The following is a 54,525-nucleotide window of genomic DNA, read 5'->3' as shown; positions in this document are numbered from 1 at the left end:
TCGTACTTCTTCGCCTGACCCCCAAACTTCTTCGACAACACCAGCGTCAACGCCGCCGTCAGCGTCGTCTTGCCATGATCCACGTGCCCAATCGTGCCTACGTTCACATGCGGCTTCTTGCGCTCAAATTTCTCCTTGGCCATGATGCAATCCTCGTTTGCGGCTATCCTCGACTATTGAGCACCGGATGGTGGTGCCCATGGCCCGGATTGAACGGGCGACCTCTCCCTTACCAAGGGAGTGCTCTACCACTGAGCTACATGGGCCGTGCCGGCGTTGTCTACCTGTAACTAAATCGATCCAAGAAACCTGGAGCGGGTGAAGGGAATCGAACCCTCGTCGTAAGCTTGGAAGGCTTCTGCTCTACCATTGAGCTACACCCGCCCACCGAAAGCGTTCCACCGCGCTGGCCCGGAAGTTTCCGCGACCTCCGCTTGCCGGAACCGGACCCCGTACCGCCCGATCAGCCAACCTCCCAATCCGACGTGGTGGAGGGGGTAGGATTCGAACCTACGAAGGCTTAGGCCAACAGATTTACAGTCTGCCCCCTTTGACCGCTCGGGAACCCCTCCCCGAAAGAAACGGGAAATTATGCGTTTACATAGGAAAAAAGTCAAACTACCAGGAGAAAACCGCCAGCCGGGGCACTCCGCTCCGTCGGCCCGCCTCTCCTTCGGGCGCGTCCCGCGAGTGGGTCTGGTTGGATTTGAACCAACGACCAAGGGATTATGAGTCCCCTGCTCTGACCGGCTGAGCTACAGACCCCCTTCTCGATCGGATACCCCGCGCCGGCGAAAGCGGGCGCACAAGGCGCGCCGCCGACTCGCTCAGCTTTCGTTTTCCAGGAAGCTGCGCAGGCGCTCCGAACGGGACGGATGGCGCAGCTTGCGCAGCGCCTTGGCCTCGATCTGGCGAATCCGCTCCCGGGTCACGTCGAATTGCTTGCCGACCTCCTCCAGCGTGTGGTCGGTATTCATTTCGATGCCGAAGCGCATGCGCAACACCTTGGCCTCCCGGGGAGTGAGGGTATCGAGCACCTCCTTGGTGGCATCTCGCAAACTGGCGTAGAGGGCCGCGTCGCTCGGCGCCATGGTCGAGGCATCCTCGATGAAGTCCCCCAGGTGGGAATCGTCGTCGTCGCCGATGGGCGTCTCCATGGAGATCGGCTCCTTGGAGATTTTGAGGATCTTGCGGATCTTCTCCTCGGGCATCTCCATCTTCTTGGCGAGCAACGCCGGGTCCGGCTCCTGCCCGGTCTCCTGCAGGATCTGGCGCGATATGCGATTCATCTTGTTAATGGTCTCAATCATGTGCACCGGGATGCGGATGGTGCGCGCCTGATCCGCGATGGAGCGGGTGATGGCCTGCCGGATCCACCAGGTCGCGTAGGTGGAAAACTTGTAGCCGCGGCGGTACTCGAACTTGTCCACCGCCTTCATCAGCCCGATGTTGCCTTCCTGGATCAAATCCAGGAACTGCAGCCCCCGGTTGGTGTACTTCTTGGCGATGGAGATCACCAGCCGCAGGTTGGCCTCGGTCATTTCCCGCTTGGCGCGGCGCGCCTTGGCTTCCCCCGTGGACATCTGGCGCGCGATCTCCTTCAGCTCCTTGAGCGGGATCATGGCCCGCTTCTGCACGCCCAGGATGTTCTGCTGCTGCTCGAGGATCGCGGGACGGAAGCGTTCCAGCGCCGCGCCGTAGGGCTTGTGCGCCGCGATTTCCTGGTCCACCCACTTGAGATTGGTCTCGTTGCCGGGGAAAGCCTTGATGAAGTGGCTGCGCGGCATGCCCGCCTTCTCGACGCACAGATCCATGATGGCCCGTTCGTAGCGGCGCACTTCGTCCACCATGCCGCGCACGCTGTCGCACAGGGCCTCCACCTGCTTCGCCGCGAAGCGGATCTTCATGAGCTCGGCGGAAATCTGCTCCTGGTACTGCTTGTAGGCGCGCGAGCGGGTGCCCTTGGTGGCCAGCACCTTCATCATCTTGTTGTAGATCTGGCGGATGGTCTTGAAACGTTCCAGGGCCTCGGCCTTGAGCTGGGCCAGCGTGGCGCTGTTGACCCCGCTACCCTCCTCGTCCTCGGACTCTTCCGCGAGATCCTCGTCCTCGGCCACCGATTCCTCGTCTTCGGCCATTTCGCTGGCAACCATTTCCTCCTGGGACTCGCTGTCCAGGAGCCCGTCCACCAGCTCGTCGATGCGCATTTCGTCCCGCTCGACCTTTTCGGCCAGGGCCAAGATTTCGGCGATGGTGGTCGGGCAGGCCGAGATGGCCATGATCATGTGCTTCAAGCCATCCTCGATGCGCTTGGCGATCTCGATCTCCCCCTCGCGGGTGAGCAACTCCACCGACCCCATCTCCCGCATGTACATGCGGACCGGGTCGGTGGTGCGCCCGAACTCGGAATCGACGGTGGAGAGGGCGGCCTCCGCCTCCTCCACCACGTCTTCGTCCGCCGCCGCCGGCGTCGCTTCCGAAATGAGCAACGATTCGGTGTCCGGCGCCTCGTCGTACACCGAGATTCCCATGTCGTTGATCATGCGGATGATGTTCTCGATCTGCTCGGCGTCCAGCATGTCGTCCGGCAGATGATCGTTGATCTCGGCGTAGGTCAGGTAGCCCCGCTCCTTGCCGAGCACGATCAGGTTCTTGAGACGCATGCGGCGCGAGTCCGCGTCCCCCATCTGGATATCCGGCTTATCGCTTTCCCTGTCCTTGGCCATGTTCCGTCGCTATCCGCTCTACCATGCGGAGAAAAACTGTTAATTATATACCCTTAGGCGCTTTGCGGGGCCGTTCGTTCCGCCGGTCCCTTGCGCAGCAGATCCAGATATTCCTGCCGCTCCTCAAGGCTCAGGCGATCCAGGCTGGCGCTCGTCAGCTCCTTGAGCCGCTGGCGGCGGGCCTCTTCTCGCAGGCCCCGCACCACCCCTTCGAACTCGGCTTCCGCGTCGAATTCCGGCCCCCACTCATCGATGGCCCGCGCCGCCTCACTAACGACTTGATCGAGCTCAGTATTTGCAAAGTACAAGAAAGCCATCGGGACAATGTCCGACCCTTTCAAAGTAGGGTTTGCCTTCACGAAGTCAAGGAACTGGAGCAAAAATCCGGCGTCCGGCTCGGAAGCAGGGATATCGGCCGGCTCCAGGCGCAGCGCCAGCTCGGGCCTGAACAGGATCTGGCGGATGAGCCGGCGGCACCGGCTCACCACTTCCGCCCCGCGCCCGGGCATCCTGGGAGCCGGGCCTCCGGAGTCCGTGCCGGAGCGGATTCGGTACAGGGCCTCCAGCTCAGAGAGGGTGAGCCCCACCCGCTCGGCCAGGCGCCGGCGAACCAAGAAGCCCAGCCCCGGGGCCTGGATCCGGGTCACCAGGGGTCTGGCTTCCTTGAGCAGGCGGGCCCGGCCCTCGTCGCTCGCCAGCTCCACCTGGGACGCGAGCCCCTCGATCAGGTAGGCGGACAGGGAAACCGCCCCTTCGACCCGGGCTTCGAACCCCGGGCCGCCGATCCGCCGCACCAAGCTGTCGGGATCCTCGCCGGCGGGAAGGAACAGGAAGCTCACCTCCTTCCCATCCGTCATATGGGGAAGCACCGCCTCCAGCGCCCGCCAGGCGGCCCGCCGCCCGGCCTCGTCCCCGTCGAAGCAGAAGACCACTCGATCGGCCTGGCGCAATAGTTTTTGCGCCTGGGCCCCGGTGGTGGCGGTGCCCAGCGTGGCGCAGGCGTAGCCGATCCCGTGCTGGGCCAGCGCCACCACGTCCATGTAGCCTTCCACCACCAGCACCCGCCCGGCCTCCCGGATGGGGCCCCTCGCTTGGAACAGCCCATAGAGCTCCCGGCCTTTCTCGAAAATGGGGGTCTCGGGGGAATTCAGGTACTTGGGTTCACCTTCGCCGATCAGGCGGCCTCCGAATCCCACGATCCGGCCCCGGCTGTCGGCGATAGGGAACATGATTCGGTCCCGGAAGCGGTCATAGCGCCGGCCGCCTTCCCCTCGCAGCACCAAACCGGCTTTTTCCAGCCATACCGAGCCATAATCGTCGAAGCATTCCGCCAGGGCCTGCCAATCGGCCGGGGCATAACCGATGCCGAAGCGGGCCGCAACCTCCCCCGAGAGGCCACGCCCCTTGAGATAGGCGATGGCCTGGGGGGAACGCTTGAGGCTCTCCCGGTAGAAGCGGGTCGCCCGCTCCAGAACCGAATAAAGCTCGGCTGCTTCGCCGGCCGGCGGCCGGAGGCCAGGCCGCTCCGCCTCCGGCACATTCATGCCCACGCCAGCCGCAAGCTCCCTGACCGCATCGACGAACCCGAGACCCCGATACTCCATCAGGAAGCCAATGGCGCTTCCGTGGGCGCCACAACCGAAACAGTGATAAAACTGCTTGGAAGGACTGACAGTGAAAGAGGGAGTTTTCTCACTATGGAAAGGGCAGCACGCTTTGTAGTTGGCCCCGGCCCGCTTCAGTGGAACGTAGCGGTCGATCACTTCTACCACGTCCACGCGGTTCAGCAGATCCTGGATAAAGGCTTGAGGAATCATGTTGTTAGCCTCTGACGGGCAAGGCACTACCGCCCCCCGTCAGAAAGGCGGGCAGGACGAGCGAAAGCCGCCGCAAGCTTATGTTTCAGTGATTATAGGACAGAATTTCTGCTTCCACCGGCTTCCGGGAGGGCTGCGGTGTGCAAATAGGCTATTGATTTCCCTGACGCTTTATCCGGCGCCGAGGCGCGCCTTGACCAGGGCCGACACCCGGCCCATCTCCGCCCGGCCAGCGATCTGGGGTTTGAGGGCCGCCATCACCCGCCCCATGTCCTTGGGACCCGCCGCCCCCGTGTCGGTGACCGCCCGCTCGATCAGGGCCTGAAGCTCCCCTTCCGACAAGGGCTGGGGCAGGTAGCCCTGGAGCACTTCGATCTCGAAGCGCTCGTTGTCCGCCAGATCCCGCCGGCCTGCGGCCTCGTACTGGGCCACCGACTCCCGGCGCTGCCGGATCAGCCGCTCCACGAGCCCCACCACGTCGGCATCGCTCAGCTCCCGGCGCTCGTCCACCTCCCGCTGTTGGATGGCGGCGAGCAGGAGGCGGATGGCGGCGAGGCGGCGCGCGTCTTTCGCCCGCATCGCCTCCTTCATGTGCTGGGTGATGGTGGCCTTGAGCATCATGGCGAAAGGACGTCCCCGGACCGGAAAAGCCGGGACAGCGGTCGGAAAGGACCTTTGGCCGGTCAGTAGGTACGCGGGGGAAGTTGCTGGCTGCGCAGACGTTTGTAATGGCGCTTGATCGCCGCCGCGAGCTTGCGTTTGCGCGCCTGGGTGGGCTTCTCGTAATATTCCCGGGACCGCAGCTCGGTGAGCAGTCCCGTTTTTTCTACGGTGCGCTTGAAACGCCGCAGCGCCACCTCAAACGGCTCATTCTCTTTGACCCGGACCATCGGCATAGGGATGTCGCGCCTTCTTTCTGTTTCTAATAACTGAAATTTTACATTATACGCGAACCATCCGGCTTTTACCAAGGGCGCTTCCTGTTCGATGAAAGTTCTCGGCATTGAAACCTCCTGCGACGACAGCGGCGTCGCTATCTACGACACCGAGCGGGGGCTGCGGGCCCATGCCCTCCATTCCCAGGCGGAGGTGCACCGGGCCTACGGCGGGGTGGTGCCGGAACTGGCTTCCCGAGACCATATCCGGCGGGTGCTTCCCCTGGTGCGGCGGGTCCTGGCCCAGGCGGATTGCGCCCTCTCCGACCTGGACGCCGTCGCCTACACCGCCGGACCCGGGCTGGCGGGCGCCCTGCTGGTGGGCGCCAGCATCGCCTGCGGGCTCGCCCGGGCTCTGAAAATCCCCGCCGTCGGGGTACACCATCTGGAGGGACACCTCCTTTCCCCCATGCTCGCCTCCCCCAGCCCCCGGTTCCCCTTCGTCGCCCTGCTCGCCTCGGGGGGCCACACCCAGCTCATGGAAGTGGCCGGGGTGGGCCGTTACCGGCTCCTCGGGGAAACCCTGGACGACGCCGCGGGGGAAGCGTTCGACAAGACGGCCAAGCTCCTGGGACTGGGCTATCCGGGCGGTCCCGCCCTGGCCCGGCTGGCCGAGCGCGGCGTAAGTAATCGCTTTCGCCTCCCCCGGCCCATGCTGGCAAGCGGCGATTTGAACTTCAGCTTCAGCGGGCTGAAGACGGCGGCCTTGCTCCTCGCCCGGGAGCACGGGGCCGACGAGGACGCTCGGGCCGACATCGCCCGGGCTTTCGAGGAGGCGGTGGTGGAGGTCCTGGTGGAGAAGTCCACCGGGGCCCTCCTCACCACGGGCCATGATCAGCTGGTGGTGGCCGGGGGGGTGGGAGCCAACCGCCGGCTGCGGGAAGTCCTGGACCAGCGGGCCCGGGAAGCGGGCTTCCAAGTCTTCTATCCGCCCGTCGAGCTGTGCACTGACAACGGGGCCATGATCGCCTACGCGGGCGCCATGCGCCTGGCCAGCGGCCCGCCGGTCTGCGGCTACCGCTATACCGTATTCTCCCGCTGGGACCTGGCGCTTCCCGGGCCAGAAGCGGCCCGGTCTAGGCGCCGAGGGGGGCGGCTCTCGGCCCAGCCTTGATACCTGTCGAACCCAAAGAAGAAACCTTTAGAGGTTTCCTCCCTCTGGAGGGTGCCCGCCGCCGATGCGGGCTTCGGTGCCGGCCACCAGCTTCTGAATATTGACCCGGTGGCGCCACACGAGCAGCGCCGCCATGGACAGGGTCACGGCGGTGTAGGGATGCCAGCCCCAAAGGCCTGCCGCGGCGAAAGGCGCCACGCCGGCCGCCGCCAGGGCGGCCAGGGAGGAGAAGCGGAAAAGCGCTGCCGTGGCGAGCCAAACGCCCCCCAGGATCAGCCCCAGGCTTGGGGACAGGGCCAGGAAGGCGCCGGCCGCCGTGGCCACTCCTTTGCCGCCCCGGAACCCCAAGAATAAAGGGTAGAGGTGGCCGACGAATACCGCCATCGCCGCGAGGGCCGCCGCCTCGTCGCCCGCACCGAACCGGGGCGCGAGGATCCGCGCCAGGAGCACCGCCGCCGCCCCCTTCCCCGCGTCCCCGAGTAGGGTCAGCACGGCGGCGAACTTGCTGCCCGTGCGCAGCACGTTGGTAGCGCCCGGATTGCCCGAACCGTAGCTGCGGGGATCTGGCAGCCCCAGGATGCGGCTCACCACCACGGCGAAGGGAATCGATCCCAGCAGGTACGCCCCGATTGCCAAGGCGATCGTGACCACCGGTCGAATAAATGTCCTAGAATGGCGCCTTCGATTTTACTCGACGCCCTGCGGGGCGGCCACGGCGGGGCGCCATGGACATCGTCTTCATTCGCGAGCTGCGGGCGGAAACCCTGGTGGGCGTCTACGCCTGGGAGCGCCAGGTGCGGCAGACCATTGAGATCGACCTGGAGATCGCCCTGCCCTCCGGCCGCGCCTGCGAGACCGACAACGTGGAGGACACCATCGATTACTCCAAGGTGGTGCGCCGCGTCCACGAGGAGCTGGCCCGCCACCAGTTTAAGCTGCTGGAGGCGCTGGCGGATCACCTGTCGCGGGTCATCCGGGAAGAGTTCCGGGCGCCGTGGGTGAAGGTGAGCGTGGCGAAGCTGCGCATGATGCAGGGCGTGAAACAGCTCGGCGTGTCCATCGAGCGAGGCGTAAAGCCCGCCTGAGGGCAGGCGGCGCCTCCTCGCGCCTTCTACCCCACCCCCTTCGCCAGTAGGGACATCCCACTCACCACGAGCACCGCCCCCAGCACCTGCCGGACCCGATGGGGGCTTATCCCCAGGTGCACCCGGCTTCCGAGCCTCACGCCTGCTAGCATCACCGGCGCGAGGACCAAGGCCCCGAGAAACACCTTGAGGTGCAAGAGCAGCCCCGTCAGGGCGAAGGCCACGATGCGCACCGCGGTGCTGACGGTGATCATGGCGGCCATGGTGCTGCGAAACTCCCGCCGGTCTTCGATGCGCCGGGAGAGGTAGATTGCGTACACCGGACCGCCGGTGCCGAACAAGGCCGTGAACGTTCCGCCCACCAGGCCCGCCGGCAGCACCCAGGCGCGGGCGATCACCCCGCGGAAGCTGGGGTCCAGCAGGGTGTAGAGGCCGAAGAGCAGTACGAACGCCCCCAGCCCCGCCAGCAGGGGGGCGGCCGGCAGCCGGGCAAGCAGCGTGGCGCCGATGCCGATCCCTACCACCGCCACCGGCACCAGCCAGGCGAGCTCCCGGCGATTGAGGCGGCCGCCATGACCCCGGCGCAGCAGGAACGAGCCCGCGAACTCCATGAGCACCATGGTGGGCACCACCTGCTGCAGGGGAAGCACGTGGGCGAGGAGCGGCACCGCGATCACCGACGAGCCGAATCCGGTCATGCCGAACACGAAAAAGGCCGCGAAGACCGCGAGCGGCGCGACGATCAGGACCTGGGGCTCTACTCCCACGGGCTGCCTCAGCCCCGGGGGTGGTGCTTGGCGTGGAGCTGCTTGAGCCGCTCCCGGGCCACGTGGGTATAGATCTGGGTGGTGGAAATGTCCGAGTGGCCCAGCAGCAGTTGTACCACCCTCAGGTCGGCGCCGTGATTGAGCAGATGGGTGGCGAAGGCGTGGCGCAGGGTGTGGGGAGAAAGGGGCGCGGTCACCCCGGAGCGCCGGGCGTAGCGCTTGATGAGATGCCAGAAAGCCTGCCGCGTCATGGGCTCCGCGCGCCGGGTGAGGAACAGGTCCGAAGCCGGCCGGCCAGCGAGAAGCAGGGGTCGCGCTTCATGGAGATAGCGCTTGAGCCACGCCAAGGCCTCCTCCCCCAAGGGCACCAGGCGCTCCTTTGCGCCTTTGCCCAGCACCCGCACCACCCCCGTCTCCAGGCTCACCTGGGCGAGGGTGAGCGTCACCAGCTCCGACACCCGCAGCCCGGCCGCGTAGAGCATCTCCAGCATGGCCTTGTCCCGCAATCCCAAGGGTGTCTCCACATCGGGGGCGGCGAGCAGGCGTTCCACGTCCGCCTCGGTGAGGCTCTTGGGAACGGCCCGGGGCACCTTGGGGGCGTCGATCTGCAGGGTGGGATCGGCCGCGATCCGGCCTTCCCGCAGAAGAAAACGGTAGAAGCGTTTGAAGCTGGAAAGCTGGCGGCTGGTGGTGCGGGGCCGGGCCCGCCCCGCCACCCGGTGGGCCAGATAGGCGAGCAGATCGGCCCGGGTCGCCTGGGTGAGCGCCTTGCCCTGTTCCCTGACGAGCCACTCCCCCAGCAAACGCAGGTCCCGCCGGTAGGCGCCCAGAGTGTTGGGGGATAACCCGTCCTCCAGCCAGAGGCAGTCGCAGAACCGGTCGAGAAGCTGTTCTTCAGCGTCGCTCATGTTCCAACAGCCAGCGCTTGATGGCGAGTGGCGCGCCTTCCCGTGCGTGCATGAAGCCTCCCAAGCCGCTGGTTGCCACCACCCGGTGGCAGGGCACGACCAGGGGAACGGGGTTGGCGCCGCAGGCGCCCCCCACGGCCCGGGGGGAGGTGTGCAGCGCCTTCGCCAGCTCGGCGTAGCTCACCGTCTCGCCGCTGGGAATGGCGCCCAGCGCTTCCCATACCCGCCGTTGAAACGGGGTTCCGGACAGATGGACCGGCAGGTCGAAGCGGAAGCCAGGATCGCGCAGATAGGCCCGAAGCTGCCGGCACGCCTCCCGGGCGAGAGGGGAGCGAGGGGCAAGGGAAGGCGTGCCCAGGGGGAGGTAGTCGATGCCCACCAGCCAGTCCTCTTCGATGGCCACCCCCAGCACCGCGAAGGGGGCGGGGAGCCGCGCCTGGTGGACGGTCTCCCTAGCGGCCCGCCAGCGAGCGGATCTGCCCATAGAGCGCGTCCGGCACCGGGATGCCCTCCCGGCGCGCCTTGGCCTCCAGCTCCAGGCGCCGGGCTCCCGGAAGCCGCACGCCGGGGTCGGCCAGCATCCGGGCGATCAGGGTCTCGATGCGCTCGAGATAGACGGCGCGGCCGGCCAGGGCCTCCGGGTCGATCGCCAGAAAGGCCTGGCCGATGCGCGGCCGGTTGCCCTCGTCGACGAAGAACGAATCGGCCTCGAAACCCATGGCGGCCCCCGTCAGGGCACAGCACAGCAGCTCCACCATCAGAGCCAGCATGGCGCCCTTGACGCCGCCAGCCGGCATCATGCTGCCTTCCAGGGCGGCGTTGGGGTCGGTGGTGGGCCTGCCCTCCTTGTCCAAGGCCCAGCCCTCGGGAATCGGCTTGCCTTGGTTCTTGGCCACCATGATCTTGCCCCGGGCTACCTCCGAAAGGGAAAGATCGATGAGAAGGGGCGGGTGGCCGTCCCGGGGAAACACGGCAGCGATGGGGTTGGTGCCGAAGAGGGGGGTCTTTCCTCCCCACGGGGCGATGGCTGCCGGGGAATTGCTGAACCCCAGGCCCACCATTCCCGCCTCCGCCACCGGCCGCAAGTGCAGCCCGGCGGCACCGAAGTGGTTGCTGTTGGTTACCCCGGCGAACCCCACCCCGCACTCCCGCGCCCGGCGGAGTGCCTCCTGCACCGCCAGGGCGCAGGCCTCGTAGGCCATGCCGCAAGCGGCATCCACCAGGCATGCCGCCTTCCTCTCCCGCACCACTCTCGGCACCGCCTGGCCGTCGGTGCGGCCGTTTCGCAAGTGAGCGCAGTACAGAGGCACCCGGGACACCCCATGGGAGGCGAGCCCCTGGGCGTCTGCTGCCACCAGCGCTTCCGCCGCCGCCCGGGCCATGGACGGAGAAGCGCCGCAGCGCACGAACGCTTCGGCGGCCAGACCGGTGAGCTCGTTCATCGATACGATGGGCATCGTCTCAACCTCCCTGGCTTGCCAGGAACTGCCCTACTCGCTCAGCGATCATGGCGCTCACCCGCTGGTTGGACTCCTGGGTCACCCCCGCCACGTGGGGCGTGAGGATCAGGTTCGGCACGCCCCGCAAGGCGGCGAAAGGCGAGTCCGGAGGCAAGGGCTCCTGGGCGAAGACGTCGATGGCCGCGCCGCCCAGATGCCCCGCCTGGAGGAGCTCCACCAGCGCTTTCTCGTCCACGATCCCGCCCCGGGCGGTGTTCACCAGGATGGCCCCTTTCTTCATACTTGCCAGCTGCTCGCGGCCAAGTAGGTCGCGGGTCTTTTCGGTCAGGGGCACGTGTAGCGACACCACGTCGCTCGCCGCCAGCAGGTCCTCTAGGCCGGTGAGCCGGATGCCGATCTGGGCGAGGGCCGGATCGCCCGCCGTCAGGGCCGGGTCGTAGGCGATCACCTCCATGCCTAGCGCCCGGGCCAGGCGGGCGGTGAGCTGGCCGATGTAGCCGCAGCCAATCAGGCCCAAGGTCTTGCCTCCCAGCTCGCGGCCGTTCAAGAGGGCCGTGCGGGGCCATTTGCCGTCGATCACGGCGTCGGTGGAGGCGTACTGGCCCCGCAACAGGACTAGGGCGGTGCCGATCACGTACTCGGCCACCGCCGCGGCGTTGGCGCCGCTCGCGGGGATCACCTCCACCTTTCGGGCCTGGCAAGCCGCCACATCGATGTTGTCCAGCCCCACGCCCAGGCGGCCCACCACTTTGAGGCGCCGGGCGGCGCAGAGGAGCGCCTGATCGACCTGGGTGCGGTTGCGCACGATGAGGGCATCGGCCTGCTGCACCCGCGCCATGAGGCGGGTGCGCTCGTCCACCAGCGCCGGGTCGTAGATCACGTCGAACCGGGCTTGGAGGGAGGCGACCGCGGCCTCGTCCATGAATTCGGATATCACGATCATCATCGGGTTTGCTTTCTTTCGAAGGGTTATTCCACGCCATCGGCGAGCTCGGGCTCCGCCGTTCGGAGCAGGGATTCGCCCGGACGCACCCGGGTGAACTCCACCGGGCGCGTGGTGATGCGCAACTCGCCGTCCCGCAGGTTCGCGCACGTGTAATAGGAAGCGCTCAAGTCCCCCGCCTCGGGGAAGTCTTCCCGGTAATGGGCGCCACGGGAATTCTCCCGAGCCAGGGCCGCGGCCACGATGGCCTGGCTCACGGCGAGCAGGCTCTCCAGGTTGAGCCAGTCATGCCAGGTGAGGTTGTAGGCGAGATCGCCCTGGGGAACCCCCGCCCGGGAAAGCCGCTGGGAGAGCTCTTCCAGCGCGGCGCGGGCGCGCGCGAGGCTTGCGGCGCTGCGCAGGATGCCGGCCTCGTGCCACATGACCTCGTAGAGGGCTTCCCGGATCGCCGGCAGGTCTTCCGCGGGCTTGCCCAGGGGAGAGCGGCAGCGCTCCACGGCCGCCTGGATCGCTTGCGCGTCCGGCTCGTGCCATTCCCCCTTCGCCGGGACCCAGGACGCCATGCTATCGCCGGCGATGCCGCCGAACACGGTGGAGTTGGCGACCCCGTTGCCGCCCAGGCGGTTCGCCCCGTGCACCCCGCCCGTGTCCTCGCCGGCGGCGAAGAGACCCGGCAGCTCGGTGGTGCAATCCGCGGCGAAGACCACGCCCCCCATCATGTAGTGGGCGGTGGGGACCACTTCCACGAGCCCGCCGGCCAGGTCGAAGCCGCAATCGGCGCACCGCTCCACCATGCCCTTGAACTGGCGCCGCACCTTCTCCGGCCCCAGGTGGGACATCTTGAGATACACGCCCCCGTTGGGGGTGATGCGGCCCTCCCGCATCTCCATGAAAATAGAGCGTGAGACGATGTCCCGGGTGGCCCGCTCGGCCCGGGGATCGTAGCGCTCCATGAACCGTTCCCCCGCGCCGTTCAGCAGGTGGCCCCCGGCACCGCGCAGGCCCTCCTCCAGCACCGTGCCGGTCATGCGGGTGTGGGAGCCGGCCAGCAGCCCCGTAGGGTGAAACTGCACCATCTCCATGTCCCGCAGGGTGAGCCCCGCCCGCAAGGCCATGGCCATGCCGTCGCAGCTCTTGTCACCCGAAGGCGTGTGGTACTTGTACATGGTGGGCCCGCCCCCCGTGGCGAGCAGCACCGCGCGGGCCTGCACGAAGACGAACTCGCCGCTCTTCATGTCGATCATGAGGACGCCCGAGAGCGCCCGCCCGTCGCGGCTCTTGATCAGCTCCACCGCTCGGTGCTCTTCCAGCCGCCGGATGCCCCGCGCCCACACCTGCTCCGCCAGGCGGTTGATGATCTCTATCCCGGTCAGGTCCCCCTTGTGCACCGTGCGGTCGAAGGTCTGGCCGGCGAAGGCCTTCTGGTGGAGCGTCCCGTCCGGGTTGCGATCGAAGAAGCAGCCCAGCTCGTTTTCCAGTTCCCGTACCCGCTCCACCGCCACCGACACCAGGGTCCAAGCGAGCTCCTGGTGGGGCAACCACTTGCCCCCCTCGATGGTGTCCATGAAGTGGCGCTCGACCGAATCCCCCGGGGCCAGGGCCACGTTGTAGCCTCCCTGCACCATGCGGGTGCAGCCGCACTTGCCCAGCAGCCCTTTCACGGCCACGGTGATCTCGAGCTGGGGCGCCGCCCGATGAGCGTGGAGCGCGGCGAAGAGGCCGGCGCCGCCGGAGCCAAGGATCAGGATGTCAGTTCTGAGGGTGCGCACGGTCGTCCTTTGAGGCCATCACGTCTTCACTCCCAGCGCGGCCAGCACCTCCGCCCGCCTGGCTTCGGCCTTCTTCCTCACCTCCTCGTAGAGGCTTTCGCCGTGGCTGTCCATGGCCACCAGCAGCGGGCCGAAACCCCTCACCCGGAACTTCCACAGGGATTCCGGATGGAGGTCGTCCAAGTCCACGTCCTCGATGGCCTCCACCCAGGTGGTCTCCAGGGCCGCGGTGCCGCCGACGATGGCCAGGTACACGCCGCCCAAGTCCATAAAGGCTTTTCTCGATTCCTCCATGAGGCCACCCTTGCCGATGATCATGCGCACGCCGTAGCGCTCCATGAGGGGCCGGGTGAAACGCTCCATGCGGGCGCTGGTGGTAGTGCCGATGCACAGGGGGGCGTAGCCGGCGGGAAATTCGTCGGTCGCCTCCACCCGGCGCACGTTGGGGGCGGTGTGGATCACCGCGTGGCCGCGCAGGTCGAAGCGGGTCGTGCGGCCGCGGTCGAACATCTCGATCTGGGTGCGGTCGCGGATGCCGTACAGGGTGCCGTTCAAGCTCACCGTGTCGCCCACCCGCCAGGCGCGCACGGTTTCCTCGGTCACCGGAGTCACGATGTCGTAGTGGGCCATGATCAGAACCCCCAGGTGATGCCGGCGGGCGTCAGGGTCGCCGAAGCACGGCGGGCCGCATGGCACTGCATGTTGACCGCCACCGGGTTCATGGTGATGTGGGTGGCGGCGAGCTCCACGTGGACCGCGAACGCGGTGGAGTCCCCGCCCAGCCCTTGGGGCCCGACCCCGAGCCGGTTGACGGCGCTAGAGAGCTCCTCCTCCAGCTTCGCCCCTTCGGGGTCTTGGCAGCGGGTGCCGAGGGGGCGCGTCGCCGCCACCTTGGCCAGGTGCACGCACAGGTCGGCGCTGCCGCCAATGCCCACGCCCACGATGGTGGGGGGACAGGTCTTGCCGCCGGCGGAGAGCACGCAGTCGATCACGAACGCCTTGATCGCCGCCACCCCCTCCGCCGGCACCGCCATCCTGAGCCAGGAGTTGTTCTCCGAGCCGCTGCCCTTGGGGATCATCTGGATGACGAGCTCCTCGTGCCGGTCGCTGAACTCCACGTTGATCGCCGGGATGCGGATGCCGCAGGAGGTATGGTCGTTTTCCCGCGTGAGAGGATGCACCACCGAGGACCGGAACGGATGCTCCACCGTGGCCCGGGCGCAGCCCTTGGTGATGGCCCGCACCAGGTCGATGCCGTCCACCTGGACGTTGCGCCCGATGGACACGTTGTAGATGGGTATCCCGGTGTCCTGGCAGGTGAGATTATGGGTTTCCTCGGCCACCGCGATGTTCTTGATCATGATGCCGAGCAACTGCTTCGCCCGGGGATCCGTTTCCCGGGCGTCGAGGGCCTGGAATCCCTGCTTGACGTCGGGCGGCAGGATTTTGAGCGCCCGGATGTAGAGTTCCTTGGCGACCTCCTCGACCGTGTGCAAGTCAACCTTCATGACGCCTCCTGGACCGCGCGGGTGCACGTCCCGATCAGTGCTGCATGCCCCATTTGCGCACCGTGTGAGTCTCGATGTTGCGGAAAATCAGGTTTTCCACCACGAGGCCGATCAGGATCACCGTGAACAGCCCGGCGAACACCGACGGGATCTCCAGCAAGTTCTTGTTCTCGAAAATGAACCAGCCCAGCCCCCCCGAGCCGGCGCTCACGCCGAACACCAGCTCGGCCGCGATGAGCGTGCGCCAGGCGAACGCCCAGCCGATCTTCAGCCCCGTCAGGATGCTGGGGAAGGCCGCCGGGATCAGGATCTTCGCCACGTAACGCAGGCCGGTGAGCCCGTAATTGCGCCCCACCATGCGCAGGGTGTTGGACACGGACAAGAACCCGGAGTGGGTGTTGAGCGCCACCGCCCACAGCACCGAGTGGATCAACACGAACACCAGGGAGGCGTTGCCGAGCCCGAACCAGATGAGGGCCAGGGGCAGCAGGGCGATGGCCGGCAGGGGGTTGAACATGGAGGTGAGGGTCTCCAGCAGGTCGTTGCCGATGCGGGAGGTGATGGCGATCACCACCAGCAGGGCCGCGATCGCCAGCCCTGCCGCATAGCCCTGGAGCAGCACCTTGATGGAAAACCAGGCCCGGCCCAGCAGCCCGCCGCTGACGATCCCCTGCCAGAAAGCTTCCACGGTCGCGGTGAACGTGGGAAAGAGGAGGGGATTGTCGAGCTGGGCCGCGTAGACCTGCCAGACCACCGCCAACACCACCAGGATGAAGGCCTTTCTCACCCCACCCCGGTTGTAGATGATCTCCCAGGGGGTGAGCGGCTTCTCCACCACGCCGAAGGCGCTGGAGTCCACCGTTTTCCTCACGAATTCGGGACGCCGTACCTGCACGTCAGCCATGGGTCGCCTCCTTGTCCCCGCCGATCTTCTTCACCCCCTCTTCCACTTCGTCGGCGAACAGCATGTTGTGGATACGGTCCGAGAGTTTGAGCCCGGTCCGCGGATCCACGGCGTCGTCGCCGCTGCTGTTGAGCTCCGCCTTCACCTGCCCCGGATGGGGTGAAAGCAAGAGGATGCGGTTGCCGATCTTGACCGCCTCGGGGATCGAGTGGGTAACGAAGAGCACCGTGAAATGGATTTCGTCCCAAAGCTGGAGCAGCTCCTCCTGCATCTTGCGCCGCGTGAGGGCGTCGAGGGCCGCAAAGGGCTCGTCCATGAGCAGGATGTCCGGCTCCATGGCCATGCCGCGAGCGATGGCCACCCGCTGCTTCATCCCCCCGGAGAGGGTGTGCGGATAGGCGTCGGCGAACTTGGCGAGATTCACCTTCTCGATGTAGTGCATGGCCTTTTCCTCGGCCTCTCTTCCCTTGAGCTTGCCGCTCGCCTCCAGGGCGAACGTCACGTTCTGCTTCACCGTCTTCCAGGGTAGGAGCTGGTCGAATTCCTGGAACACCATCACCCGGTCCGGGCCGGGCTTCGAGATCTTTTGGCCCTTGAGCCTGATCTCCCCCTCCACCGGGTGCAAGTAGCCGCCCACCGCCTTGAGCAAAGTGGATTTGCCGCAGCCGGAAGGTCCCAACAGCACGTACCGGTCCGACCGGTAGACCTGGAAGTCCACCCGGTAGGTGGCGGTCACTAGATGGTCCCGGGTCTTGTACTGGAGCGTCACCCCCCGCACGTCCAGCAGGGGCGCGAATCCTTGCTCCTGGGCGCTGATATGGGACTTGTCCATAAAGCCTCCTCCTAATTGCTTCTGGCCGGGCCGCGGTCGCTGCTACGCTCCCGAGACGGCGCGGCGGCTATGCGCGGCACGGCTCTTCGACCCCCTCAGCTGCCGGGCAGATGATGTACCTCGGGAAAGAACATCTCCTTCCAGGAGGCCGGCTTCGCCTTCAACGTGCCCACCTTGTGCAGGAAGTCCACGTACTTCATGACGTTTTTGGGCGTCATGGTGTACTCGATCTCCGGGTCGTTGAGGATCTTGAAAATGTTTTCCACGGTGTCCTTTTCCTTGCTCCACTTGAGGTAGTTCTCCGCGGCCGCGCGCTTGTCCTTGTTGATGAGCTCGACCGCTTCCTCGAACGCGGCCAGGAACGCCTTGTACACCTTGGGATTCGACTCCCGGAACTTGGTGGTGGTCCACACCACGTTGAAGGTGGCGGGCCCGCCTAGCACCTCGTAGGAGCTCAGCACTCTGCGGATGCCGGGTTGGGCCAGTTCCTGATACTGGTAGGGGGGTGAAGTGAAGTGGGCGGTGATCTCCCCCGCGCCGGAGAGGAGCGCGGTCATGCCGTCCACGTGGCCCATGGACACCGTCAGGGCATCCAGCTTGGTGTGATTGCCCTCGCCGAAGGCCTGCTCCGCCGCCATTTGCAGCGTCACCGCCTGGATGGAGACCTTGACCGACGGCAGCGCGATCTTGTCCTTGGGCGTGAAGTCCTTGATGGTCTTCACGTTGGGATTGCGCGTGTTCAAGTAAAGGGGCATGGAGTTCATGGCCGTCACGCCCTTTACCGCGATGCTGCCGCGGGTGCGGTCCCACAGGGTGGCGAAGGGGCCGACCCCGCCGGATGCGAAATGCAGGTTGCCCGAGATGAGGGCGTCGTTCATAGGCCCGCCGCCGGTGAAAGTGGACCAAGCCACCTTGAGCTCCGCGACCCCTTGCGCTTTGGCGTGCTTCTCAAACAGTCCTAGGTTCTCCATGTACATAAGGGGCAAGTAACTTACGCCGAGCTGCTTGGCCACTCGCACCTCCACCACCTCGGATCTAGCAACAGATCCGAACACAAGCAGCGCGGCCGCCACAACCAGGCACAAGAACTTTTGTGATTTCATCGCTTCCTCCTCTTCGGTCGGCTTGATCAACTCAAAAAAGCAGCATCGCTCCCATCACCACGAACAACGTCAGCACCACGCGCCGGAAGCCGGCCTCGCTCACGTATTCGAACAGCCGCAGCCCTACCAGGGTTCCCGCCAGCATGGCAGGCAGGCAAAGCAGCAGGTCTTCCACCAGGCCGCGGCTGAGGACCCCGGCGCCCCCCAGCCAGGTCAGGGTATAGAGGTGGACCAGAAAGAAGAACGGCTGCAACACGCCCCGCTGTTCCAGCTTGTTGAACCCGCGCAACTGGCCCCAGAGCGCTGGCACGACGCCGTTCAGGCCGGTCGCACCGCCCATGACCCCGCCGATCCAGCCCACCGAGGCGTCGGCCAGGGGCGCCCAGCGCCGAGGCAGCGACAGCACCGGCGGCCTGGCGCGGGCCAGCAGGTATCCACTGTAGCCCATCAGCACCACTCCCACGAGGGCCCGGATCGCCTCCGGGTCGACGTGCGTCAGCGCCAAGACCCCGAGGGGAACGCCCGGCAAGGCGCCCGCCAGAAAGCGTCCGAGCAGCCCCAGCTTCACCGCGCGCCGGAAGCGCCACACCAGAATCCCGTTGAGCACGATGGCGCACACGGTTACCAGCGGCACGACGCGTGCCGGCGGCAGCGCCTGCAGCCACACGGCGGTCGCCACCAGCGCGAAGGCGAAGCCCGCGCTGCCGATGACCACCGCACCGGCGAAGCCGCCGACGAACAGGATCGCATACTCAAACCACATTCAGGCCGAACGCCAGCGCCGCGGCCACCGAGAAGGCCGCAGCCCAGGCGAGCAGGCTCTGCTGCCAGCCGCGCCAGGCGGCGAGCTCCAGGAGCAGAAGTCGCACGCCCCCGCCGAGATGGGCCGCCAGCAGCAGCACCAGGCCGGTCTCGGCGAATTTCACCAGGGGCTGTTCGGTCCAGCGCAGGAAAGCGTCCAGCGCCGCCTCGCCCGCCAGCGCCTGCCCGAGCGCCCAGAAGTGCAACGGCAGGAACAGGGTAAGCAGCACGCCGGAGACCCGGTGCACCACAAACGCCCAAAAGGCCGGGTGATTGCGCGATCGCAGGTCGTTGCGCAGTGGCACCGTGGTGCCTGTACCCTGTGCTTCCATGTTCCCCTCTATCCTGCCACCACAGCCCAGGTGGCTCGAAAGCCGAGAAGCGCCAGCAGAACTGCTAGCCCCAGCATGGCCCAACCCAGAGAGCGGCCCCGCCAAGACGTCCACTCGGCGATCACATTGCGCAGCCCGATGGGCGCATGGACCGCCGCTGCCGCTACGAACAGGCCGTAGAACGCCCCCCAGCCGGGGCTGCCCCGGGTGCGGCCCAGGATCTCGCTGGCGGTGAGGCCGTTTTGCACCGCATATATCATGGTCGCCAAATGGACCAGTACCAGTACCGCCAAGAGCGCCCCGGTCGCTCGCTGGGCCAGCCACAGCAAGGTTTCGCCGCGCGGGCTCACAGCTCCCCCTTCAAGGCGGCGAGGGCGGTGGCGCGCTTGAGCCCGGCGATGGAGGCGGTGGGCGCCAGATGCTTGGGACAGCGCTCGGTGCAGCTCAAGTGGGTGTGGCAGGCGAGGCAACCGGCGTCGCCGGCCACTGCCCGCAGCCGCTCGACCTGGGCACCGTCGCGCACGTCGTTCACCAGGGTCCAGGCCCGGTTCAACGCCGCCGGGCCCAGGTAGTCCCGGTTCCAGCTCACCACGTCACAGGAGGAATAGCACACGCCGCAGCCGATGCATTCGATGCCCGCGTCGGCCGCTTGCCGCTCCTTGGAATCCGGTCGCACCCGGGCGAAGGGCTCCTGGCGCGTGCGGGTGGGAACGAAGTAACCGCGCGCCCTGGTCCATTTGTCGAAGAACTCGGTCATGTCGCTGACCAGGTCCTTGACGATGGGGAGGTTCCTGAGTGGGACGATCTCCAGCCGCCCCTCCCGCGCCACCTTGTCCACGTGGGTGCGGCAGGTCCAGCGGGCCCGACCGTTCACCACCATGGCGCAGGAGCCGCACATGCCCACGCGGCAGGCGAAGCGGTAGGACAGAGTCGCGTCCAGGTGGCGCTGAATGTAGGTCACCACGTCCAGCACCGTCTGGCTCGGGTAGCGCGGCACCTCGAAATGCTGGAGATGGCCATCTTCCCGGCCCCGCCATACGTTCACTGTAAGCGTTTGCATCATGTTCATTGAGGCAGGCTTCCCTCTGCGTTGGCTGCGATTCGGCCGATCGACGCCTAGATCAATACCCCCGGCGGAAGGGGGACTTTGAGCACGAAACGGAAGATGGAATAAAGACTGCCGAGAACCGCCGCTCCGGCGGCCACGTAAGCCACGGCCATTGCCGGTGTCCAGCGATCGTAGTTGGAAATCACCAGGAGGGTGGCGAAGCAGATCACGCTGGTGGTGAGGAAGCCGAGCCGGTCCAGAAGCAGCGCCCAGGCCACCATGACGGCGACCAGCGCCGCGCGCCGCCACACCGAGCCGGGCTGATGAGAGGCCGGGGCCTTGGGCCGCAGCCACGCGACGGCGATGTAGACGACGGACAACAGGACCATCGCGCTGGCGATCGTGCGGGGGAACACCGATCCAAGGGGCGTGAACTCGCGGGAGTAATACAGCGCAAGAAGCCCTACGGCGATGAAGATCAGCGAGCCGATGATTCCCGGAACGTCGCGCGCCATTCGAACCTCACTCATTGCTGCTCGCCACCTGGGCGGGTACGGCCGGGCCGCGGAACCGCTTCATCAGCACAGGATAGAGCAGCCCAAGCACGATGAAGGCGATGATGCCGATGGAGATGGGCCGGCCGAAGAACTCGCCCAGGACGTTCTGCTTGGCGTTGCCGATCAGGTACCCCTGGACGAAGCCTGCCTCCGCGATGGCGCCGAGAATCAATCCAAGAACGATCGGCGACGGCGTGAAGCCGAAGCGGGAGAGAACCCACGCGATGATGCCGAGCCCCACCATCTGCAGCACCTCATGGGGATTGTTGTGGATGGCGTAGCTGCCGATGATGGTGAGAAACGCCACCGAGGGCACCAGCACCGCCTTGGGGATCGCGACGATGGACTTGAAGGCGTAGCGGCCGATCACCAGGCCGATCGGCAGCATGAGAAGTGTGGCGAGAATCAGCCCGTAGATGAAGGTATAAACGATCTGGCTTTGCTCGCCGAACAGCGACGGGCCGGTGCGGATGCCCTGCACCAGGAGCGCCCCGAGAATGACCGCATCCGGCGGTGTCCCTGGAATGCCCAGCACCAGCGTCGGGATGAAACCCCCGCCCACGGTGGCGTTGTTGGAGGATTCGGTGGCTAGAATGCCGTCCGGCTCCCCCTTGCCGAAGTTCTCCGGATGCTTGGAGGCGCGGCGCGCCTCCCCGTAGGAGACCAGGGAGGCGATGGACCCCCCCGCGCCCGGCAGGATGCCGACCACGGTGCCAATGATGGAGCTCCTGGCCAGGTTGCCCTTGGAATTCCAGCAAATACCAAGGGCCTCCTTCAGGCGATAGCTGGCGAGGCGCTCGGTGACCTTGAGGTGAGGGTCGGGGGTGGCGACCAGGTCGATCAACACGGGAATGCAGTACAGCCCGATCAGCGCCGCCACCACGTCGATGCCACCCAGGAGGACCTGCAAGTCGCCCGTGTAGCGGATATCGCCCCCCACCTCGGCCACGCCCACCATGGACAGCAGCAGGCCAAAGCAGCCGCCGACCAAGCCCTTTAGCACGCTGCCCTCGCCCAGGGAGGCGATCAGGGTAAGACCGAACACCGCCAGCCAGAAGTACTCCACCGGGCCGAACTTGAGGGCCACCTGGGCCAGCGGCGGCGCCAGCATCAGCAGCGCGACGGCGCCGACGAGGCCGCCGGTCACCGAGGCGAGGCACGCGAGCGTCAGGGCGAGATCCCCGTCGCCTCGCTTGGCCATGGGGTAGCCGTCGAAGGTGGTGGCGATCGACGAGGGCGTGCCCGGTGTCTTCAGCAGGATGGCGGCGTAGGCGCCGCCATAGATGGCGCCGGTATAGATAGCGCCCAGGGCGATCAGGGCGGAGGCCGGGTTCATGCCGAAAGTGAAGGGCACCAGCACCGCCACCGCCATGGTGGCGGTCAATCCCGGCAGCGCCCCGATCACCGCCCCGAACACCACGCCGGCGATGGCCAGGAGGATGTTGAACGGGGTCAGGGCGTCGACCAGAAACTCGATACCGGGCATGGAGTGCCTTGCCGCCTCCGAACTGCCGCCCAGGGATCAGCCCCCGGGGTGCGTTCTACTACTTAGTTTTGACGATGCCCATTTCCCGGGCGATGGCCTCGTATTCGCTTTTCTTCTGGTCCATGAACGTCTGCATCTGGTCCAGGCCGATGTCGATCATGGCGAAGCCGTTTTCTTCCATCTTCTTGATGAACTCTGGATCCCTGTTGATCTTGCCGATGAGATCAGACACGGCCCTTTGGATGTCCTTGGGGGTGGACTTGGGCACCGCGATGCCGCGATAGGCGCCGCTCACCAGGTCGTAGCCCTGCTCCCTGAACGTGGGGCAATCGGGAATCTGGGGATGCCGCTTCTCCATGGCCACGGCGAGGCAGCGCACCTGCTTGCCGAGCTGCATCTGCACCGTGGTGTAGCCCCACGAGCCGGTCACCTGCTTGCCGAGGAGCGCCGTGTTGGACGCGCCCGTGCCCTTGAACGGGACGTAGGTGGTCTTGATGCCGGCCATCTTGTCGAAGCGCTGCTGGGCGAGATGGTTGGCGGTGTTGGTCCCGGAGCCCGAGAAGGTGAGGGCGCCGGGCGTCTTCTTGGCCGCCTCCACCAGGTCCTTCAGGGTCTTGTACGGGCTGTCGGCGGGTACCAGGATGGCGTCGGGAGTGTAATGAAACCAGTAGACGTTGGTGATGTCGTCGGTCTTGTAGCCGACGTCCTTCTCCAGCGGCTGCAGGATGATGTGGGGCAAGTTGGTGCCCATGATGGTGTAGCCGTCCCCCGGCATGTTATTGAGTTGGGACCACGCCGCGGCGCCGCCCGCCCCGGGCTTGTACTGGATCGCCACCGTCTGGCCGGTGTATTTCTTGAAGAACGGCTCCTGGAGCCGGGCCGAGATGTCCGATTCCCCACCCGGGCCGAAGGCGATGATGTAGTTGATGGTCTTTTCCGGATAGGCAGCAAAGGCGATTCCACCGGCGGCCGCCGCAAGCAAGGCAGTCCCTACGGCGAAAAGCTTAACGAAGCGTTTCATTCGACTTCCTCCAGGTTTCGAGTTATTCAAATTCGCGCACCGCTGGCGGGCGGTGCTGCGCCCCGCGCCGTGAAGAGCATGCGCCCTCACGGCGGGCAGGGCATAGTGTGCATCAATCCCCGCGCGGTGAAAACCCGCGCGGGGACAGCCGCTTACCTCAGGCGCTCTCGTACAGCCGGGTGAGCACGAACTCCCGATGCCCCAGGGCTTCCGCCGCGGTGAGCCGACCGTTGGCGGTGCGGAACATGGCCTCGAGGAGCCTATCGCCTGCTTGGTCCATGTTGATCTCCCGCCGCAGCAGGCCCGAAACGTCCACGTCGATGTGCTCGCTCATGGTGCGCACCGTGCGTGGATTGGCGCAGATCTTGATCACCGGCAGGATCGGGTTGCCGATGACGTTGCCCTGCCCCGTGGGGAAGAAGTGCACCACGAAACCGGCTGCGGCGCACAAGGTCACCATCTCCGCCGCCGCCGACGAGGAATCCATGAACCACAGCCCCGGCCCGGTGGGCGTCTCCGCCTTGTCCAGCACGCCGTCGACTTTGCACTTCTTGCCGATCTTCTGGATGTTGCCGAGCGCCTTTTCCTCGATGGTGGTGAGCCCCCCGGCGATGTTGCCCTTGGTCGGCTGCGACTCCGACAGGTCGTCGGTCTTATGGCGGTTGATCATGTCCTGATAGCGATTGAACATGAACATGAACTTCTCGCGTACCTGGTCGTCGCGGCAGCGCGCCGCCACCAGGTGCTCGCCGCCGGTGAGCTCCGAGGTCTCTCCGAACACAAGCGTCACGCCGTGCTCGTACAGCTTGTCGAACGCGTTGCCCACGGCGGGATTCGCCCCCAGTCCGGAGGTGGTGTCGGACTCGCCGCACTTGGTGGACACCCACAGCTCCTTGAGCGGCGCCTCCTCGCGCTTGAGCTCCGAGGCCCACTGCACGTATTCCTTCGCCACCTTTGAAGCCCGCTTGATCGTGTCGTGGTCGCCGTAGCCCTCGATGCCGAAGCCAGTCACCGGCTTGCCGGTTTTGGCGATGCCGTCCACCACCCGCTTGGTCCAGCCTTCCTCGATCCCGATCACCACCACCGCCGCCACGTTGGGGTTGGAGCCCGCCCCGATCAGGGTGCGGAAATGCAGTTCCAGGTCCGCGCCGAACTGGAGCCTGCCGTAGGGATGGGGCAGGGCCAGCGTCCCCTTGATGTTGTGCTCCACCGCCTGGGTCGCGGCGTTGGACAGATCGTCCACCGGCAGGATGATCACGTGATTGCGCACCCCCACGCGGCCGTTTTCGCGCCGGTAACCCCAAAATGTCGCCTTGCTCAGATCGATTGCCATGTCTGTACCTCCTGCGTCCCGCTACCAGCGCTTGGTCTTGATGTTGTGCACGTGGGCATGCTCGCCCACCCCGATGTCGGCCACCGCCCGCCCGATGTCCACGCCGTACTTGATGACGGTATCGCCCTTCTTGATGGGCTTGATCGCCAGCTTATGCCCGATCGGGATGTCGTTGACCGCCTTGAACTTAAGGGTCTTGTCTTGATCCATGATCCAGCCGGTCAGCTCGTCGCCTGCTTTGACCCCCTCCACTACCACGACGCCGACGGAGTCATGCTCGTCGTGCACAACGAAATGAATCATGCTTTTCTCCAACAAGGCAGCGGGTTATTGAGATTTCGGAGCACGGTCTCTCCGGGATTTTCGAATCGCGAATGGCTTCCCACTATAGACCACCCTCGACATCAGGTCAACTATATCACATAGATGATATATATGAGTTTCCTTTTTGACCGGGTATACTTGCGATCCGCTCAAGGCAAAAAGGCTATGGAAAACGCTGTCGTATCCAGGGGATTCGGGCAGGCCCCCCTCTACAAGATCGTCAAAAACCGCCTCTTGCAGAGCTTGACCGCGGGCGAGTGGGCGAGCGGCGAGGCGCTGCCGAGCGAAGCACGGCTCGCGGAGCGCTTCGAAGTGAGCATCGGCACGGTGCGCAAGGCCATCGACGAGCTGGTGGCGGAAAAGATCCTGGTGCGCCACCAGGGCAAGGGCACCTTCGTGGCCGTGCACAACGAAGACCGGACCCTTTATTACTTTTTCCACCTGGTGGGCCCCGACGGCCTCAAGCGCTTCCCCACCAGCGAGCTGCTGGACTTCGGCAAAGCCCGGGCGGGCGGCGCGCTGGCGGAGCGCCTGGGCATCCCCCGGGGCGCCCCCGTGTTGTGGTTTCGCAACCTGTTGAAACTGCAAGAGCGTCCGGTGGTCCTCGACCACATCACCGTTCCCCAGGCCCTGTTCCCGGACCTGGACGAGCCTACGCTGCGCCACCGGGAAAGCACCATTTACGCCCTTTACCAGTCCCGCTACGGGATCAACGTCATCCGGGCCCAGGAGCGGCTGCGGGCCCGGCCCTGCGATCCGGAGGCGGCGTCAATCCTGGGCCTCGCCCCCGGCGCCCCTATCCTGGAGATCCACCGGGTGGCTTACACCTACAACGACGTGCCGGTGGAAGTGCGCCTGTCCAGGGTCAACACCGAGCACCACGACTACCTGAACGATCTGGGAAAGGGCCTCGCCCGCTGAGGCAAGGGCATCGTTCCCGGCAAGCCGGGCAAAAGGAAGGGGTCACGCCGGGGGTACCGCCCCCCGGCTCAAGAAAAGATCGCGGAGAAATCCGCGCCGGGATCGGGCGGGATCAGGACTCGGCCTGCTTATCCCCCGTCGAGGCGAGCTTTTCCCGGATGCGGGCCGACTTGCCCGTGCGGCCGCGCAAGTAATAGAGCTTGGCGCGCCGCACCCGTCCCCGGCGCTTCACCTCGATGTGGGCGACCAGGGGGGAATAGGTCTGGAAGGTCCGCTCCACCCCCTCCCCAGAGGAAATCTTGCGCACGATGAAAGAGGAATTGAGGCCCCGGTTGCGCTTGGCGATCACCACGCCCTCGTAGGCCTGCAGGCGCTCCCGGTTGCCCTCCTTCACCTTGACCTGCACCACCACCGTGTCGCCCGGGGCGAAATCGGGGATCTGCTTGCCCAAGCGGGCGATTTCCTCGTTTTCCAATTGTCTGATCAGGTCCACTTTCAGCGCTCCTTCCCAACTTCTTTGTCCATTGCCTGCTCCGCCAGGAACTCCTCCAGGAGCTTTTGCTCCGCGGCGCTCAAGCCCCGGCGCCGGAGTAGATCCGGGCGGCGCAGCCAGGTCCGCCCGAGAGCCTGCTTGAGCCGCCAGCGCTGGATCTCGGCATGGTGGCCGGAGAGCAGCACGGCGGGCACCCCATCGCCCCGATAGACCTCGGGCCGGGTGTAGTGGGGGCAATCCAGCAGGTCTTCGGCAAAAGAATCCTGGCTGGCCGACTGTTCATCCCCCAGCACGCCCGGAAGCTGGCGCACTACGCAATCCATCACCACCATGGCCGCCAGCTCCCCGCCCGAGAGCACGTAATCGCCGATGGAGAGTTCCTCGTCCACCCGACGCTTGAGCAGCCGCTCGTCGATCCCCTCGTAGCGCCCGGCGAGCAAGGTCAGCGCCGGAAGCGCCGCCAGCGCCACCACCCGACGGTGGTCCAGCGGCCGGCCCTGGGGCGAGAGGTAAATCACCGGCCCGCGGGCAAGCCCCGCCGCCGCCTGGTCCTCCTCCACCGCCGCGATCGCCTTATCCAGGGGCTCGGCCAGCATCACCATCCCCGGCCCGCCCCCGTAGGGACGGTCGTCCACCGTCCGGTGGACATCCCGGGTGAAATCCCGGGGATTCCAGAGCCGGACCCGGAAGAAGCCCCGCTCCCGCGCCCGCCCCGTCACGCCGAAGCGCAGCACGGCGTCGAACATATCGGGGAACAGGGTGATCACGTCGAAGCGCACGGCCCGCTCCTCGCTCCGGGAAACGGCGTCCCTGCGCCGCCCACGAGCCTCGTCAGTAATCCGGGCCCCAATCGACCCGTACCACCCGCCGTTCTAGGTCCACGTCCCTCACGATCGGATCGACCAGGGGGATCAGCCGCTCCCGTTCGGCCGCCACCTGGAGGACCGGGTGGGCGCCCGTCTCCAGGATTGCGCTGACTTCGCCGAGCTGGACGCCCTCCAGGTTCTCCACCCGAAGCCCGATCAGGTCTATCCAGTAAAACTCCCCGTCGCCCGGTTCCGGCAGGGCACTGCGGGGCACCGCCACCCGGCACCCGGCGTAGGTTTCGGCGCTGGTACGGTCAGCGCATCCTTCCAACTTGGCGATGCTCCCCCGCCCGTGGAGCCGGTACTCTTCGATCCGCACCGGACGCCATTGGCCCTGGGCTTCCACCCACCAGGTGGCGTACTGCGCCAGTCCCTCCGGGTCCTGGGTATAGGACTTGACCCGCACCCAGCCCCGCACGCCGTAGGGGGCGCTGATCAGCCCCAGGACGACCCAGGACTCCCCGAGCTCAGACCCGGGCCCCGGCGCCACGGAATTGCTTGACCAGCCGCGCAACCGTATCGGAGAGCTTCGCCCCCCGGTCCTGCCAGTAGGCCAGCCGATCCAGCCGCACCCGCAGCGCCTCTTCGCTTTCGGCCGCCATGGGATTGTAGAAGCCAATGCGCTCGATGAAGCGCCCGTCGCGGGGATTGCGCGAATCGGTGACCACCATGTTGTAGAAGGGCCGCTTCTTGGCGCCCCCTCGGGCAAGCCGTATCACTACCATGGGTCTCTGACCTTGCCTGTCACAAAAAGGCAGGGATTCTAAAGCATTTTTTGGCTTGGTCGCAAGGCGAAGCCTGCGGCGCGGCGCTTCTAGCGTCCCCCCGGGAACACCCCGCGCATCCCCCGGAGAAACTTCTGCATGCCCCCCTTGGAAACCATTTTCATCATCTTCTGCGTCTGCTCGAACTGGGTCAGCAGCCGGTTCACTTCCTGGACGCTCACCCCCGCGCCGGCGGCGATGCGGCGCTTGCGGGAAGCCTTGATGAGCTCGGGCCTGGCCCGCTCGAGGGGCGTCATGGCGTTGATGATGCCCTCGATGCGCCGGAACGCTCGGTCGTCCACCGGCGCCCCCTGCACCGCCTGGGAAAACTGCGCCGGGAGCTTGTCTAGCAGGGCGGAGAGCCCCCCCATTTTGCGCATCTGCTGGATCTGGGCCTTGAAATCCTCCAGGTCGAAGCCCTTGCCCGATTTGACCTTGCGGGCAAGCTTTTCCGCCTCCGCCCGATCCACGCTGCGCTGCACCTCCTCCACCAGGGAGAGCACGTCGCCCATGCCCAGGATGCGAGAGGCCATCCGCTCCGGGTGAAAGGGCTCCAGCCCGGCGAGCTTTTCGCTCACGCCGACGAATTTGATCGGCTTGCCCGTCACCTGCCGCACCGACAGGGCCGCCCCGCCCCGGGCGTCCCCGTCGAGCTTGGTGAGAATCAGGCCGGTCAAGGGCAGCGCCTCGCCGAAGGCCCGGGCCGTGTTGACCGCGTCCTGGCCCTGCATCGCGTCCACCACCAGCAGGGTCTCGACGGGCCTCAACACTTCGTGCAGGCGGCGCACCTCCGCCATCATTTCCTGGTCGATGGTGAGCCGTCCAGCCGTGTCCACCAGCACCACGTCGAAGAAATGGCGCCGGGCGTGATCCAAGGCCCGGCGAGCGATCGCTTCCGGCGCTTCTCCCGGATCGGGGGCGAAGAAGTCGCAACCCACCTGCTGCGCCAGGGTGCGCAGTTGCTCGATGGCGGCGGGTCGGTACACGTCGCAGGAGACGAGCAGCACCTTCTTTTTGCTCTCTTTAAGCAGGCGCGCCAACTTCCCTGCGGTGGTGGTCTTGCCGGTTCCCTGGAGGCCGGCTAACAGCACGACGGCGGGTGGCGTGGTGGCAAGGTTCAGGGACTCGTGGTGAGCGCCCATCAAGCGCGCCAGCTCCCGGTGCACCACTCCCACCAGGGTCTGGCCAGGGGTGAGGCTGCCCTGCACCTCCTGCCCCAGGGCCTTTTCTTTGACCTGGGCGACGAACTCCTTCACCACGGGCAGCGCCACATCGGCTTCCAGCAGGGCGATGCGCACCTCCCGCAGCGCCTCCTGAATATTGGCTTCGGTAAGCCGCGCCTCGCCGCGCAGGGTCTTTACCACCCGGGACAGGCGCTCGGTCAGGTTTTCGAACATGGAAGGTGCGGAAACCTCGGAAGTGGAGGGAAGTCGGGTAAACTTGTCCGCTGACCGGCAAGCCGCCGGCGTCGGACAACCCATGGATGGAATTCTAGCCTATCTCCTATCGGCGCTGCTCTACGCGGGGGTCGCCGCCTATTACTGGAGCACCCGTGCCGTTCCCACCCCTGTCTCGGCGCCCGCTGTTCCCCCGCCGGTCCCCGCCTGGCGGCCCCATGCGATCCTGCTGCCCCTCACCGTGCACGGGGTTTCCCTGGCGGGGAGCTTGTTCGGCGCCGACGGCTTGTATCTGGGCGTGGGGGGCGCCGTCTCCGCCATCGTGTTCCTCGCCATCCTGGTGTACTGGGCCGGCAGCCGCCTCTACAGCATGGCCGCCCTGCACACCCTGCTCGCGCCGGTGGCCGCGGTGGCCTCCCTCCTGCCCGCCGTCCTCCCGGCCTCCCATCCCCTTCCCAACACCGACGCCCCGGCCTTCAAGTTCCATCTGCTATTGGCCCTGCTCGCCTACAGCCTGTTCACCATCGCCGCGCTGCACGCGGTGCTCATGGCCTTCATGGAAAGGCGGCTGCACCAGGCGGCCCGTTCCGCCCTGTTCTCCGACTTCCCGCCCCTGCTCACCATGGAGCGACTGCTGTTTCGCATCATCGGCGCGGGCTTTGTGCTGCTCACCCTCACCCTCGCCTCTGGGATCGTGTTCTCGGAGGAGGTATTCGGCACGCCCCTGCAATTCACCCACAAGACCCTGTTCGGGATCGTCTCCTGGGCCATCTACGGCGCGCTGCTGGGCGGGCGCCGGCTATACGGCTGGCGCGGGCGGGTGGCGGTGCGCTGGACGCTGGCGGGTTTCATCGCCCTGCTGCTCGCCTACGTGGGAAGCAAGTTCGTGCTGGAAGTGATCCTCGGGCGTTGAACGCTTGCCACCTCCGCCAGGCTCCCCGCCTTGACAACGCGAAGGCGGCGACCGGATACTGGATTTCTACCGGCGGCAGCCCCTAGGTAACACGCGTTGGATCGCATCCCCACCGGCGCCCTGTTCGGTGCCCTTGCGGTACTCCTGGTCCTCTCGGCGCTCTTCTCCATCTCGGAAACCGCCATGATGGCGCTCAACCGTTACCGGTTGAGGCATCTGGCGCAGAAAGGGCATCGGGGCGCCCGGCTCGCCGCACGGTTGCTCGCCAACACGGACAAGCTGCTGGGCGTGATCCTGCTCGGCAATAACCTAGTCAACATGGCGGCCGCCGCCCTGGTGACGGTGATCACCATCCGGCTCTTCGGCGACGGGGAGCTGGCCCTGAGCGCCGCCACCCTGCTGCTCACCTTCGTCGTGCTGGTGTTCTGCGAGATCACGCCCAAGGTGATCGCCGCCGCCCATCCGGAGCCCATCGCCTTCACCGCGAGCTACGCCCTCACCCCGGTCCTGAGGCTCATGTACCCGGTGGTGTGGTTCGTGAACCTGTTCGTGGGCGCGCTCCTGAAGCTGCTGCGGATCCGCCCCGCCGCGGAGGGGCCGGTGCGCCTGTCCATGGAGGAGCTGCGCACCCTGGTGCTGGAAGCCGGGCACTACATTCCGCCCAAGCATCACACCATCCTGCTCAACCTGTTCGAGCTCCAGGACATCCGGGTGGACGACGTGATGGTGCCCCGCAGTCAGATCGAGGCCGTGGACTTGGAAGCCCCCCTGGAGACCCTCAAGAACCAGTTGGCGACCGCCTACCACACCCGGCTGGTAGTCTACAGCGGCGATCTGGACAACGTGGTCGGCATCCTGCACGCGCGGCGCGTGCTCAACTTCGTAAGCGATCCCGGGGTGAGCATCGAAGACCTGAAGCCGCTGATTCAACCGCCCTATTTCGTGCCGAGCGGAACTCCCCTACTCACCCAGCTTCACCAGTTCCAGGAGAACCACCAGCGGCTGGGGCTGGTGGTGGACGAGTACGGCGAGCTCCTGGGCCTGGTGACCGTGGAGGACATCCTAGAGGAGATCGTGGGCGAGTTCACCACCCACTCCCCCCTGGAACCCACCGGCTACGTTCCCCAGGAGGACGGCAGCTATCTGGTGGAGGGAGGCACTCCCCTGCGGGAACTCAACCGCAAGCTGGGCTATCGTTTCCCCACCGACGGCCCGCGCACCTTGAATGGGCTGATTCTTGAGCATTTTCAAGATATTCCAGAGGCCGGGACGAGCTTGAAGATCGCCGGCCAGCCGATGGAAATCGTCCAGGTCCAGGACCGGGCCATCAAACGGGTGAGACTTTTCCCCCCGGTTCGTGCGCCGCAACATACCGAAACCCCTCGCCGGGAGCTCAGGGCCGTGAGGTCCGTCAATTGAGTTCTTTTCGAATCAAAAAGCTATATCTGTTATTGAAAGTTCAATATTATGATACGATGGGGTTACGAACCCGGCCTTCCGGCCCGCCGCCCGGGCAGTGGGTGCCCGCTGGCGCGGGGTCGGGATTGAGGCTCAACAGGGAGAGGGTGTCATGGCCACCATCGCTGCAAGCGCCGACAAGCGAGTCAAGGAATACGTCTATGCCTGGGAAGGCCGCGACAAAAGCGGCAAGTTGATCAAAGGCGAGATGCGGGCTTCCGGAGAGGCGTTGGTGTCGGCCACCCTGCGCCGCCAGGGCATCAACGTCATCAAGGTCCGCCGGCAGCGCTCCCGCATCGGCAAGAAAATCACCGAGAAGGACATCGCCCTGTTCACCCGGCAGCTCGCTACCATGATGAAGGCGGGCGTGCCGTTGCTCCAAGCGTTCGATATCGTGGCCCGAGGCCACGCCAATCCCGCGGTCACCAAGCTGCTCAACGAGATCCGCACCGAGGTGGAAACGGGAAGCGCGCTGCACCAGGCTTTCCGCAAGCATCCGGTCTATTTCGACCAGCTGTTCTGCAATCTGGTGGAGGCGGGCGAAGCGGCGGGTATCCTGGACAACCTGCTGGATCGGCTGGCGACCTACAAGGAAAAGATCCTCGCGGTCAAAGGCAAGATCAAGTCGGCCCTGTTCTATCCCCTTTCCATCATCGTGGTGGCCTTCATCATCACCGCGGTGATCATGATCTTCGTGATCCCGGCGTTCAAGGAGCTGTTCACCAGTTTCGGCGCCGACCTACCGACCCCCACGCTGGTGGTCATTGCCATCTCCAATTTCTTCGTCGACTGGTGGTGGGCCATTTTCGGCGGCATCGGCTTCACGATATGGTTCTTTTTCTTCACCTGGAAGCGCTCCCTCAAGATGCAGCAGGCGCTGGACCGCCTTTTCCTGCGGCTGCCGGTGTTCGGGGAGGTGATTCGCAAAGCCACCATCGCCCGGTGGGCCCGCACCCTTTCCACCATGTTCGCCGCCGGGGTGCCGCTGGTGGAGGCGCTGGACTCGGTGGGCGGCGCCTCCGGCAACTACGTCTACTGGGAAGCGACCAAGCAGATCCAGGCGGAGGTCTCCACCGGAACCAGCCTTACCGTGGCCATGCAGAACACCAACGTCTTCCCCAGCATGGTGATCCAGATGACGGCGATCGGCGAGGAATCGGGCTCCCTCGACGCCATGCTCGGCAAAGTGGCGGACTTCTTCGAGGAGGAGGTGGACAACGCTGTCGAGGCCCTCTCCAGCCTCATGGAGCCCATGATCATGGTGGTGCTGGGGGTGCTGATCGGCGGACTGGTGATCTCCATGTACCTCCCCATCTTCAAGTTGGGGGCGGTGGTCTGAAAGAGCGTCTTTCCCCGCCGAGACGGCGTCCGCTCGCCGTGCCTGTGGCGGCGACCCGCTGAGCCCATGATCTCGGCCCTCACGGCCTCTCCCGTGCTTCTGGTGTCGCTCGCCACGGTGCTCGGCCTGCTAGTGGGCAGCTTTTTGAACGTGGTGATCCACCGCCTGCCCCTCATGCTGGAGCGGGAATGGCGGCGCCAGTGCGCCGAGCTTCGGGGCGAGGCGCTCCCCGGGGAGGAGCGCTTCAATCTCTTCTTTCCCCGCTCCCGTTGCCCCGCCTGCGGGAGCCCGATCGGCGCGCTTTACAACATCCCCCTCGTGAGCTGGTTCTCCCTGCGGGGGCGGGCAAGCTGCTGCGGCGCCAGCATCAGCGCCCGCTACCCGGTGGTGGAGGCCCTCTCCGGCCTCGTCTCCGGCTACGTGGCGTGGCGCTTCGGGCTGAGCCCGGCCGGGATCGGAGCCCTCGTCTTCTGCTGGGCGCTGATTGCGGCCGCTTTCATCGACCTCGAGACCCAGCTCCTGCCCGACGACATCACCCTGCCCCTGCTGTGGCTCGGGCTGCTCGCCAACAGCGCCAGCCTCTATACGGACCTGAATTCGGCGGTAATCGGGGCGGTCGCCGGCTACCTCGCCCTCTGGTCGGTATTCTGGTTGTTCAAGCTCGTTACCGGCAAGGAGGGAATGGGCCACGGGGACTTCAAGCTCCTCGCCGCCATCGGCGCCTGGCTGGGCTGGCAGCAGCTTCCCGCGGTGATTCTCCTCGCGTCAGCGGTGGGCGCCGTGGTGGGCCTCTGCCTGATCGTCGTCCTGGGGCGCGACCGCAATCTCCCCATTCCCTTCGGCCCCTACCTGGCCGGCGGGGGACTCATTGCCCTGTTCTGGGGACGCAGCCTCACCCAGGCCTACCTCGAGTGGCTATGACCCTCGTGGTGGGCCTCACAGGCGGGATCGGCAGCGGCAAATCCACGGTCGCCCGGCACTTCGAGGCCCTGGGAGCATCCATCGTGGACACCGATGCCATCGCCCACGCCCTCACGGGGACGGGAGGGGAGGCGATTCCCGCCTTGCGGGAAGCCTTCGGGGACGCTTATATCACCCCCGCAGGCGCCCTCGACCGGGCCCGGATGCGCTCCCTGGTCTTCGCCGACCCTCTGGCTAAAGAACGGCTGGAGGCCGTCCTCCATCCCCGGATCCGGGCCCGGGCCGAAGAGGCCATCGTCCGGGCGACCGGCCCGTACGTGGTGCTGGTGGTGCCCCTGTTGCTGGAGACGGGAGCCTATGCCAGCCGGGTGGATCGCATCCTGGTGGTGGATTGCCCCGAAGAGCAGCAGATCCGCCGCACCATGCTGCGCAGCGGGCTGGACGAGGCCGCGGTGAAGGCGATTCTGGCGGCCCAGGTCTCCCGGGCCGAGCGCCTGGCCCGGGCCGACGATGTGATCGACAACAGCGGTCCCGAGAAGGCCCTGGGGCCCCAAGTCGAGGCGCTGCACCGCAAATACCTGGCCCTGTCGGGCAAAGCGGGGCGGGGGGGCGATTTGTAATCTCGAGCACGATCCTTCAAAATTAGGAGCGCAACGCCCATGGCTCCCCAGTGATCCAGTACGAGTACCCCTTAAGCGAGCGCATCCGCACCCTCCTGCGACTGGAAGATCTGTTCGATCGCGCCCTCCATTTCTCCGCCCGCCACGACGGCTACGACCATCACGTCGCCCTGGTAACCCTGTTCGAAATCCTGGACGTCGCGAGCCGGCAGGACTTGAAATCCGACCTCTACCAGGAGCTCGAGCGCCAGCGGGCCACCCTGGAGGCGCTGCGGGGCAACCCCAACGTGGCCGCCGACAAACTGGACGAAGTGGTCGGTCAGTTGGAAGCGGCGAGCCAGGGTCTCACCCGCATGAGCAGCAAGGCCGGCCAGCACCTGCGGGACAACGAATGGCTCATGAGCATCAAGCAGCGCACTTCCATCCCCGGCGGCGTGTGCGAGTTCGACCTGCCTTCCTATCACTACTGGCTGCACTTGGAGGCCGACGCACGGCGCCGGCACCTGGCGGAATGGCTGTGGCCGCTGCTGCCCATTCGCGACGCTCTGGCCGTGGTGCTGCGGCTGTTGCGGGAAACCGGCCGCAGCAGCCGCCAGGTGGCCCAGCAGGGGGTATTCCAGCAGATGCTGGCCGGGCGGGTGGTCCAGATGTTGAGCTTGAAGCTGAACGGTGACGTACCCTGCAGCCCCGAAATCAGCGCCAACAAGTACGCCCTCAACATCCGCTTCATCACCCCCGCGGTGGACGAGCGTCCAAAGACCTTCGAGGGCGACGTGGAATTCGAACTCACCTTCTACAACCTCTAACCGGGACATACATTCATGGAGCGCTCCCCGTCCCGAGGACGCCGTCTCGTCCGCTGCCCCCAGTGCGGAAAGCTCGTGGAATGGACGCCGGAGAACCGCTTCCGGCCCTTCTGCTCCGAGCGCTGCAAGCTGATCGATCTGGGCCAGTGGGCGAACGAGGGCTACCGCGTGCCTGGAGAAACGGCGCCCTTGGATGGCGGCGAGCCGCCCCAGCAGTGACCCGCCTTCCTACCCCCGCCATGGCCGGTCCACTGCCTGTCCTCTCTCCACTGGCCGCTTCCCGCAAGACGCAGGAAGTCGCCGTGGCGGTGATCCAGCGTGCCGACGGACGGTTCCTCCTGGGGCGCCGGCCCGCCGGCAAGGTGTACGCTGGCTACTGGGAGTTTCCCGGCGGCAAGGTAGAGCCCGGCGAGTCCACCCTGGAGGCCCTGGCGCGGGAGCTTCACGAGGAGCTGGCGCTCACCCTGGAGCGGGCCTATCCCTGGATCACCCGCACTTTCGCCTATCCCCACGGGACGGTGCGGCTGCGTTTCTTCCGCGTGGTCCGCTGGCGCGGGACGCTTAAAGACCGGGAGCACGAAGCCCTCGCCTGGCACCGCCCGGGCGAGGCCGCCCTCGCCCCCATGCTGCCGGCCAACGGACCGGTGCTCAAGTCCTTGGAGCTTCCCTCCGAATACGCCATCACCCATGCTGAAGGGCTGGGGCTAGGCCCGTTTCTCGATCGGCTGGAAGCGGCTCTCGAGCGGGGCATGCGCCTCGTCCAGATCCGGGAAAAGTCCATGCCGCCGGGGGAGCTGCGCGCCTTCGCGCGGGAAGTGCTCGCCCGCGCCCGGGCCTGGGGCGCCCGGGTGCTGGTAAACGGAGACGCAGCGACGGCGGAGGCGCTCGGCGCCGACGGCGTCCATCTCAGCGCCCGCGCCCTAATGGCCCTCCCGTCTCGGCCCCCCGTGGCCTGGTGCGGCGCGTCGTGCCACGACGAAGGGGAGCTCGCCCGGGCGGCCGAGCTGGGGGTGGACTTCGTGGTCCTGGGCCCGGTGCTGCCTACCCTGAGCCATCCCGGTGGGGAAACCCTCGGATGGCGGCGTTTCGCCGAGCTGATCCGGGACTATCCCCTGCCCGTCTATGCCCTGGGCGGAATGGAGCCCGCCCATCTGGAGACCGCCTGGGAACACGGCGCCCACGGCATCGCTTGCATGCGCGCCGCCTGGCGCCAGCCTGACCCTAGCCCTTCACCCGCTTGAGCCGCTGCCGTCCGGCCCAGTCCCGGGCGAACTGCCAGGCGACCCGGCCGCTGCGGGAGCCCCGCTGGAGCGCCCATTGCAACGCCTCCTGGCGCGCCCGCTCCCGGTCGGGGACGGGGGCCTGGAAATAGCCGAGCCAGTAAAAAACGATGTTCAAGTACTCCTCCTGGTCAAAGGGGTAGAAGGAAACCCACAGGCCGAAGCGCTCGGATAGGGAGACTTTCTCCTCCACCGTCTCTCCCGGGTGGATCTCGTCGCCGACCCGCCGCGCTTCCAGGTTCTCCTGCATGAACTCGGGCATGAGGTGGCGCCGGTTCGAGGTGGCGTAGACCAGGATGTTCTCCGAGGGGGCCGCCACCGAGCCGTCCAGCACCGCCTTGAGCGCCTTGTAGCCCGACTCCTCCGCCTCGAAGGACAGATCGTCGCAGAACAGGATGAAACGCTCGGGGCGCCCGCTCACCAGGTCCACGATCTCCGGCAGGTCCATGAGGTCCTGCTTTTCCACTTCGATCAGCCGCAAGCCCTTAGGGGCGTACTTGTTGAGCACCGCTTTCACCAGGGAAGACTTGCCCGTGCCCCGGGCGCCGGTGAGCAGCACGTTGTTCGCCGGCACCCGGTTCACGAACTGCCTGGTGTTCTGCTCCACCAGGGCCTTCTGGCGCTCGATGCCTTGCAGGTCCTCGAGCGCGATACGATGGACGTGGGTGACTGGCTGCGGGTAACCCTGGGTGTTCCGCTTGCGCCAGCGGAAGGCGATCGAGGCCCGCCAGTCCACCGCCGGCGGCGGGGCCGGCACGATCGCCTCCAGCCGCGCGAGCAGGGCATGGGCGCGATCGACGAGGTGGTCCAACTCCCGGGCCATGGTTCCCTTCAAGTACGGTATTCGGCGTTGATGCGCACGTAATCGTACGAGAAATCGCAGGTCCAGACGGTGGCGGCGGCGCTCCCCCGGCCCAGGATGACACGCACCGTGATCTCCGGCTCGCGCATGATCCGCAGCGCTTCCGCTTCCTGGTAGCCCGCCGCCCGACCTCCGTTCTCCGCCACCCGCAGATCTCCCAGGTAGAGGCGCACCCGCTCCACGTCCAGGTCCCCGATCCCGGCGGCGCCGATGGCCGCCAGGATGCGCCCCAGGTTAGGGTCGGAGGCGAAGAAGGCGGTCTTCACCAAGGGCGAGCGGGCGATGGCGTAGGCCACCCGGCGGCACTCCTCCTGGTCGCGCCCTTCCTCCACGGTCACGGTGATGAACTTGGTCGCCCCTTCGCCGTCGCGCACGACGGCCTGGGCGAGGCTGCGAGCGACCCGGGTCAAGGCCTCTTCCAGGGCAGCGAAGCCGGGCTCGCCCTCCGTTGCGAAGCGAACGCCGGCGGCCCCTGTCGCCATGAGGGCCAGGGCGTCGTTGGTGGAGGTGTCCCCGTCCACCGTGATGCAGTGGAAGGAAGCGTCCGCCACCCGGCGCACGAGGCGGGCGAGGAGCGGCGGGGCGATGGCCGCGTCGGTGGCGACGAAACCCAGCAGGGTCGCCATGTCGGGATGGATCATGCCGGCGCCCTTGGCGATGCCGGTGACCGTCACCGGCGTTCCCGCGATGTCCAAGCGCTCGGAGCAGGCCTTGGGCACGGTGTCCGTGGTCATGATGGCCTCGGCGGCGAGGAGCCAGCCGTCCGGCGTCAGGGAGGCGGCGCACCGGGGGAGCCCCTCGACAAGCCGTTCCAGGGGAAGCGGCTCCATGATCACGCCGGTGGAGAAGGGAAGCACCTGCTCGGGCGCGCAGCCGAGCAGACGCGCCGCAGCGGCACAAGTCTCCCGCGCCCGGCGGATGCCTTCCCCGCCGGTGCCAGCGTTGGCGTTGCCGGTGTTCACCACCAGCGCCCGGATGCTCCCGCTGGCCAGGTGTTCCCGAGCCACGGTGACCGGGGCTGCGCAGAAGCGATTACGGGTGAACACGGCGGCCACTTCGCTCCCCGGAGCCAGCTCGATCAGCAGCAGGTCGTAGCGCCCCGGCTTCTTGATGCCTGCCTGGGCGGCACCCAAGCGCACACCGGCGACAGGCCAGAGGCTTCCCGCCTCGGGCCGGGAAAGATTAACCGCCACGGGTCGCAACCCCGGGCGCCCCGGCGGCACCGCCCTCGAGCACGACGCGCTTCATGCCAGCTTGCCGTGGCAATGCTTGTACTTCTTGCCGGAGCCGCAGGGACAAGGGTCGTTGCGGCCTATCTTCTGGCCCTGGCGTACGAAGGGCTGGGTCGGCTGGGGGGCGTTCGCTTCCGCCAGGGCCTGGTCGTAGTCGGCGTGGTGATAGCGCACGTTGGTGGGCGCCGCGGCGGCTGTCTCCACCGCCTGTACCTGCTCTTCGCTGCGGATCTGCACCGTCATCAGAAGCTGCACCACGTCCCGCTTGATGCGGGAGAGCATGTCGGCGAAGAGCTGAAAGGCCTCGCGCTTGTATTCCTGCTTGGGGTTTTTCTGGGCGTAACCCCGCAGGTGGATGCCCTGGCGCAGGTGATCCAGGGCCGCCAGGTGCTCGCGCCAGTGGGTGTCCAGGGCGTGCAGCATGACGGCCCGCTCGTAGTGCTTCATCACCTCCTCCCCCACCAGATCCACCTTGGCCTGGTAGTGCTCGGCTGCCGCCTCCAGGATGCGCTCGCGCAGCCGCTCCTCGTGCAGCTCGGGCTCCGCCTCCAGCCACTGGCGGATGGGGAGCTTCAACTGGTACTCGGCGGCGAGGGCCCGCTCCAGCCCAGCCGCGTCCCACTGTTCCTCCACGCTTCCCGGGGGCACGTACTCCTCGACAAGCGCCCCGATCACCTCCTCCCGGTAGGCGCGGATCTCGTCCGAGACGTCCGCCGCGTCGAGCAGGGCGTTACGGTCGTGGTAGATCTTCTGCCGCTGCTCGTTGGCCACGTCATCGTACTCGAGAAGCTGCTTGCGGATGTCGAAGTTGCGCGCCTCCACCTTGCGCTGGGCGTTCTCGATGGCCCGGGACACCCAGGGATGCTCGATGGGTTCCCCCTCGGGGAGCTTGAGCCGCTCCATGATGGCGGCGACCCGCTCCGAGGCAAAGATGCGAAGCAGGGGGTCCTCCAGGGAGAGATAGAAGCGGCTCGAACCGGGATCGCCCTGGCGTCCGGCGCGGCCCCGGAGCTGATTGTCGATGCGCCGGGACTCGTGGCGCTCGGTGCCGACGATGTGCAAGCCGCCCAGGGAAACCACTTGGTCGTGGAGCTTCTGCCACTCGGCCTTCACTGCGGCGATGCGCTTCTGCTTGGCCGCCTCGTCCAGGGTCTCGTCGGCCAGGATGCGGTTGATCTCCGGGTTCGGGTTGCCCCCCAGCACAATATCGGTGCCGCGGCCCGCCATGTTGGTGGCGATGGTGACCATCTTGGGCCGCCCCGCCTGGGCCACGATCTCCGCCTCCCGGGCGTGCTGCTTGGCGTTGAGCACCTGGTGGGGCACGCCCTCCTTCTTGAGCAAAGCCGAGAGGAACTCGTTGTTCTCGATGGAGGTGGTACCCACCAGCACCGGCTGCCCTCGGGCGTAGCAGTCCTTGATGTCGTTGATGACCGCCTGGTATTTCTCCCGCGCCGTGCGGAACACCTGATCGTGCAGGTCCTGGCGAATCATCGGCTTGTGGGTGGGAATCACCACCACCTCCAGGCCGTAGATCTGCTGGAACTCATAGGCCTCGGTGTCCGCCGTGCCGGTCATGCCGGCGAGCTTGCGGTACAGGCGGAAATAGTTCTGGAAGGTGATGGAGGCGAGGGTCTGGTTCTCCTTCTGGATCGGCACCCCTTCCTTCGCCTCCACCGCCTGGTGCAGCCCCTCCGACCAGCGCCGGCCGGGCATGAGCCGCCCGGTGAATTCGTCGACGATGATCACCTCGTTGTTCTGCACCACGTAATGCTGGTCCCGGTGGAACAGGGCATGGGCTCGCAGCGCGGCGTTGAGGTGGTGGATCAGCAGGATGTTCTGGGGATCATAGAGGCTGGTGCCCTCGGGCAGAAGCCCCGCCTTGGCCATCAGCTCCTCGGCGTGCTCGTGGCCTTCCTCCGTGAGCAGGACCTGGTGGGCCTTCTCGTCCACGGTATAGTCTCCCGGACCGCCCTCCCGCTCCTGGCGCTTGAGATGGGGCACCAGGGCGTTCACCTTGACGTACAGCTCGGTGGTGTCCTCGGCCTGGCCCGAGATGATGAGGGGCGTGCGCGCCTCGTCGATCAGGATCGAGTCCACCTCGTCCACGATAGCGTAGTTCAGAGGCCGCTGGTAGCGCTCCGAGGGGTGGGTGGCCATGTTGTCGCGCAGGTAGTCGAAGCCGAACTCGTTGTTGGTGCCGTAGGTGATGTCGGCGGCGTAGGCAGCCTGCTTGTCGGCATGGTTCATCTGGGTGAGGATCACCCCGACCGACAGCCCGAGGAAGTTGTAGATCCTGCCCATCCACTCGGCGTCCCGCTTGGCCAGGTAGTCGTTCACCGTGACCACGTGCACCCCCCGGCCGGTGAGGGCGTTCAGGTAGGCGGGAAGCGTCGCCACCAAGGTCTTGCCCTCGCCGGTGCGCATCTCGGCGATCTTCCCCTGGTGGAGCACGATGCCCCCGATCAGTTGGACGTCGAAGTGGCGCATCTCCAGGGTGCGCTTGGCCGCCTCGCGCACCACGGCGAAGGCTTCCGGCAGGAGCTCGTCCAGGACGGCGGCCTCCAGCGCCGGCACCTTGTCCGGCGCGGCGCCCTCCAGGCGCTCCGCGATGCGCGCCTTGAACTCGGCGGTCTTCGCCTTCAACGCCTCGTCGGGCAAACGGGCTACCTCGGGCTCGAGCGCGTTGATCGCGCGCACCGTCTCCTTGTAGCGCTTGAGCAACCGCTCGTTGCGGCTGCCGAAAATCTTGGTGAGAAAGTTGGCAATCATCCGGATCGAGCGCGGTCAGGGCCGCGGATGAGTCGTAAGGATCGGTTCACCAAACGAAATGGGAGTGAGGCTTTCCGGCCTCACCCCCCATCAGACACCTCGAAACGGCAAGCTATCCTTGGGCCTTCAGGAAGCGAGCGGGATTGAGCGCGACCCCGTTACGACGCACTTCGAAGTGCAGGTGAGGTCCCGTGGACCGGCCGGTATTGCCCACCTCGCCGATTTTCTGGCCACGCAACACGATGGCCCCGACTTCCACCAGCCGCTTGGAGGCATGGGCGTAGCGGGTGACTAGGTTGTTGCCGTGGTCGATTTCGATCATATTACCATACTCGGGATGGTGCTCCGAGGTCACCACCACCCCACCGGCGGCGGCCAGTATCGGCGTGCCCACGGGCGCCACGAAATCCACCCCTTCGTGAATCGCCCGCTGGCCCGTGAAGGGATCGATGCGCCAGCCGAACCCCGACGAGAGCCAGCCCCCGTCCACGGGCCTCATGGAGGGGACCAGTTGGCGCACGAGCTGGCTCTCCAGTAGCACCGATTCGAGAATGTGGAGCTGGTCCGAGCGGTGGCTGAGCAGGCGGGTCAATTCGTTGAGCTGGTCAGCAAGCTGACCGACGCTGAGGGTATGCTGGGGAAGATGGGTGATGGCTCCGCCCCGCCCAGGGGGCTGGTCGAAGGAGAATTCCTGGGGCTTGATCCCCGCCAGCTGGGCCAGGCGCTCGCCCAAGCCGTCCAGCCGCAGAAGCTGGGCTTGCATCTGACCCATGCGCACCGCTAGCGCGTGGATCGTCTCCTGCATATAGGCCTGGGCCTCCTGGCCCCCAGAGGTGCCCTGGTCGGTTGCCTGCATCCCCAGGAGGGGAGCCAGTGCCGAGGCGTGGCGCACTGCGAAATAGGCGATGGCTGACGCGGCCGCCATCCCCAGGATGACCAAAAGCGCGAACAAAGTGACGATTTGTGTCCGGGTCAGGGTGATGGTGCGGGCCTGGGCAAGCTTGCCGGATACAACGATGATGTTCATGTCTCCACCGTTCTTGCGATGGCGGTGCCTGCCCGACCGATCAGCTTCTATTTCAGAAGCTTAGAAGGGACTAGAAGCCCTCTTGCCGAGGCCCGGCTGCTCGCCGAGCTCGACCGGACCTACCGAGAGGTGGCACCGCGCGAGCTTCGCCCCCTGAGCGGGATCGTCTCCTACCGGGACGGTACGATCAAGATCCGTGCCACCAGCGGCGCAGCGGCGGCCAAGCTCAGGCACATGAGCCCCCGCCTGATTCAGGCGTTGCGGGAGCGGGGTTTCGAGGTTACTTCAATCCAGGCCCTGGTTCAAGCGTCCCAGCCGAGCCCCCCAGGCCCCGGGACACCCCCTCGGCGCTTGAGCCCGAAGGCGGTGGAGAGCCTGGAGGCGCTGGCGGGACGCCTGCCGCCCTCGCCGTTGCGCGCAGCGTTGCGAGCACTGATCGCCCGGGGAGGGCGGCGGACCCGCTAGATCATTGCCCACGCGGGACTCCGGGCCGGGCTCCCGGTCAAATCACTAGGATCAACCGCTCGAGCAAGTACAGCGCGGCGAAGACCGCTGCCAGCACCAGGCCGAACTTGAGGGTGGCCCCCGCATAGCGCAGGTAGCGGCGGTCCCGGGTATAGAGATAGAGCCCCAGGCAGGCGCCGAGGACGAGGAGCAGGAGAAAGCCCGCCAGGCGGATCAGGACCACGCCGCGCCTCGCCTAGCGGATCTCGGCGCCGCGGAACCCTCAGGCGCTCTGCATCTGGAAACGCAGGAAGGCCGGCGCCTCCTCGGGGTCATCGAAGGTGACGAATTCCCAGGCCCGGGCGTCGGCGAGCAAGGCCCGGGCTAGGGCGTTGTTGAGGGCATGGCCCGACTTGTAGGCCAGGAAAGCGCCGATGATCGGGTGCCCCAGCAGGTACAGGTCGCCGATGGCGTCCAGCACCTTGTGCTTGACGAACTCGTCCTCGTAGCGCAAGCCGTCGCTGTTGAGCACCCGGAACTCGTCCATCACGATGGCATTGTCCAAACTGCCTCCCAGGGCCAGTCCCTGGGCCCGCATGTTCTCCACGTCCTGGACGAAGCCGAAGGTGCGCGCCCGGCTCACCTCCTTGACGAAGGAGGTCTTGCCGAAATCGATGCATACCCGCTGGCGGGTCTTGTCGAAGATGGGATGGTCGAAGGCGATGCTGAACTCCACCTTGAACCCGTCGTAGGGCTCGAAGCGGACCCACTTGTCCCCGTCCTCGACCTCCACGCGGCGGCGGATGCGGATGAACTTCTTCGGCGCCGGCTGTTCTTCCAGCCCGGCCGACTGCAGCAGGAACACGAACGGGGAGGCCGATCCGTCCATGATGGGGACCTCGCCCCCGGAGAGGTCCACGTAAGCGTTGTCCACGCCCAGCCCGGCGAAGGCGGACATGAGATGCTCGACGGTGGAAACGCGCACCCCGTCCCGCTCCAGGCAGGAGCAGAGCCGCGTGTCCCGCACGCTGTAGGCGTCCGCCTTGATCTCCACGGGCCGGGGCAGGTCGACGCGGCGGAACACGATGCCGGTGTTGGGCGCAGCCGGCCGCAGGGTCATGTAGACCTTCTCGCCGGTGTGCAGCCCGACGCCCGTGGCGCCGATGACGTTCTTGAGGGTTCTCTGCTTGACCATCCAGGTCCTTTCGCCGAGCCAAGTCCTTAAAAAACGGGGCAGTATATCACACGCGACGGCCTTCCCCCGGGCGCCGCCCCGCCCGGCATCCCGTCAGTCGGCCTGCTTGCGCAGGAACGCCGGGATGTCCAGGAGGTCGATCCCCGACTGCCGCATGGCCTCCACCGTGGTCTCCCGCCGGCGCCCGGTGCGCATCACGGTGGGGGTGTCCAGGGCCTCGTAGTTCACCGTGTCGAAGGGCGCGGCGTCGGTGCCGGTCTTCACCACCGACAGGGGCTTCGGCTGCGCCCGGGCGGGCAACCCCAGGCCGGTGGCGACGATGGTCACCCGCAGGTTGTCCTCCATGGATTCGTCGATCACCGTGCCGACGATGACGGTGGCGTCCTCGGCGGTGAAGTCGCGGATGGTGTTCATCACGTCGTGCACTTCCTTCATCTTGAGGCCCATGCTGGCGGTGATGTTGACCAGCACGCCCCGGGCCCCGGACAGGTTCACGTCCTCCAGCAGGGGGCTCGCCACCGCCTGCTCCGCGGCCAGCCGCGCCCGGTCCACCCCGGAGGCGTAGGCCGAGCCCATCATCGCCATGCCCATTTCCGACATCACCGTGCGCACATCGGCGAAGTCCACGTTCACCAGGCCGGGGCAGTTGATGACCTCGGCGATGCCCGCCACGGCCCCATGCAGCACGCTGTTGGCCGCCTTGAAGGCGTCCAGCATGCTCACCTCCTCTCCCAGCACGCTCATCAGTTTGTCGTTGGGGATCACGATGACCGAGTCCACGTACTGGGACAGGGCCTCGATGCCCGCCTGGGCCACCTTGAGCCGCTTGCCCTCGAAGCTGAACGGCTTGGTGACCACCGCCACGGTGAGGATGCCCAGCTCCTTGGCGATCTGGGCCACCACCGGCGCGGCGCCGGTGCCGGTGCCGCCGCCCATGCCGGCGGTGATGAACAGCATGTCGGCTCCCTGGATCAGCTCGGCCAGCCGTTCCCGGTCCTCCAGCGCCGCCTCCCGGCCCACCTCCGGGTTGGCGCCGGCCCCGAGGCCCTTGGTGACGCCGGCGCCGAGCTGCAGCAGGGTCTTGGCCTGGTTGCGCTTGAGCGCCTGGGCGTCGGTGTTGGCGCAGATGAACTCCACCCCCTGCACGCCCTGCTCGATCATGTGGTCCACGGCGTTGCCGCCGCAGCCGCCGATGCCGATCACCTTGATCACGGCCTCCGGTGTCTGGGTATCCATCACTTCGAACATGTCAACCTCCTTGAAAAGATGCCTCGTCGACGATCACCCGCTTCTTCGGCCCGCCCGACGGACGCGGCCGGGCCTCTTGTCCTCGATCAGAAGTTCCCCTGGAACCAGCTTTTCATGCGCTCGAAGATCTGCCGCAACGAGCCGCCCTGCAGGCGCTGCATCTGCTGGCGCTGCTGCTGCTCGAGGCCCGCCATGAGCAGTCCGATGCCGGTGGCGTAGCGGGGGCTGCGCACCACCTCGGCCAGGCTTCCCCGGTAGTGGGGCACCCCCACCCGGACCGGCATGTGGAACACTTCCTCGCCCAGCTCCACCATGCCCTGCATGGCGCTGCTGCCACCGGTGATGACGATGCCGGAGGAGAGCAGGTCCTCGAAGCCGCTGCGCCGCAGTTCCGCCTGGACCAGTGAATAGAGCTCCTCCACACGGGGCTCGATCACCTCCGCCAAGGTCTGGCGCGACAGCTGCCGCAGCCCCCGGTCGCCGATGCCCGGCACCTCCACCATTTCCTGGGCGTCGGCGAGCTGGCGCAGGGCGCAGCCGTAGCGCACTTTGAGATTTTCCGCCTCCTTGGTGGGGGTACGCAGCGCCATGGCGATGTCGTTGGTGATCTGGTCGCCGGCGATGGGGATCACCGCCGTGTGGCGGATGGCGCCCTGGGTGAAAACCGTGATGTCGGTGGTGCCGCCGCCGATGTCGGCCAGGCACACGCCCAGCTCCTTTTCGTCCTCGGAGACCACCGCCAGGGCGGAGGCGAGAGGCTGCAGCACCAGGTCGCGCACTTCCAGCCCGCAGCGGCGCACGCACTTGACGATGTTCTGCGCCGCCGATACCGCCCCCGTGACGATGTGAACCTTCACCTCCAGGCGCAGCCCGCTCATGCCCAGGGGCTCGCGTACATCCTCTTGGCCGTCGATGATGAACTCCTGGTTCAGGATGTGGAGGATCTGCTGATCGGTCGGAATGTTGACCGCCTTGGCCGTCTCGATCACCCGGTCCACGTCGGCCTGGGTCACCTCCTTGTCCTTCACCGCCACCATACCGTGGGAGTTGAAGCTCTTGATGTGGCCTCCGGCGATGCCCGTGTACACCTCCCGGATCTTGCAGTCGGCCATGAGCTCGGCCTCCTCCACCGCCCGCTGGATCGCGTTCACGGTGGACTCGATGTTGACCACCACGCCCTTTTTGAGGCCACGCGAGGGCTGGCTGCCCATGCCGATCAGGTCGAACCCGCCGTCGGGCAGCACCTCCGCCACTAGCACCACGATCTTGGACGTGCCGATGTCCAGCCCGACGATCAGGTTCTTCGATTCCTTGGGCTTCAGCTTACGCGTCCACGAACGCTCCCCTTCCACGGGCGGCTGTAGACCGGACGGCAGGATCCTGTCCATGCTTTCCTCCTGGAACTAAGCTTGGTCCATTCACGTCCCCCGGGGCGCCCGCGCCTCCCGGGGCAAGCGCAGGGCGAAGCCGTGGGGGTAGCGCAGATCCACGTAATCGACGGGCACGCCGAGCCGCGCCAGGCTCTCGCCGTAGGCGGCGACGAACCGGGCGAGCCGCTCCTCCATGTGGCTGCGGCCCAGCTTCACCACCGTTCCCTGGTCGAGCTCGAGCTCCCAGGCGCCCCGCGCCGAGAGCCGCAGGGCCTGCAACCCGAGCCCGGCCTGCGCCAGCAGATCCCGGAAGCGCAGGTAGCGCTCGGCCACCTCCCGCTCGGCTCCGTCAGGGCCGGAGAGCAGGGGAAGCGGGCCATCGAACGCCGCATCGAAGCGCTCCCCGTAGCGGTCGATCAGGGCGTCCTCGCCCCAGCGAGCGAGCGCCTCGTGCTCCTCCAGCGTCACCACCAGGGTGGCGGGCCAGCGGCGCGCGAGGCTCGCCTTGCGCACCCACGGCAGCTTCTCGAAGGCGTCGCGCACCCGCTCCAGATTCGCGGTGAAAAAGGTGCCCCGCAGCTCCCGCGCCACCACCGCTTGCACTTGTTCCACCGTCACCCGCTGGGGCGGCGCCGCCAGCTCCACGGCCCGCAGGGCGAACGCGCTGCTTCCCGCGGCCGCCAGCGCGGCGGCCGCCAGCAATCCGGCGAGCCCCAGCGTGAAAAGCAGGTTGGCCAACGCATTGAGCGCCCTCGGGCTATCCCACACGGGCGAGCTCCAGAATTCTCACCACCAGCGTTTCGAAGCTCATGCCGGCCGCCTTGGCCGCCATGGGCACCAGGCTGTGGCCGGTCATGCCGGGAGCGGTGTTCATCTCCAGAAGGCTCACCGCGCCGTCGGCGCGGCGGATCAGGTCCGCGCGCCCCCAGCCGCGGCAGCCCAGCACCTCCACCGCCCGCATGACGAGGGCCTGGATAGCCTGCTCTTCCTCCCGCGGCAGCCCGCACGGGCAGTGGTAGCGGGTCTCGTCGCTGAAATACTTGCTCTGGTAGTCGTAATTGCCGCCGGGCGCCTCGATGCGGATAAGGGGCAGGGGCTCCTCGCCCACGAAGCCGGCGGTCAGCTCCTCCCCCTCGACGAACTCCTCGGCCAGCACCAGGGAGTCGTAGCGCGCAGCCACCGCGTACGCTTCCGGCAACCGCTCCAGCCTCGCCACCTTGGTGAGCCCCAGGGTGGATCCCTCGTGGGCCGGCTTCACGATGAGGGGCAGGCCCAGGCGCGCTGTCACCCCCTGCCAGTCGGCCGCCGCATGGAGCACTTCCCAGCGGGGGGTCGGCAGGCCGCAGCCCGCCCATACGTACTTGGTGCGCAGCTTGTCCATGCACAGGGCCGAGGCCATGACGCCGCTGCCGGTGTAGGGGATGTCCATGAGCTCCAGCGCCCCTTGCACCGTGCCGTCCTCGCCGTAACGGCCGTGCAGGGCGATGAAGACCCGGTCGAAGCCCTGCTCCTTCAGCGCGAACACGCTTTTCTCCGCCGGATCGAACGGGTGGGCGTCCACGCCCGCCCGCAGCAGCCCTTCCAGCACGTTTTTTCCCGACATGAGAGAGATCTCCCGCTCGGCGGAGCGCCCCCCCATGAGGACCGCCACCTTCCCGAAATCGCGCGGATTCATCTTCAATACCTCTAGGCTCAAGCGGGCTCGCCGACCACGCGGACCTCCCGCACCAGGCCCACTCCGGTCTGCTGCGCCACCGTGCGCTCCACGGTCTCGATGATGGTCTCGATATCCCGCGCCTTCGCCCCGCCCAGGTTGACAATGAAGTTGGCGTGCTTGTCGGAGACCATGGCGTTGCCGATCCGGTAACCCTTGAGCCCGCAGCCCTCGATCAGCCGCGCCGCGTGGTCCCCGGGGGGATTGCGGAACACCGAGCCCGCGTTGGGGAGGTTGAGGGGCTGGGTAGCCACCCGCCGCGCCAGCAGCCGCTTGATGGTCTGGCGCGAGCGCTCCCCGTCCCCGCGGTTGAGCCGCAGGCAGGCGGAGACGAACCACTCCTCTCCCGCTCCCTCGTCCCTAGCTTTCAGCGCCACATGGCGGTAGCCGATCTGGTAGTCCGCGGGCCGGCGCTGCCGCACCCGGCCGGCCCGGTCGATGGTGGTCACCCGCTCCACCACCTCCCAGGTCTCCGCCCCGTAGCAGCCGGCGTTCATGGCCAGCGCCCCGCCCACCGTACCTGGAATCCCGGCCAGGAACTCGGCTCCTTCCAGGTCGTGCAGGGCGGCGAAGCGTGCCACCTTGGGGCTCGCCACGCCGGCCTCCGCGTACACCAAGCCCTGCTGCGGGTCCCGGGCCTCCAGGGCCAGGGCGTTCAACGCCCGGTGCAGGAGGATCACCGTGCCCCGAAAGCCCCCGTCCCGCACCAGCAGGTTGCTGCCCAGCCCCACCGCCAGCACCGGCTCTTCCGGCGGCAGCGAGCGCAGAAAAGCCCCCAGGTCTTGGAGATCGGCCGGGACGTAGACCCGATCGGCGATACCGCCCACCTTCCAGCTTGTATGCCGGTGCATGGGCTCGGCGAGCCGCAGCTCGCCCTGGAGTCCCTCCCTCGTTCCCGGTTCCAGATCCGCCATGTTCATCCGCACCGACCCATCAAGCGTCGGAAGCGAGTTGTTTCACCAGGGCCGCCGGCACGGTCCCGATGGAACCCGCCCCCATGGTGAGCACCACGTCTCCGTCCCGCGCCACTGCCAGGATCGCCCGGGGAAGCTCCGCCACTGTTTCGACGAAGATGGGCTCCACGCCCCCCTGCACCCGAACCGCCCGGGCGAGGGAGCGCCCGTCCGCCGCCACGATGGGCGCCTCTCCCGCGGGATAGACCTCGGTGAGGAGCAGCACGTCGGCGGAGCGCAGCACTTTCGCGAAGTCCTCGAACAGATCCCGGGTGCGAGTGTAGCGGTGGGGCTGGAAGGCCAGCACCAGCCGCTGCCCCGGGTAAGCGCTGCGCGCCGCCGCCAAGGTGGCGGCGATTTCCGCCGGGTGGTGGCCGTAGTCGTCCACCAAAGCGAACGTGCCACCGGAAGGGAGGGAGAGCTCGCCATAGCTCTGGAAGCGCCGCCCCACGCCGCGGAACTCGGACAAAGCCTTGGCGATCGCCTGGTCGGTGGCGCCCACCTCGAGCCCGACCGCCACCGCCGCCAGGGCGTTCAACACGTTGTGCCGGCCCGGGAGATTGAGGGTGATCTCCAGGTCCCTCGCCGGCCACTGGTGGCGCCGCGGCTCGGGGTGCCGCTTCACGGTGAAGCGCATGCGCCGCCCCTCGACGCGGATGTCCACCGCCTGGACGTTGGCGCCGTCCAGCGTGCCGTAGGTGGTGATGGGCTTGGACACCCGCGGCATGATGGCGCGCACCTGGGGGTCGTCGGCGCACAGGATGGCCATGCCGTAGAAGGGCAGGTGCTGGAGGAAATCGACGAAAGCCTGCCTGAGCCGCTCGAAGTCGTGACCGTAGGTTTCCATGTGGTCCGCGTCGATGTTGGTCACCACCGCCAGCACCGGCTGCAGGAGCAGGAAGGAGGCGTCCGATTCGTCCGCCTCCACCACGATGAACTCCCCCGCCCCCAGGCGCGCGTGGGCCCCCGCCGCCTCCAGCCGACCGCCGATGACGAAGGTGGGATCCATGCCGGCTTCCGCCAGCACGCTCGCCACCAGGCTGGTGGTGGTGGTCTTGCCGTGGGTGCCGGCGACGGCGATGCCCTGTTTGAGCCGCATCAACTCCGCCAGCATAAGGGCCCGGGGCACCACGGGGATGCGGGCCGCCCGCGCGGCTTCCGTCTCCGGATTGCCGTTCTTCACGGCCGAGGACACCACCACCACGTCCGCCGACGCCACGTTCTCTGCCGCGTGGCCGAGTGCCACCCGGGCGCCCAGGGCCGCCAAGCGCTCGGTGACGGGGCTCCCGTGGAGGTCGGAGCCGCTCACCTGGTAGCCCAGGTTGAGCAGCACCTCCGCGATACCGCTCATGCCGGCGCCGCCGATGCCGACAAAATGGATGTGCCGCACTTTGTGTCTCATCCCGCGGCCTCCATGCAGGCTTCGGCCACCCGGCGCGTCGCCTCCGGCTGGGCCAGCGCCCGGGCCCGCTCCGCCATGGCGAGCAGCGCCTCCCGGGTGAGGGCGCGCAGCCGCTCGGCCAGGCCCTCGGGGCTCAACTCCCGCTGGGGCAGGAGTACCGCCGCGTGGCGCTCGCTCAAGAAACGGGCGTTGGCGGTCTGGTGGTCATCCACCGCGTAGGGGTAGGGCACCAGCAGGCTCGCCACCCCGGCCGCGGCGAGCTCCCCGATGGTCAGCGCCCCGGCGCGGCAGATCACCAGGTCGGCTTCCGCGTAGCGGCGCGCCATGTCGTCGATGAAGGGATGCACCTCCGCCTCCACCCCCGCCTCCCGGTAGGCCCGCGCCACCGCTTCCGCGTCCCCGGCCCCGGCCTGATGCACGATCCTGGGCCGTTCCGAGGGCGCAATGGCGGCGATCGCCCGGGGCAGCGTTTCGTTGAAGGCCCGCGCGCCCCGGCTTCCGCCCAGCACCAGCAGGCGCAGCGGCCCCTGGCGGCGGCCGTAGCGCTCGCCCGGCGGCGGCAGGGCCGCGATCTCCTCCCGCACTGGGTTGCCGGTCCACTCGGGCTTCCTCGCTGGCTTGAACAGCCGAGCGAGGGCGTTGGCGCGCCCGGGAGTGGCGTCGAAGGCGTCGGGGAATCCCACGAGAACCCGATCGGCCACGGCCGCCAGCACCCGGTTGGCAAGCCCCGCGATGGCGTTCTGCTCGTGGATCACCAGGGGCCGGTTGAGCAGGGCGGCCATGAGGCCGCCGGGAAACGTGGCGAAGCCCCCCATGCCCAGGACCACGTCGGGGCGCCGCCGGGCCAGCACCCGGGCGCTCTGCAGGCAGGCGAGGACCAGGAACAGGGGTAGCCCCGCCCACCGCAGCGGGCCCTTGCGGCGCACGCCGGAGAAGCGGATCCACTCCATGGGATAGCCCCGCTTGGGGACGATCTCGCCCTCCATTCCGCCCCGGGTGCCCAGCCAGACCACGTTCCAGCCCTGGGTCCGGAGCCGGTCGGCCACCGCCAGTCCCGGGAAGATATGCCCTCCCGTTCCACCGGCCATGATGAGAATGGTCCGGCTCATGCCCGGCTTCCCCTCGCGATTCGACGGACCTCCCAGTCCACCCGCAGCAGGAGGGCGAGGGCCACACAAGTGGCCACTAGGCTGCTGCCCCCGTAGCTCATGAGAGGGAGGGTCAGCCCCTTGGTGGGGAGCACCCCCATGTTCACGCCCAGGTTGATAAGGGCCTGGGCCGCCAGCCACACCCCGATGCCCTGGGCCACCAAGGCGGCGAAGGGCCGCTCCTCCAGGGCCGCGGCGCGCCCCACGGCGAAGGCCCGCAGGGTGAGCCAGGCGAACAGGGCGATCACCAAGGCTACCCCCACGAAGCCCAGTTCCTCGGCGATCACCGCCAGAAGGAAGTCGGTGTGGGCCTCGGGCAGATACAGGAGCTTCTCCACGCTCGCCCCCAGCCCCACGCCGAACCACTCGCCCCGTCCGAAGGCGATGAGGGCGTGGGAGAGCTGATAGCCCTTGCCGAAGGGGTCGGACCAGGGGTCCATGAAGCCCACGATGCGCTGCATGCGATAGGGAGAGCTCCAAATGAGCAGCAGGAAGCCGGCGGCGAGCAGCGCCGCCAGCCCCGCGAACAGGCGCGTGCTCACACCCCCCAGGAACAGGATCGCCATGGCGATGACGGTGATCACGGCGAAGGCGCCGAAGTCCGGCTCGGCCAGGAGCAACGCCCCGGTCGCCAGCATCACGGCGAACATGGGCAGGAAGCCGCGGGCGAGGCTGCCGAGATGGCGCGCTCTGCGCACCGTATAGTCGGCGGCGTAGAGCACCACGAACAGCTTCATGAACTCCGAGGGCTGCACGCTGAAAAAGGGGATCGCGAGCCAGCGCCGACTGCCGTTCACCTCGCGCCCCACGCCGGGCAACAGCACCAGGACGAGGAGGGCCAGGCCCGCCAGGAACAGGTAAGGGGCCGAGCGCTGCCACAGCTTCAGGGGAATCTGGAAGGCGACGGCGCCGGCCGTGAGCCCAACCGCCAGATAGAGGGCGTGGCGCACTAGGTAATAGTGGGCCTGATGGCCGGTCGCCCGGGAGGCTTCCGCGGTGGCGATGGACGCGGAATAGACCATCACCAGCCCCATTCCCGCCAGCAGCAGCGCGCTCCAGAGGAGGGAGGCGTCGTACTCGGGGCTCGGCCGCACGAGCTGGCTTTCGGCGTAGAGCCTCATGGACGCCCCTCCAGCGCCCGCACTGCGGCGGCAAAGACTTCCGCCCGGTGCTCGTAGTTGCGGAACATGTCCAGGCTCGCGCAGGCGGGGGAGAGCAGCACGGCATCCCCTGGGCGGGCTTCCCGGTAGGCGGTGCGCACCGCCTCCTCCATCGTTTCCACCCGCAGCAGGGGCACCGTGCAGCCCGCCAGGGCCTGGGCGAGCCGCTCCTTGTCCCGCCCGAGCAACACCACCGCTCGGGCGTGCCGGGCCACCGGTGCCGCCAGGGGCGCGAAGTCCTGGCCCTTCCCATCCCCGCCGGCGATCAGGACCGCCGGCCGGTCCATGCCGGAGAGGGCCGCCACCGTGGCTCCCACGTTGGTCCCCTTGGAGTCGTCGTAGAAGACCACGCCGCCGATCTCCGCCACCGGCTGCATGCGGTGGGGCAGCCCCCGGAAACGGGTGAGCGCCTGGGCCAGGGGCGCGTCCGGCAGCCCGATGGCCGCCGCCAGGGCCCAGGCGGCGAGCCCGTTGGCGGCGTTGTGGGCGCCCTTGAGGGGCAGCTCGTCCATGGGCAACAGCCGCTTTGCGCCCCGGGCGAGGAAACGGCGGCCGTCCACGGCCATGAGTCCGTAGGCCTCGTCCGCAGGCGGCGCGTCGAGCCCGAAGGTCACCACCGTGCGCCCGGGAAGGGCCATGGCTAGGGTCCGGGGATCCTGGCGGTTCAGGACCTGCACGCCTTCGCCCGCGAAGATGCGCGCCTTGGCGACGGCGTACTCCTCCAGGTCGCGATACCGGTCCAGGTGATCCTCGCTCAGGTTGAGCACCGCCGCGGCGTCGGGCCGCAGGCTTTCGGTGGTTTCCAGTTGAAAGCTGGAAAGCTCCAGCACGTACAAGTCGGGGTGTCCCGCGCCGGAAACCTCCGGCAGGGCGTCCAGCACCGGCAGGCCGATGTTGCCCGCCACCACCGTCGCGAGGCCCGCGCCCTCCCCCATGGCGCCGGCCATGGCGGTCACCGTGCTTTTGCCGTTGGAGCCGGTGATCGCGAGCACCTTGGGCCTGGGGGGAGGCAGCGCAGCGAGGGCCCGGGCGAAGAGCTCCACGTCGCCCACCACCGGCACCCCGGCTTCCCGCACCCGCCGCAGGTGGGGCTCGCTCAACGGTACGCCCGGGCTCACCACCACCAGATCGACTCCGCTGAAAGTCCGTTCCTCGAACGGGCCGAACCTGAGCTCCGCCCCTGGGACCCACTGAGCGATCTCCCTCGCCAGGGGCGGCTCGGGTCGGGTGTCGGCGACGCGAAGGCGAGCGCCCAAGCGGTGGAGATAGCGCACCGCCGAGCGCCCGGTAAGGCCCGCGCCCACCACCAGCACCCGCCTGCCGGCAAGCTCCATGGCCGCTTCATTCATCGCAGCTTCAAGGTGGACAACCCAAAGAGCACTAGCATCATCGTGATGATCCAGAAGCGCACGGGCGGGTTCTGGTGTCGGCCGCGCCCGCGCGCTTCACG

Annotated in this window: 58 protein-coding genes and 4 tRNA genes (1 of these 62 cut by a window edge); 12 read left to right on the top strand and 50 right to left on the bottom strand. The window is 67.2% G+C overall.

The features are described 5' to 3' along the window. From ACTFO6_RS15840 to rpsU, 9 genes are all read right to left on the bottom strand, one after another. Window positions 1–143 carry part of the coding region annotated (locus ACTFO6_RS15840; RefSeq protein WP_439935408.1) for a GTP-binding protein on the bottom strand (this coding region is incomplete at its 3' end). The annotated region extends 306 nt beyond the left edge of the window, so 143 of the 449 annotated nt are shown. A 48-nt stretch (window positions 144–191) separates the two neighbouring features. Then, a tRNA-Thr gene (locus ACTFO6_RS15835) sits at window positions 192–266 on the bottom strand. A 44-nt stretch (window positions 267–310) separates the two neighbouring features. Beyond that, window positions 311–384: transfer RNA gene (locus ACTFO6_RS15830), tRNA-Gly, on the bottom strand. A gap of 102 nt (window positions 385–486) precedes the next feature. Next, window positions 487–572: transfer RNA gene (locus tag ACTFO6_RS15825), tRNA-Tyr, on the bottom strand. A gap of 119 nt (window positions 573–691) precedes the next feature. Further along, a tRNA-Ile gene (locus ACTFO6_RS15820) sits at window positions 692–765 on the bottom strand. 62 nt (window positions 766–827) lie between these two features. Continuing rightward, the gene (gene rpoD / locus ACTFO6_RS15815) at window positions 828–2,726 is read right to left on the bottom strand and encodes an RNA polymerase sigma factor RpoD (protein ID WP_439935407.1); all 1,899 of its coding nucleotides are present in this window, start codon (window positions 2,724–2,726) and stop codon (window positions 828–830) included. A gap of 53 nt (window positions 2,727–2,779) precedes the next feature. Continuing rightward, on the bottom strand, window positions 2,780–4,543 hold the full coding sequence (gene dnaG / locus ACTFO6_RS15810) for a DNA primase (protein WP_439935406.1): 1,764 nt from the start codon (window positions 4,541–4,543) through the stop codon (window positions 2,780–2,782). Window positions 4,544–4,714: 171 nt separating this feature from the next. Then, the gene (locus ACTFO6_RS15805) at window positions 4,715–5,164 is read right to left on the bottom strand and encodes a GatB/YqeY domain-containing protein (protein WP_439935404.1); all 450 of its coding nucleotides are present in this window, start codon (window positions 5,162–5,164) and stop codon (window positions 4,715–4,717) included. A 62-nt stretch (window positions 5,165–5,226) separates the two neighbouring features. Continuing rightward, a complete protein-coding gene (gene rpsU / locus ACTFO6_RS15800) occupies window positions 5,227–5,439 on the bottom strand; it encodes a 30S ribosomal protein S21 (RefSeq protein WP_333840097.1) in 213 nt (70 codons plus the stop codon). A gap of 91 nt (window positions 5,440–5,530) precedes the next feature. Between rpsU and tsaD the strand changes: the two genes are divergently transcribed. Further along, window positions 5,531–6,592 (top strand): tRNA (adenosine(37)-N6)-threonylcarbamoyltransferase complex transferase subunit TsaD, encoded by a 1,062-nt coding sequence (gene tsaD / locus ACTFO6_RS15795; protein ID WP_439935403.1) that lies wholly within the window; start codon window positions 5,531–5,533, stop codon window positions 6,590–6,592. Between the two features lie 27 nt (window positions 6,593–6,619). On the opposite strand, the gene plsY is transcribed toward tsaD, so the two are convergent. Further along, window positions 6,620–7,252, bottom strand: a complete 633-nt coding sequence (plsY, locus tag ACTFO6_RS15790) for a glycerol-3-phosphate 1-O-acyltransferase PlsY (protein ID WP_439935412.1) — start codon at window positions 7,250–7,252, stop codon at window positions 6,620–6,622. 65 nt (window positions 7,253–7,317) lie between these two features. On the opposite strand from plsY, the gene ACTFO6_RS15785 reads away from it, so the two are divergent. After that, a complete protein-coding gene (locus tag ACTFO6_RS15785; RefSeq protein ID WP_439935402.1) occupies window positions 7,318–7,677 on the top strand; it encodes a dihydroneopterin aldolase in 360 nt (119 codons plus the stop codon). 26 nt (window positions 7,678–7,703) lie between these two features. On the opposite strand, the gene ACTFO6_RS15780 is transcribed toward ACTFO6_RS15785, so the two are convergent. From ACTFO6_RS15780 to ACTFO6_RS15685, 20 genes are all read right to left on the bottom strand, one after another. After that, window positions 7,704–8,444 (bottom strand): sulfite exporter TauE/SafE family protein, encoded by a 741-nt coding sequence (locus ACTFO6_RS15780; protein ID WP_439935401.1) that lies wholly within the window; start codon window positions 8,442–8,444, stop codon window positions 7,704–7,706. Between the two features lie 8 nt (window positions 8,445–8,452). Further along, a complete protein-coding gene (xerD, locus tag ACTFO6_RS15775) occupies window positions 8,453–9,352 on the bottom strand; it encodes a site-specific tyrosine recombinase XerD (RefSeq protein WP_439935400.1) in 900 nt (299 codons plus the stop codon). Continuing rightward, complete coding sequence (locus tag ACTFO6_RS15770; protein ID WP_439935399.1) at window positions 9,339–9,836, bottom strand: methylated-DNA--[protein]-cysteine S-methyltransferase; 498 nt, start codon at window positions 9,834–9,836, stop codon at window positions 9,339–9,341. The genes xerD and ACTFO6_RS15770 overlap by 14 nt, the downstream gene beginning before the upstream one ends. Further along, a complete protein-coding gene (locus ACTFO6_RS15765; protein WP_439935398.1) occupies window positions 9,805–10,809 on the bottom strand; it encodes an Ldh family oxidoreductase in 1,005 nt (334 codons plus the stop codon). Before ACTFO6_RS15765 ends, ACTFO6_RS15770 begins: the two co-directional genes overlap by 32 nt. A 4-nt stretch (window positions 10,810–10,813) precedes the next feature. Next, a complete protein-coding gene (locus ACTFO6_RS15760; protein WP_439935397.1) occupies window positions 10,814–11,758 on the bottom strand; it encodes a hydroxyacid dehydrogenase in 945 nt (314 codons plus the stop codon). A 23-nt stretch (window positions 11,759–11,781) separates the two neighbouring features. Next, complete coding sequence (locus ACTFO6_RS15755; RefSeq protein WP_439935396.1) at window positions 11,782–13,524, bottom strand: L-aspartate oxidase; 1,743 nt, start codon at window positions 13,522–13,524, stop codon at window positions 11,782–11,784. 18 nt (window positions 13,525–13,542) lie between these two features. Continuing rightward, entirely contained in the window at window positions 13,543–14,154 is a 612-nt protein-coding gene (locus ACTFO6_RS15750) for a FumA C-terminus/TtdB family hydratase beta subunit (RefSeq protein ID WP_439935395.1), read from the bottom strand. Between the two features lie 2 nt (window positions 14,155–14,156). Next, a complete protein-coding gene (locus tag ACTFO6_RS15745; RefSeq protein ID WP_439935394.1) occupies window positions 14,157–15,032 on the bottom strand; it encodes a fumarate hydratase in 876 nt (291 codons plus the stop codon). A 34-nt stretch (window positions 15,033–15,066) separates the two neighbouring features. Further along, window positions 15,067–15,936: an ABC transporter permease gene (locus ACTFO6_RS15740; protein ID WP_439935393.1), complete on the bottom strand. Its 870-nt coding sequence runs from the start codon at window positions 15,934–15,936 to the stop codon at window positions 15,067–15,069. Continuing rightward, window positions 15,929–16,768 carry an ABC transporter ATP-binding protein gene (locus ACTFO6_RS15735; RefSeq protein ID WP_439935392.1) on the bottom strand — a complete coding sequence of 280 codons (840 nt, stop codon included), beginning with the start codon at window positions 16,766–16,768 and terminating at the stop codon, window positions 15,929–15,931. The genes ACTFO6_RS15740 and ACTFO6_RS15735 overlap by 8 nt, the downstream gene beginning before the upstream one ends. A 95-nt stretch (window positions 16,769–16,863) precedes the next feature. Next, window positions 16,864–17,871: an ABC transporter substrate-binding protein gene (locus tag ACTFO6_RS15730; RefSeq protein ID WP_439935391.1), complete on the bottom strand. Its 1,008-nt coding sequence runs from the start codon at window positions 17,869–17,871 to the stop codon at window positions 16,864–16,866. A gap of 31 nt (window positions 17,872–17,902) precedes the next feature. Beyond that, window positions 17,903–18,634, bottom strand: a complete 732-nt coding sequence (locus ACTFO6_RS15725; protein WP_439935390.1) for a sulfite exporter TauE/SafE family protein — start codon at window positions 18,632–18,634, stop codon at window positions 17,903–17,905. After that, window positions 18,624–19,004, bottom strand: coding sequence for a succinate dehydrogenase, cytochrome b556 subunit (sdhC, locus tag ACTFO6_RS15720; protein WP_439935389.1), 381 nt, complete (start codon window positions 19,002–19,004; stop codon window positions 18,624–18,626). Before sdhC ends, ACTFO6_RS15725 begins: the two co-directional genes overlap by 11 nt. An 8-nt stretch (window positions 19,005–19,012) precedes the next feature. Then, entirely contained in the window at window positions 19,013–19,354 is a 342-nt protein-coding gene (locus tag ACTFO6_RS15715; protein ID WP_439935388.1) for a succinate dehydrogenase, read from the bottom strand. Continuing rightward, the gene (locus ACTFO6_RS15710; RefSeq protein ID WP_439935411.1) at window positions 19,351–20,067 is read right to left on the bottom strand and encodes a succinate dehydrogenase/fumarate reductase iron-sulfur subunit; all 717 of its coding nucleotides are present in this window, start codon (window positions 20,065–20,067) and stop codon (window positions 19,351–19,353) included. The genes ACTFO6_RS15715 and ACTFO6_RS15710 overlap by 4 nt, the downstream gene beginning before the upstream one ends. A 53-nt stretch (window positions 20,068–20,120) precedes the next feature. Continuing rightward, a complete protein-coding gene (locus tag ACTFO6_RS15705) occupies window positions 20,121–20,567 on the bottom strand; it encodes a tripartite tricarboxylate transporter TctB family protein (protein WP_439935387.1) in 447 nt (148 codons plus the stop codon). Between the two features lie 7 nt (window positions 20,568–20,574). After that, window positions 20,575–22,095: a tripartite tricarboxylate transporter permease gene (locus tag ACTFO6_RS15700; RefSeq protein WP_439935386.1), complete on the bottom strand. Its 1,521-nt coding sequence runs from the start codon at window positions 22,093–22,095 to the stop codon at window positions 20,575–20,577. A gap of 58 nt (window positions 22,096–22,153) precedes the next feature. Next, a complete protein-coding gene (locus tag ACTFO6_RS15695) occupies window positions 22,154–23,116 on the bottom strand; it encodes a tripartite tricarboxylate transporter substrate binding protein (protein WP_439935385.1) in 963 nt (320 codons plus the stop codon). 157 nt (window positions 23,117–23,273) lie between these two features. After that, entirely contained in the window at window positions 23,274–24,449 is a 1,176-nt protein-coding gene (locus tag ACTFO6_RS15690) for a UxaA family hydrolase (protein WP_439935384.1), read from the bottom strand. Between the two features lie 21 nt (window positions 24,450–24,470). Then, window positions 24,471–24,752 (bottom strand): UxaA family hydrolase, encoded by a 282-nt coding sequence (locus ACTFO6_RS15685; protein WP_439935383.1) that lies wholly within the window; start codon window positions 24,750–24,752, stop codon window positions 24,471–24,473. Window positions 24,753–24,938: 186 nt separating this feature from the next. Between ACTFO6_RS15685 and ACTFO6_RS15680 the strand changes: the two genes are divergently transcribed. Further along, on the top strand, window positions 24,939–25,694 hold the full coding sequence (locus ACTFO6_RS15680; RefSeq protein ID WP_439935382.1) for a GntR family transcriptional regulator: 756 nt from the start codon (window positions 24,939–24,941) through the stop codon (window positions 25,692–25,694). A 112-nt stretch (window positions 25,695–25,806) separates the two neighbouring features. On the opposite strand, the gene rplS is transcribed toward ACTFO6_RS15680, so the two are convergent. The 5 genes from rplS to ffh form a co-directional block, all read right to left on the bottom strand. Further along, window positions 25,807–26,187 carry a 50S ribosomal protein L19 gene (rplS, locus tag ACTFO6_RS15675; protein WP_439935381.1) on the bottom strand — a complete coding sequence of 127 codons (381 nt, stop codon included), beginning with the start codon at window positions 26,185–26,187 and terminating at the stop codon, window positions 25,807–25,809. 2 nt (window positions 26,188–26,189) lie between these two features. Beyond that, window positions 26,190–26,966: a tRNA (guanosine(37)-N1)-methyltransferase TrmD gene (trmD, locus tag ACTFO6_RS15670; protein ID WP_439935380.1), complete on the bottom strand. Its 777-nt coding sequence runs from the start codon at window positions 26,964–26,966 to the stop codon at window positions 26,190–26,192. 52 nt (window positions 26,967–27,018) lie between these two features. Continuing rightward, window positions 27,019–27,543 carry a ribosome maturation factor RimM gene (gene rimM, locus ACTFO6_RS15665; protein ID WP_439935379.1) on the bottom strand — a complete coding sequence of 175 codons (525 nt, stop codon included), beginning with the start codon at window positions 27,541–27,543 and terminating at the stop codon, window positions 27,019–27,021. Next, entirely contained in the window at window positions 27,521–27,778 is a 258-nt protein-coding gene (rpsP, locus tag ACTFO6_RS15660; RefSeq protein ID WP_439935378.1) for a 30S ribosomal protein S16, read from the bottom strand. The genes rimM and rpsP overlap by 23 nt, the downstream gene beginning before the upstream one ends. An 89-nt stretch (window positions 27,779–27,867) precedes the next feature. Continuing rightward, window positions 27,868–29,214 carry a signal recognition particle protein gene (ffh, locus tag ACTFO6_RS15655; protein ID WP_439935377.1) on the bottom strand — a complete coding sequence of 449 codons (1,347 nt, stop codon included), beginning with the start codon at window positions 29,212–29,214 and terminating at the stop codon, window positions 27,868–27,870. Between the two features lie 82 nt (window positions 29,215–29,296). On the opposite strand from ffh, the gene ACTFO6_RS15650 reads away from it, so the two are divergent. The 8 genes from ACTFO6_RS15650 to ACTFO6_RS15615 all read left to right on the top strand — a co-directional run bounded on the left by ACTFO6_RS15650 (window position 29,297) and on the right by ACTFO6_RS15615 (window position 36,512). Beyond that, complete coding sequence (locus tag ACTFO6_RS15650; protein WP_439935376.1) at window positions 29,297–30,127, top strand: cytochrome C assembly family protein; 831 nt, start codon at window positions 29,297–29,299, stop codon at window positions 30,125–30,127. Window positions 30,128–30,223: 96 nt separating this feature from the next. Then, window positions 30,224–31,546, top strand: a complete 1,323-nt coding sequence (locus tag ACTFO6_RS15645) for an HlyC/CorC family transporter (RefSeq protein ID WP_439935375.1) — start codon at window positions 30,224–30,226, stop codon at window positions 31,544–31,546. Between the two features lie 151 nt (window positions 31,547–31,697). Beyond that, window positions 31,698–32,924: a type II secretion system F family protein gene (locus ACTFO6_RS15640; RefSeq protein WP_439935374.1), complete on the top strand. Its 1,227-nt coding sequence runs from the start codon at window positions 31,698–31,700 to the stop codon at window positions 32,922–32,924. Window positions 32,925–32,990: 66 nt separating this feature from the next. Beyond that, complete coding sequence (locus ACTFO6_RS15635; RefSeq protein WP_439935373.1) at window positions 32,991–33,845, top strand: prepilin peptidase; 855 nt, start codon at window positions 32,991–32,993, stop codon at window positions 33,843–33,845. Continuing rightward, window positions 33,842–34,465, top strand: a complete 624-nt coding sequence (coaE, locus tag ACTFO6_RS15630; protein WP_439935410.1) for a dephospho-CoA kinase — start codon at window positions 33,842–33,844, stop codon at window positions 34,463–34,465. The genes ACTFO6_RS15635 and coaE overlap by 4 nt, the downstream gene beginning before the upstream one ends. A gap of 50 nt (window positions 34,466–34,515) precedes the next feature. Next, entirely contained in the window at window positions 34,516–35,271 is a 756-nt protein-coding gene (gene zapD / locus ACTFO6_RS15625) for a cell division protein ZapD (RefSeq protein ID WP_439935372.1), read from the top strand. A gap of 15 nt (window positions 35,272–35,286) precedes the next feature. Continuing rightward, a complete protein-coding gene (locus ACTFO6_RS15620; RefSeq protein WP_439935371.1) occupies window positions 35,287–35,490 on the top strand; it encodes a DNA gyrase inhibitor YacG in 204 nt (67 codons plus the stop codon). Window positions 35,491–35,510: 20 nt separating this feature from the next. Continuing rightward, the gene (locus ACTFO6_RS15615; protein WP_439935409.1) at window positions 35,511–36,512 is read left to right on the top strand and encodes a Nudix family hydrolase; all 1,002 of its coding nucleotides are present in this window, start codon (window positions 35,511–35,513) and stop codon (window positions 36,510–36,512) included. Here ACTFO6_RS15615 and ACTFO6_RS15610 read toward each other — a convergent pair. From ACTFO6_RS15610 to ACTFO6_RS15595, 4 genes are all read right to left on the bottom strand, one after another. Next, the gene (locus ACTFO6_RS15610; RefSeq protein WP_439935370.1) at window positions 36,493–37,374 is read right to left on the bottom strand and encodes an ATP-binding protein; all 882 of its coding nucleotides are present in this window, start codon (window positions 37,372–37,374) and stop codon (window positions 36,493–36,495) included. The two genes, ACTFO6_RS15615 and ACTFO6_RS15610, sit on opposite strands and share 20 nt — an antisense overlap. An 8-nt stretch (window positions 37,375–37,382) precedes the next feature. Continuing rightward, window positions 37,383–38,606, bottom strand: a complete 1,224-nt coding sequence (argJ, locus tag ACTFO6_RS15605) for a bifunctional glutamate N-acetyltransferase/amino-acid acetyltransferase ArgJ (RefSeq protein ID WP_439935369.1) — start codon at window positions 38,604–38,606, stop codon at window positions 37,383–37,385. 51 nt (window positions 38,607–38,657) lie between these two features. After that, window positions 38,658–41,414, bottom strand: a complete 2,757-nt coding sequence (gene secA / locus ACTFO6_RS15600; protein ID WP_439935368.1) for a preprotein translocase subunit SecA — start codon at window positions 41,412–41,414, stop codon at window positions 38,658–38,660. A gap of 112 nt (window positions 41,415–41,526) precedes the next feature. Beyond that, window positions 41,527–42,441, bottom strand: coding sequence for a M23 family metallopeptidase (locus ACTFO6_RS15595; RefSeq protein WP_439935367.1), 915 nt, complete (start codon window positions 42,439–42,441; stop codon window positions 41,527–41,529). 18 nt (window positions 42,442–42,459) lie between these two features. Here ACTFO6_RS15595 and ACTFO6_RS15590 point away from each other — a divergent pair, with 18 nt between their 5' ends. After that, on the top strand, window positions 42,460–42,906 hold the full coding sequence (locus ACTFO6_RS15590; RefSeq protein WP_439935366.1) for a DciA family protein: 447 nt from the start codon (window positions 42,460–42,462) through the stop codon (window positions 42,904–42,906). Between the two features lie 37 nt (window positions 42,907–42,943). Here the strand turns inward: ACTFO6_RS15590 and ACTFO6_RS15585 are convergent, their stop codons facing one another. The 11 genes from ACTFO6_RS15585 to murD form a co-directional block, all read right to left on the bottom strand. Beyond that, a complete protein-coding gene (locus ACTFO6_RS15585) occupies window positions 42,944–43,129 on the bottom strand; it encodes a hypothetical protein (RefSeq protein WP_439935365.1) in 186 nt (61 codons plus the stop codon). A 39-nt stretch (window positions 43,130–43,168) separates the two neighbouring features. Next, window positions 43,169–44,080, bottom strand: coding sequence for a UDP-3-O-acyl-N-acetylglucosamine deacetylase (gene lpxC / locus ACTFO6_RS15580; RefSeq protein ID WP_439935363.1), 912 nt, complete (start codon window positions 44,078–44,080; stop codon window positions 43,169–43,171). 93 nt (window positions 44,081–44,173) lie between these two features. Beyond that, on the bottom strand, window positions 44,174–45,328 hold the full coding sequence (gene ftsZ / locus ACTFO6_RS15575) for a cell division protein FtsZ (RefSeq protein ID WP_439935362.1): 1,155 nt from the start codon (window positions 45,326–45,328) through the stop codon (window positions 44,174–44,176). An 86-nt stretch (window positions 45,329–45,414) separates the two neighbouring features. Further along, window positions 45,415–46,716 (bottom strand): cell division protein FtsA, encoded by a 1,302-nt coding sequence (ftsA, locus tag ACTFO6_RS15570; protein WP_439935361.1) that lies wholly within the window; start codon window positions 46,714–46,716, stop codon window positions 45,415–45,417. Window positions 46,717–46,746: 30 nt separating this feature from the next. Further along, window positions 46,747–47,466: a cell division protein FtsQ/DivIB gene (locus ACTFO6_RS15565; RefSeq protein WP_439935360.1), complete on the bottom strand. Its 720-nt coding sequence runs from the start codon at window positions 47,464–47,466 to the stop codon at window positions 46,747–46,749. Further along, complete coding sequence (locus ACTFO6_RS15560) at window positions 47,456–48,373, bottom strand: D-alanine--D-alanine ligase (protein WP_439935359.1); 918 nt, start codon at window positions 48,371–48,373, stop codon at window positions 47,456–47,458. The genes ACTFO6_RS15565 and ACTFO6_RS15560 overlap by 11 nt, the downstream gene beginning before the upstream one ends. Window positions 48,374–48,390: 17 nt before the next feature. Further along, window positions 48,391–49,332 carry a UDP-N-acetylmuramate dehydrogenase gene (gene murB / locus ACTFO6_RS15555; RefSeq protein WP_439935358.1) on the bottom strand — a complete coding sequence of 314 codons (942 nt, stop codon included), beginning with the start codon at window positions 49,330–49,332 and terminating at the stop codon, window positions 48,391–48,393. A 13-nt stretch (window positions 49,333–49,345) separates the two neighbouring features. Further along, window positions 49,346–50,767, bottom strand: a complete 1,422-nt coding sequence (gene murC, locus ACTFO6_RS15550) for a UDP-N-acetylmuramate--L-alanine ligase (protein WP_439935357.1) — start codon at window positions 50,765–50,767, stop codon at window positions 49,346–49,348. Next, window positions 50,764–51,876: an undecaprenyldiphospho-muramoylpentapeptide beta-N-acetylglucosaminyltransferase gene (gene murG / locus ACTFO6_RS15545; protein WP_439935356.1), complete on the bottom strand. Its 1,113-nt coding sequence runs from the start codon at window positions 51,874–51,876 to the stop codon at window positions 50,764–50,766. The genes murC and murG overlap by 4 nt, the downstream gene beginning before the upstream one ends. Beyond that, window positions 51,873–53,036: a putative lipid II flippase FtsW gene (gene ftsW / locus ACTFO6_RS15540; protein ID WP_439935355.1), complete on the bottom strand. Its 1,164-nt coding sequence runs from the start codon at window positions 53,034–53,036 to the stop codon at window positions 51,873–51,875. The genes murG and ftsW overlap by 4 nt, the downstream gene beginning before the upstream one ends. Further along, window positions 53,033–54,424 (bottom strand): UDP-N-acetylmuramoyl-L-alanine--D-glutamate ligase, encoded by a 1,392-nt coding sequence (murD, locus tag ACTFO6_RS15535; protein WP_439935354.1) that lies wholly within the window; start codon window positions 54,422–54,424, stop codon window positions 53,033–53,035. The genes ftsW and murD overlap by 4 nt, the downstream gene beginning before the upstream one ends. Window positions 54,425–54,525: the final 101 nt, after the last annotated feature.

The organism is Pelomicrobium sp. G1, assembly GCF_051905455.1.
GTDB lineage: Bacteria > Pseudomonadota > Gammaproteobacteria > Burkholderiales > UBA6910 > Pelomicrobium.
The sequence above is the reverse complement of the archived record's forward strand: the minus strand, read 5'-3'. Positions and strand labels throughout refer to the sequence as shown.

What these genes read in the sequence shown, in the direction of transcription:
- rpoD (WP_439935407.1), bottom strand. Translation starts at nt 2,726, where the DNA reads ATGGCCAAGGACAGGGAAAGCGATAAGCCGGATATCCAGATGGGGGAC.
- dnaG (WP_439935406.1), bottom strand. Translation starts at nt 4,543, where the DNA reads ATGATTCCTCAAGCCTTTATCCAGGATCTGCTGAACCGCGTGGACGTG.
- ACTFO6_RS15805 (WP_439935404.1), bottom strand. Translation starts at nt 5,164, where the DNA reads ATGATGCTCAAGGCCACCATCACCCAGCACATGAAGGAGGCGATGCGG.
- rpsU (WP_333840097.1), bottom strand. Translation starts at nt 5,439, where the DNA reads ATGCCGATGGTCCGGGTCAAAGAGAATGAGCCGTTTGAGGTGGCGCTG.
- tsaD (WP_439935403.1), top strand. Translation starts at nt 5,531, where the DNA reads ATGAAAGTTCTCGGCATTGAAACCTCCTGCGACGACAGCGGCGTCGCT.
- ACTFO6_RS15785 (WP_439935402.1), top strand. Translation starts at nt 7,318, where the DNA reads ATGGACATCGTCTTCATTCGCGAGCTGCGGGCGGAAACCCTGGTGGGC.
- xerD (WP_439935400.1), bottom strand. Translation starts at nt 9,352, where the DNA reads ATGAGCGACGCTGAAGAACAGCTTCTCGACCGGTTCTGCGACTGCCTC.
- ACTFO6_RS15770 (WP_439935399.1), bottom strand. Translation starts at nt 9,836, where the DNA reads ATGGGCAGATCCGCTCGCTGGCGGGCCGCTAGGGAGACCGTCCACCAG.
- ACTFO6_RS15765 (WP_439935398.1), bottom strand. Translation starts at nt 10,809, where the DNA reads ATGCCCATCGTATCGATGAACGAGCTCACCGGTCTGGCCGCCGAAGCG.
- ACTFO6_RS15760 (WP_439935397.1), bottom strand. Translation starts at nt 11,758, where the DNA reads ATGATGATCGTGATATCCGAATTCATGGACGAGGCCGCGGTCGCCTCC.
- ACTFO6_RS15750 (WP_439935395.1), bottom strand. Translation starts at nt 14,154, where the DNA reads ATGGCCCACTACGACATCGTGACTCCGGTGACCGAGGAAACCGTGCGC.
- ACTFO6_RS15745 (WP_439935394.1), bottom strand. Translation starts at nt 15,032, where the DNA reads ATGAAGGTTGACTTGCACACGGTCGAGGAGGTCGCCAAGGAACTCTAC.
- ACTFO6_RS15740 (WP_439935393.1), bottom strand. Translation starts at nt 15,936, where the DNA reads ATGGCTGACGTGCAGGTACGGCGTCCCGAATTCGTGAGGAAAACGGTG.
- ACTFO6_RS15735 (WP_439935392.1), bottom strand. Translation starts at nt 16,768, where the DNA reads ATGGACAAGTCCCATATCAGCGCCCAGGAGCAAGGATTCGCGCCCCTG.
- ACTFO6_RS15730 (WP_439935391.1), bottom strand. Translation starts at nt 17,871, where the DNA reads ATGAAATCACAAAAGTTCTTGTGCCTGGTTGTGGCGGCCGCGCTGCTT.
- ACTFO6_RS15725 (WP_439935390.1), bottom strand. Translation starts at nt 18,634, where the DNA reads ATGTGGTTTGAGTATGCGATCCTGTTCGTCGGCGGCTTCGCCGGTGCG.
- sdhC (WP_439935389.1), bottom strand. Translation starts at nt 19,004, where the DNA reads ATGGAAGCACAGGGTACAGGCACCACGGTGCCACTGCGCAACGACCTG.
- ACTFO6_RS15710 (WP_439935411.1), bottom strand. Translation starts at nt 20,067, where the DNA reads ATGATGCAAACGCTTACAGTGAACGTATGGCGGGGCCGGGAAGATGGC.
- ACTFO6_RS15705 (WP_439935387.1), bottom strand. Translation starts at nt 20,567, where the DNA reads ATGGCGCGCGACGTTCCGGGAATCATCGGCTCGCTGATCTTCATCGCC.
- ACTFO6_RS15700 (WP_439935386.1), bottom strand. Translation starts at nt 22,095, where the DNA reads ATGCCCGGTATCGAGTTTCTGGTCGACGCCCTGACCCCGTTCAACATC.
- ACTFO6_RS15695 (WP_439935385.1), bottom strand. Translation starts at nt 23,116, where the DNA reads ATGAAACGCTTCGTTAAGCTTTTCGCCGTAGGGACTGCCTTGCTTGCG.
- ACTFO6_RS15690 (WP_439935384.1), bottom strand. Translation starts at nt 24,449, where the DNA reads ATGGCAATCGATCTGAGCAAGGCGACATTTTGGGGTTACCGGCGCGAA.
- ACTFO6_RS15685 (WP_439935383.1), bottom strand. Translation starts at nt 24,752, where the DNA reads ATGATTCATTTCGTTGTGCACGACGAGCATGACTCCGTCGGCGTCGTG.
- ACTFO6_RS15680 (WP_439935382.1), top strand. Translation starts at nt 24,939, where the DNA reads ATGGAAAACGCTGTCGTATCCAGGGGATTCGGGCAGGCCCCCCTCTAC.
- rpsP (WP_439935378.1), bottom strand. Translation starts at nt 27,778, where the DNA reads ATGGTAGTGATACGGCTTGCCCGAGGGGGCGCCAAGAAGCGGCCCTTC.
- ffh (WP_439935377.1), bottom strand. Translation starts at nt 29,214, where the DNA reads ATGTTCGAAAACCTGACCGAGCGCCTGTCCCGGGTGGTAAAGACCCTG.
- ACTFO6_RS15650 (WP_439935376.1), top strand. Translation starts at nt 29,297, where the DNA reads ATGGATGGAATTCTAGCCTATCTCCTATCGGCGCTGCTCTACGCGGGG.
- ACTFO6_RS15640 (WP_439935374.1), top strand. Translation starts at nt 31,698, where the DNA reads ATGGCCACCATCGCTGCAAGCGCCGACAAGCGAGTCAAGGAATACGTC.
- ACTFO6_RS15635 (WP_439935373.1), top strand. Translation starts at nt 32,991, where the DNA reads ATGATCTCGGCCCTCACGGCCTCTCCCGTGCTTCTGGTGTCGCTCGCC.
- coaE (WP_439935410.1), top strand. Translation starts at nt 33,842, where the DNA reads ATGACCCTCGTGGTGGGCCTCACAGGCGGGATCGGCAGCGGCAAATCC.
- ACTFO6_RS15620 (WP_439935371.1), top strand. Translation starts at nt 35,287, where the DNA reads ATGGAGCGCTCCCCGTCCCGAGGACGCCGTCTCGTCCGCTGCCCCCAG.
- ACTFO6_RS15615 (WP_439935409.1), top strand. Translation starts at nt 35,511, where the DNA reads ATGGCCGGTCCACTGCCTGTCCTCTCTCCACTGGCCGCTTCCCGCAAG.
- ACTFO6_RS15610 (WP_439935370.1), bottom strand. Translation starts at nt 37,374, where the DNA reads ATGGCCCGGGAGTTGGACCACCTCGTCGATCGCGCCCATGCCCTGCTC.
- secA (WP_439935368.1), bottom strand. Translation starts at nt 41,414, where the DNA reads ATGATTGCCAACTTTCTCACCAAGATTTTCGGCAGCCGCAACGAGCGG.
- ACTFO6_RS15595 (WP_439935367.1), bottom strand. Translation starts at nt 42,441, where the DNA reads ATGAACATCATCGTTGTATCCGGCAAGCTTGCCCAGGCCCGCACCATC.
- ACTFO6_RS15590 (WP_439935366.1), top strand. Translation starts at nt 42,460, where the DNA reads ATGGCGGTGCCTGCCCGACCGATCAGCTTCTATTTCAGAAGCTTAGAA.
- lpxC (WP_439935363.1), bottom strand. Translation starts at nt 44,080, where the DNA reads ATGGTCAAGCAGAGAACCCTCAAGAACGTCATCGGCGCCACGGGCGTC.
- ftsZ (WP_439935362.1), bottom strand. Translation starts at nt 45,328, where the DNA reads ATGTTCGAAGTGATGGATACCCAGACACCGGAGGCCGTGATCAAGGTG.
- ftsA (WP_439935361.1), bottom strand. Translation starts at nt 46,716, where the DNA reads ATGGACAGGATCCTGCCGTCCGGTCTACAGCCGCCCGTGGAAGGGGAG.
- ACTFO6_RS15560 (WP_439935359.1), bottom strand. Translation starts at nt 48,373, where the DNA reads ATGAATCCGCGCGATTTCGGGAAGGTGGCGGTCCTCATGGGGGGGCGC.
- murB (WP_439935358.1), bottom strand. Translation starts at nt 49,332, where the DNA reads ATGAACATGGCGGATCTGGAACCGGGAACGAGGGAGGGACTCCAGGGC.
- murC (WP_439935357.1), bottom strand. Translation starts at nt 50,767, where the DNA reads ATGAGACACAAAGTGCGGCACATCCATTTTGTCGGCATCGGCGGCGCC.
- murG (WP_439935356.1), bottom strand. Translation starts at nt 51,876, where the DNA reads ATGAGCCGGACCATTCTCATCATGGCCGGTGGAACGGGAGGGCATATC.
- ftsW (WP_439935355.1), bottom strand. Translation starts at nt 53,036, where the DNA reads ATGAGGCTCTACGCCGAAAGCCAGCTCGTGCGGCCGAGCCCCGAGTAC.
- murD (WP_439935354.1), bottom strand. Translation starts at nt 54,424, where the DNA reads ATGAATGAAGCGGCCATGGAGCTTGCCGGCAGGCGGGTGCTGGTGGTG.